The 48,225-nt window shown below is 44.9% G+C and carries 35 protein-coding genes and 3 pseudogenes; 30 read left to right on the top strand and 8 right to left on the bottom strand.

Annotated elements, in window-relative coordinates; genetic code table 11:
- Positions 1 to 319: 319 nt before the first annotated feature.
- From dmeF to K5Q99_RS10890, 5 genes are all read left to right on the top strand, one after another.
- The gene (gene dmeF / locus K5Q99_RS10910; RefSeq protein WP_220776881.1) at positions 320 to 1,540 is read left to right on the top strand and encodes a CDF family Co(II)/Ni(II) efflux transporter DmeF; all 1,221 of its coding nucleotides are present in this window, start codon (positions 320 to 322) and stop codon (positions 1,538 to 1,540) included.
- Positions 1,541 to 2,050, top strand: coding sequence for a MarR family winged helix-turn-helix transcriptional regulator (locus tag K5Q99_RS10905; RefSeq protein WP_220776880.1), 510 nt, complete (start codon positions 1,541 to 1,543; stop codon positions 2,048 to 2,050).
- Between the two features lie 211 nt (positions 2,051 to 2,261).
- Positions 2,262 to 4,355, top strand: coding sequence for a prolyl oligopeptidase family serine peptidase (locus K5Q99_RS10900; RefSeq protein ID WP_220776879.1), 2,094 nt, complete (start codon positions 2,262 to 2,264; stop codon positions 4,353 to 4,355).
- Between the two features lie 269 nt (positions 4,356 to 4,624).
- Positions 4,625 to 6,250, top strand: coding sequence for a phosphoethanolamine transferase (locus tag K5Q99_RS10895; RefSeq protein ID WP_220776878.1), 1,626 nt, complete (start codon positions 4,625 to 4,627; stop codon positions 6,248 to 6,250).
- Between the two features lie 325 nt (positions 6,251 to 6,575).
- On the top strand, positions 6,576 to 7,604 hold the full coding sequence (locus K5Q99_RS10890) for a GGDEF domain-containing protein (protein ID WP_063882908.1): 1,029 nt from the start codon (positions 6,576 to 6,578) through the stop codon (positions 7,602 to 7,604).
- 272 nt (positions 7,605 to 7,876) lie between these two features.
- Here the strand turns inward: K5Q99_RS10890 and K5Q99_RS10885 are convergent, their stop codons facing one another.
- Complete coding sequence (locus K5Q99_RS10885) at positions 7,877 to 10,582, bottom strand: acetate--CoA ligase family protein (RefSeq protein ID WP_220776877.1); 2,706 nt, start codon at positions 10,580 to 10,582, stop codon at positions 7,877 to 7,879.
- Between the two features lie 277 nt (positions 10,583 to 10,859).
- Here K5Q99_RS10885 and K5Q99_RS10880 point away from each other — a divergent pair.
- The 11 genes and pseudogenes from K5Q99_RS10880 (at position 10,860) to K5Q99_RS10835 (ending at position 21,588) form a co-directional block, all read left to right on the top strand.
- Positions 10,860 to 12,002: pseudogene (locus K5Q99_RS10880) on the top strand (methyl-accepting chemotaxis protein).
- A gap of 14 nt (positions 12,003 to 12,016) precedes the next feature.
- Positions 12,017 to 12,301 carry an STAS domain-containing protein gene (locus K5Q99_RS10875; RefSeq protein WP_028759900.1) on the top strand — a complete coding sequence of 95 codons (285 nt, stop codon included), beginning with the start codon at positions 12,017 to 12,019 and terminating at the stop codon, positions 12,299 to 12,301.
- An 8-nt stretch (positions 12,302 to 12,309) separates the two neighbouring features.
- Positions 12,310 to 14,000, top strand: a pseudogene (locus tag K5Q99_RS10870) (SpoIIE family protein phosphatase).
- 3 nt (positions 14,001 to 14,003) lie between these two features.
- Positions 14,004 to 14,369, top strand: a complete 366-nt coding sequence (locus tag K5Q99_RS10865; protein ID WP_028759902.1) for a response regulator — start codon at positions 14,004 to 14,006, stop codon at positions 14,367 to 14,369.
- Between the two features lie 17 nt (positions 14,370 to 14,386).
- Positions 14,387 to 16,330, top strand: a complete 1,944-nt coding sequence (locus tag K5Q99_RS10860) for a chemotaxis protein CheA (RefSeq protein ID WP_373317052.1) — start codon at positions 14,387 to 14,389, stop codon at positions 16,328 to 16,330.
- The gene (locus tag K5Q99_RS22880; RefSeq protein ID WP_373317051.1) at positions 16,320 to 16,559 is read left to right on the top strand and encodes a chemotaxis protein CheW; all 240 of its coding nucleotides are present in this window, start codon (positions 16,320 to 16,322) and stop codon (positions 16,557 to 16,559) included. The genes K5Q99_RS10860 and K5Q99_RS22880 overlap by 11 nt, the downstream gene beginning before the upstream one ends.
- A 10-nt stretch (positions 16,560 to 16,569) precedes the next feature.
- Positions 16,570 to 17,082, top strand: coding sequence for a chemotaxis protein CheW (locus tag K5Q99_RS10855; RefSeq protein WP_006081686.1), 513 nt, complete (start codon positions 16,570 to 16,572; stop codon positions 17,080 to 17,082).
- Between the two features lie 5 nt (positions 17,083 to 17,087).
- Positions 17,088 to 19,082, top strand: coding sequence for a methyl-accepting chemotaxis protein (locus K5Q99_RS10850; protein WP_220776876.1), 1,995 nt, complete (start codon positions 17,088 to 17,090; stop codon positions 19,080 to 19,082).
- Positions 19,083 to 19,928, top strand: a complete 846-nt coding sequence (locus tag K5Q99_RS10845; RefSeq protein WP_012089259.1) for a CheR family methyltransferase — start codon at positions 19,083 to 19,085, stop codon at positions 19,926 to 19,928. It abuts the gene before it with no gap.
- Positions 19,915 to 20,535 (top strand): chemoreceptor glutamine deamidase CheD, encoded by a 621-nt coding sequence (gene cheD, locus K5Q99_RS10840; RefSeq protein ID WP_012089258.1) that lies wholly within the window; start codon positions 19,915 to 19,917, stop codon positions 20,533 to 20,535. Before K5Q99_RS10845 ends, cheD begins: the two co-directional genes overlap by 14 nt.
- Positions 20,536 to 20,538: 3 nt before the next feature.
- A complete protein-coding gene (locus K5Q99_RS10835; protein ID WP_220776875.1) occupies positions 20,539 to 21,588 on the top strand; it encodes a protein-glutamate methylesterase/protein-glutamine glutaminase in 1,050 nt (349 codons plus the stop codon).
- Between the two features lie 106 nt (positions 21,589 to 21,694).
- On the opposite strand, the gene K5Q99_RS10830 is transcribed toward K5Q99_RS10835, so the two are convergent.
- Positions 21,695 to 23,329: a diguanylate cyclase gene (locus tag K5Q99_RS10830; protein ID WP_220776874.1), complete on the bottom strand. Its 1,635-nt coding sequence runs from the start codon at positions 23,327 to 23,329 to the stop codon at positions 21,695 to 21,697.
- Between the two features lie 391 nt (positions 23,330 to 23,720).
- Between K5Q99_RS10830 and K5Q99_RS10825 the strand changes: the two genes are divergently transcribed.
- From K5Q99_RS10825 to K5Q99_RS10800, 6 genes are all read left to right on the top strand, one after another.
- Complete coding sequence (locus K5Q99_RS10825; RefSeq protein ID WP_220776873.1) at positions 23,721 to 24,401, top strand: class I SAM-dependent methyltransferase; 681 nt, start codon at positions 23,721 to 23,723, stop codon at positions 24,399 to 24,401.
- A complete protein-coding gene (locus K5Q99_RS10820) occupies positions 24,391 to 25,452 on the top strand; it encodes an HNH endonuclease (protein ID WP_220776872.1) in 1,062 nt (353 codons plus the stop codon). Before K5Q99_RS10825 ends, K5Q99_RS10820 begins: the two co-directional genes overlap by 11 nt.
- A gap of 19 nt (positions 25,453 to 25,471) precedes the next feature.
- The gene (locus tag K5Q99_RS10815; RefSeq protein ID WP_220776871.1) at positions 25,472 to 26,629 is read left to right on the top strand and encodes a DUF1570 domain-containing protein; all 1,158 of its coding nucleotides are present in this window, start codon (positions 25,472 to 25,474) and stop codon (positions 26,627 to 26,629) included.
- 109 nt (positions 26,630 to 26,738) lie between these two features.
- The gene (locus tag K5Q99_RS10810; RefSeq protein WP_220590277.1) at positions 26,739 to 27,167 is read left to right on the top strand and encodes a hypothetical protein; all 429 of its coding nucleotides are present in this window, start codon (positions 26,739 to 26,741) and stop codon (positions 27,165 to 27,167) included.
- A 21-nt stretch (positions 27,168 to 27,188) separates the two neighbouring features.
- Positions 27,189 to 27,773 (top strand): hypothetical protein, encoded by a 585-nt coding sequence (locus K5Q99_RS10805; RefSeq protein ID WP_220776870.1) that lies wholly within the window; start codon positions 27,189 to 27,191, stop codon positions 27,771 to 27,773.
- A gap of 119 nt (positions 27,774 to 27,892) precedes the next feature.
- Positions 27,893 to 28,519, top strand: coding sequence for a Fic/DOC family protein (locus tag K5Q99_RS10800; protein WP_105252522.1), 627 nt, complete (start codon positions 27,893 to 27,895; stop codon positions 28,517 to 28,519).
- A gap of 3 nt (positions 28,520 to 28,522) precedes the next feature.
- On the opposite strand, the gene K5Q99_RS10795 is transcribed toward K5Q99_RS10800, so the two are convergent.
- Together K5Q99_RS10795 and K5Q99_RS10790 are read right to left on the bottom strand one after the other, a co-directional pair.
- Positions 28,523 to 28,678 (bottom strand): hypothetical protein, encoded by a 156-nt coding sequence (locus K5Q99_RS10795; protein ID WP_173913200.1) that lies wholly within the window; start codon positions 28,676 to 28,678, stop codon positions 28,523 to 28,525.
- A gap of 206 nt (positions 28,679 to 28,884) precedes the next feature.
- Positions 28,885 to 30,495 (bottom strand): ABC-F family ATPase, encoded by a 1,611-nt coding sequence (locus K5Q99_RS10790; RefSeq protein WP_106650538.1) that lies wholly within the window; start codon positions 30,493 to 30,495, stop codon positions 28,885 to 28,887.
- Positions 30,496 to 31,028: 533 nt separating this feature from the next.
- Between K5Q99_RS10790 and K5Q99_RS10785 the strand changes: the two genes are divergently transcribed.
- Positions 31,029 to 31,625 (top strand): VF530 family protein, encoded by a 597-nt coding sequence (locus tag K5Q99_RS10785; protein ID WP_220776869.1) that lies wholly within the window; start codon positions 31,029 to 31,031, stop codon positions 31,623 to 31,625.
- Between the two features lie 290 nt (positions 31,626 to 31,915).
- Here the strand turns inward: K5Q99_RS10785 and K5Q99_RS10780 are convergent, their stop codons facing one another.
- Together K5Q99_RS10780 and K5Q99_RS10775 are read right to left on the bottom strand one after the other, a co-directional pair.
- Complete coding sequence (locus tag K5Q99_RS10780) at positions 31,916 to 34,021, bottom strand: phytase (RefSeq protein ID WP_220776868.1); 2,106 nt, start codon at positions 34,019 to 34,021, stop codon at positions 31,916 to 31,918.
- Positions 34,022 to 34,171: 150 nt separating this feature from the next.
- A complete protein-coding gene (locus K5Q99_RS10775; protein WP_220776867.1) occupies positions 34,172 to 36,925 on the bottom strand; it encodes a TonB-dependent receptor in 2,754 nt (917 codons plus the stop codon).
- A gap of 577 nt (positions 36,926 to 37,502) precedes the next feature.
- Here K5Q99_RS10775 and K5Q99_RS10770 point away from each other — a divergent pair.
- The 4 genes from K5Q99_RS10770 (at position 37,503) to K5Q99_RS10755 (ending at position 41,751) form a co-directional block, all read left to right on the top strand.
- On the top strand, positions 37,503 to 38,465 hold the full coding sequence (locus tag K5Q99_RS10770) for a diguanylate cyclase domain-containing protein (protein WP_220776866.1): 963 nt from the start codon (positions 37,503 to 37,505) through the stop codon (positions 38,463 to 38,465).
- Entirely contained in the window at positions 38,466 to 39,533 is a 1,068-nt protein-coding gene (locus K5Q99_RS10765; RefSeq protein WP_220776865.1) for an AraC family transcriptional regulator, read from the top strand. It abuts the gene before it with no gap.
- A 345-nt stretch (positions 39,534 to 39,878) separates the two neighbouring features.
- Positions 39,879 to 40,919, top strand: a complete 1,041-nt coding sequence (locus tag K5Q99_RS10760; protein WP_220776864.1) for a sensor domain-containing diguanylate cyclase — start codon at positions 39,879 to 39,881, stop codon at positions 40,917 to 40,919.
- A 43-nt stretch (positions 40,920 to 40,962) separates the two neighbouring features.
- Positions 40,963 to 41,751 carry a CLCA_X family protein gene (locus K5Q99_RS10755; RefSeq protein WP_220776863.1) on the top strand — a complete coding sequence of 263 codons (789 nt, stop codon included), beginning with the start codon at positions 40,963 to 40,965 and terminating at the stop codon, positions 41,749 to 41,751.
- Positions 41,752 to 41,865: 114 nt separating this feature from the next.
- Here the strand turns inward: K5Q99_RS10755 and K5Q99_RS10750 are convergent, their stop codons facing one another.
- Complete coding sequence (locus K5Q99_RS10750) at positions 41,866 to 42,780, bottom strand: hypothetical protein (protein ID WP_220776862.1); 915 nt, start codon at positions 42,778 to 42,780, stop codon at positions 41,866 to 41,868.
- A 461-nt stretch (positions 42,781 to 43,241) separates the two neighbouring features.
- On the opposite strand from K5Q99_RS10750, the gene K5Q99_RS10745 reads away from it, so the two are divergent.
- From K5Q99_RS10745 to K5Q99_RS10735, 3 genes are all read left to right on the top strand, one after another.
- Positions 43,242 to 44,408 carry a PepSY-associated TM helix domain-containing protein gene (locus tag K5Q99_RS10745; protein ID WP_220776861.1) on the top strand — a complete coding sequence of 389 codons (1,167 nt, stop codon included), beginning with the start codon at positions 43,242 to 43,244 and terminating at the stop codon, positions 44,406 to 44,408.
- The gene (locus tag K5Q99_RS10740; protein WP_106650528.1) at positions 44,408 to 44,878 is read left to right on the top strand and encodes a PA2404 family protein; all 471 of its coding nucleotides are present in this window, start codon (positions 44,408 to 44,410) and stop codon (positions 44,876 to 44,878) included. Before K5Q99_RS10745 ends, K5Q99_RS10740 begins: the two co-directional genes overlap by 1 nt.
- Positions 44,879 to 45,193: 315 nt before the next feature.
- Positions 45,194 to 47,350, top strand: coding sequence for a TonB-dependent siderophore receptor (locus K5Q99_RS10735; protein ID WP_220776860.1), 2,157 nt, complete (start codon positions 45,194 to 45,196; stop codon positions 47,348 to 47,350).
- A 732-nt stretch (positions 47,351 to 48,082) separates the two neighbouring features.
- Here K5Q99_RS10735 and K5Q99_RS10730 read toward each other — a convergent pair.
- A pseudogene (locus tag K5Q99_RS10730) lies at positions 48,083 to 48,225 on the bottom strand (ISAs1 family transposase); the annotation flags it as partial.

The following is a 48,225-nucleotide window of genomic DNA, read 5'->3' as shown; positions in this document are numbered from 1 at the left end:
GTCCAAAGACTAATTTTATACGTTAACGGCGATTTCAATTCTTTGCTGAGTTATTTACAAGTAAATCAATTACTCATTAAACCTTGCCTGAACTATTTTGCCTAGTCTAGTTATCTTTCTTGCTTCACATACTGGCGTCTCGACTGATGGCAGGAGTACAGATGCATTATGGGGATCCACATGCACGTTTAAAAGTTTGAAAACGGTATATCTTGATTAATAGTTAATTTGATCTTCATATATTTTGATATTCAAACTATAATTCAGGCAACACGTTTTTTATCATTGATAGCGATGGACATGGAGTAGGAATAACACAATGAAATCAACTACAGCCGAGCAAGCGACAGAGCATCAAGCTACTGCCCACCGCCAAGGGCACTCACTCGCCCAGTGGCAACACTCCCATGAGTTTTCGAGCCAGAACCGCGATGGCGAAAAGAACACGCGTTATGTACTGTATTTAACTGTGATCACTATGGTGGCTGAAATTGCTGCCGGAACCATTTACGGTTCTATGGCACTGCTCGCCGACGGTTGGCATATGGGAACCCATGCCGCGGCCTTTATGATCACGTTATTCGCCTATTCCTATGCCCGTAAACACGCTAACGATCCTGCTTTTGCTTTCGGTACAGGCAAAGTGAGTGTGCTTGGCGGTTATACCAGCGCAATAGCGCTAGGACTTGTAGCACTGGTGATGTTGATTGAATCGGGAATGCGACTGATTAGTCCCGAGCAAATTCATTTCAACGAAGCTATTTTTGTGGCCGTTATTGGTTTAAGCGTCAATGTGCTGAGTGTATTTTTACTTAAAGATCATCATACCCACGACCATGGGCACGGTCACGGACACGGACATAGTCACGCTCATGACCATCAAGATGATCATAAAGACGAACATGCCCATACAGCGCATTCACATGATGCGGATCCGCACCATGACTCACATGCACACGATGAAAGTCATCATGATCACAGCCATTGCCAACATAAACAGGATCACCAACATGCTGCAGAGCATGAGCATGAGCATGAGCATGAGCATGAGCATGAGCATGAGCACAAGAGCCAGAAGGCCCACGGTGGCCATGATCACAACCTACGTGCGGCCTATTTTCACGTACTGGCTGATGCGTTAACGTCAGTGCTCGCCATCGCTGCTTTGTTGTTTGGTAAATACATGGGACTGACTTGGCTCGACCCGATTATGGGTATAGTGGGTGCTGTGATTATCAGCCGTTGGTCTTGGGGACTCATTCAGCAAACCAGCCCTATTTTGCTGGACGGCGGCGTTAAAGCATCATTACAGCGTAAAGTCACGCAAACCATTGAAGCTGTAACAGATCATCAAGTGGCCGATTTACATCTTTGGCGAGTGAGCGCCGATCACCATGCTATTATGGTATCCATCGTGTCCCATTCACCGAAAGATGTCAGTTATTTTAATCAGTTACTGTCACAATTTCCTGAATTGGCCCATATCACCATTGAACTCCATACTTGTCGTCAGCGCGAGTGTATGGCTAAGGAAGCCTAAATGACTGTTGAACATCATCCCTCATCAAACCTGCATGCAAGTGAGGCACATTTGCCTGCTGCACAATCAACAGCTGGACATTCAACGGCTGCGCATTCAACAGATCATGCATTAAATCATGTAATTATTGAATTTTATGAAAAGCTGTCGTCATGGGAACACGCCATTGTGCGCGACAAAGGGTTTAGTCTATCGCAGGTGCACACCATTGAGTTACTCGGCGTGCACGGCGCCATGCGGATGAAGGAATTGGCGGATAAAATTGGCGTCACAACCGGCACATTAACAGTTCAAATCGATAAAATGGTAGAGGCACAGTGGGTTGTGCGTCGTCCCCATGAAACCGATCGCCGGTCGATTCTGGTGGAGTTAACCGATAAGGGGCAAGCCTTGTTCCTCGAACATGATGCTTTGCATCTACAACTCACCACAGATCTCACCGCAAAAATGAGCAGTGAAGAGCGAATCGTACTGCTCAATTTGTTGTCTCGTATGAATAACGAGTTTTAATTTACCCTATTTCATCCACTAAAAAGCGTCCTTCTCGGACGCTTTTTTATAGCACGTCATTTTTAAAAACGCGATTCATTCTAGATTAATCATCTGCTATTACAGTACCTTACCTTTTGTTACATTCTTGTTGGATTAATAGTTGAACTGGATATTAATTAAGGTAATGTAAGGGCAGATCTCAAGATGGACTTTGTTTAAAAGGAATAGAATGAATAATAAATTACTGCCTTGGTGCATTGCAGGAGTGCTCGGTATGAGCGGTCAACTTCACGCAGAAGAAGATAAATACATTTGGTTAGAAGATGTTGAAGGCGCAAAGCCGATGGAATGGGTGAAAACCCAAAATGCTGCATCTGCCGCCGAAATTAAAGCGTTTAAAGGTTTTGATACCTTAGTGGCGAACAGTCTCGCCATCCTGAACGATAAAGAACGCATTCCCTACGCGACCCACATTGGCGACAAGTTATACAACTTTTGGAAGGATGATACCCATGTGCGCGGTATTTACCGCCGCACTACCATGGAAGAATATGCTAAACCCGATCCCAAATGGGAAACCGTGCTTGATATCGATGCCCTAGGTAAAGCTGAATCCGTCAATTGGGTATTTAAGGATATTAGCTGTCAGTATCCCGAAAATGAGCGCTGTTTTGTCTCATTGTCTCGCGGCGGTGCTGATGCGGTGGAAGTGCGTGAATTTAATCTCAACACTAAATCCTTTGTTGCTGCCAAAGATAAACCATTCTTTTTAAAAGAAGCCAAATCGAGTCTGAGCTGGATAGATAAAGATCACGCCTTTGTCGGTACAGATTTTGGTGATGGTCAAAGCATGACGGACTCTGGATATCCACGGGGCGTTAAACTGTGGCAACGCGGCACGCCACTCGAGCAAGCTAAGCCTGTTTTTACTGGCGATAAGGCTTCAGTTGCAGTTTCTGGCTGGGTGTTATTTGATGATAAAACGCCGCTGAGTTTAGTCACCGAAGCGCATACTTTTTATACCGCCAGCCAATATGTGTACCAAGACGGTAAACTTATTGGATTGCCTTTACCGCAAGATGCTGAGATTAAAGGTTATTTCAAAGGTAAGTTATTCATTGAGTTAAAGAGCGATTTAACCAATCAAGACGGTAACTTTAAGCAAGGCGCGGTCGTGTATGCCGATGTGGCGGATCTTATCGCTCAAAAAGCCAAGTTCAGTTTATTTGTAAGCCCGACTCAAACCGCATCGATAGCGCAGCTCAGTTTTAGTAAGAGTGCAATTTTCGTTAATTGGCTCGATAACGTTAAAAGCAAATTAGTGCGTTATGAGCAAGACGAAAAGGGCGCTTGGCAGAGCACCCAAGTCCCATTCGAAGCGAATGGCGCCTTGACTGTAATGGATGTTGAGCAAGACAGTGATGATTTCTTTGTGAATTACACCAGTTTTCTTGAACCTTCAACTCTCTACACTGTGAATGCTAAAACCCTAAATCCGCAGAAAATTAAAGGTATGCCGCAACAGTTTGCGGCGGACAAGTTTAAAACCGAGCAATACTTTGCGACGTCTAAAGATGGCACTAAAGTGCCGTACTTTGTGGTGATGGCTAAGGATCTTAAGTTAGATGGCACTAATCCCACGCTACTTTACGGTTACGGCGGGTTTGAAGTGTCGCTGCGTCCATCTTATTCGGCCACCATTGGTAAGAATTGGTTAGAGCAGGGCGGCGTCTATGTGTTATCCAACATTCGTGGCGGTGGCGAATACGGCCCAGCTTGGCATCAAGCGGCGTTAAAACAAAATCGTCATAAAGCCTATGAGGATTTTGAAGCCATTGCTGAAGATTTGATTGCCCGTAAAATCACTTCCAGCAAACATTTAGGTATCCAAGGTGGCAGCAATGGTGGCCTGTTAATGGGCGCGGCATTTACCCGCAGACCGGATCTTTATAATGCTGTCGTGTGCCAAGTACCTCTGCTTGATATGTTTAGATTCAATAAGTTATTAGCGGGTGCTAGCTGGATGGGCGAATACGGTAACCCTGATATTCCAGAGGAATGGGCGTACATTAAAACCTACTCGCCTTATCATAATCTGCATAAAGACGTGCATTATCCCAAGGTCTTTTTCACCACTTCTACCCGTGACGACAGGGTTCACCCAGGTCACGCCCGTAAGATGGTCGCTAAGATGAAAGACATGGGAATTGATGTCTTGTACTACGAAAATATCGAAGGTGGCCACGCCGGCGCTGCAGATAATAATCAAGCTGCGGAACTTAATTCAATGGCGTTTGCCTACTTACTACAGCAATTACGATAATCACCGCTGGGTTAACATAAGTTGTTAACAAGTTGGTGACAAAGCCGAGCAATGCCCTAATAGGTTGGGGAGCAAAAAACGGTCGAACTGATTGAGGTTCGGCCGTTTTTTTAACTTTGTTTTTTAATTGTTAACATTAACCACAGATAATTTGAGCCATTGCCGAGAGCTTGCTACTATGGCGAAAAAATTTGACTGTTACAGCCTAAGATTACCTTAAGAATTGTAAGTTAGTCTCGGCATACAACTAATTTGAGTGAGAGCTATCAGTGCTAGCAAGATTTAAGACTCTATCGGTGAATCGTTTCACTTTTATCACGGCGTTGTTTTACGTTTGTATTTTCAATATTCCACTATTCGATATCATTAAAAAAGGCATCGAAAAGCAACCTGATGTCGATCCAATCTTCATCGCCACTATGCCGTTGTTTTTAACTTTTGCCCTTAGTTTTGTGTTTTCCTTATTTACGGTGAAGTACCTCGTTAAGCCATTTTTTATCATACTGACCTTATTGTCATCGAGTGTGTTTTTCGCTGCTTATCAATACAATGTCGTCTTCGATTACGGCATGATAGAAAACACCTTTCAGACCAATCATGCTGAAGCGCTGATGTATGTGAATTTCGCATCAATAATCAATATGTTAATCACAGGGATTTTACCCGCGTACCTTATTTATAAGGCCGATATTCAATACCAGCCATTCTTCAAAGAGTTACTGCATAAAGTACTGTTTATGCTGACGATGTTGGCGGGACTGGCTATTATTGCTTTCTTCTATTTCCAAGATTACGCCGCTTTTGGCCGTAACAACGATGAACTAAAACGCTATATAGTGCCGACGTATTTTATTGGTGCGGCGTCTAAGTACATTAATGTGCATTACTTACAAACACCGATGGAATATCAGCAGCTTGGCCTCGATGCTAAGAATGTCAGTACTAACCCTAATGGTAAACCTAACTTGCTAGTGCTTGTGGTTGGTGAAACCGCGCGTTCGATGAATTATCAGTATTATGGCTATGACAAGCCGACCAACACTCATACCCAAGATCAAGGTTTGATTATCTTTAAAGATACCCATTCATGTGGCACGGCAACCGCAGTCTCCCTGCCTTGTATGTTTTCACGCATGGGACGTGAAGATTATGATTCTCGCCGCGCCTATGCCCAAGATACTGCGGTTGATGTGTTGAACCATGGCGGAATTAAAGTGCAGTGGTTTGACAATGACTCTGGTTGTAAAGGCGTGTGCGATCAAGTTGAAAACATTACGATTGATTTGAATAGCGATCCTGAGTTGTGTACTGGCCAATATTGTTTTGACCAAGTGTTACTCAACAAATTAGATGAAACCTTGGCCACTGCAGAACGTAAAGATACCGTGATTGTGTTGCATGTGATTGGTAGCCATGGACCAACGTATTTCTTACGTTATCCACCTGAGCACCGTAAGTTCACACCGGATTGTCAGCGTAGCGATATTCAAAACTGTAGCCAAGATGAACTGATTAACACCTACGACAACACCATTTTATATACTGACTACATCATCAGCGAAGTAGTGAAAAAGTTACAAAATCAGCAAGATAAATTTGATCCAGCCATGTTGTATTTGAGCGATCACGGCGAGTCGTTAGGTGAGAAGGGCATGTATTTACATGGCGCACCTTACAGCATTGCCCCAATCGAACAGACGAGTATTCCTATGCTTGCTTGGGTATCTGAAGATTTCAGTAAAGATAACCACTTAGACATGGCCTGTTTAGCTGAGCACGCGGCGAAGGGCGGTTTCTCCCACGACAATTTATTCGACAGTCTTTTAGGCCTAATGAATGTCAAGACCGAGGTATATCAGCCTAAGTTAGATATCTTTGCCAGTTGCCGAGGTTAATCAACCCATTAACTCATCAATATTGAGTCGTGAGCATTATCGTGCGACTCAATCTTATCGTGCGACTCAATCTTATCTGGTGACTCAATGCTATCTTGTGACTCAATGTTATCTTATGACTAAGTCTGATCTACTGACCGCAAGTTATTGAGTGATACCTCGTTAGTTTGGTGTCGTCAATTCAAGTTCTAACTTAAAAGAGGATGGTGGCATCCTCTTTTCTTTTGTCGCCTATCATAATAATTGATTTCCCCCATATCCAAATTGAAGCACTTGAGTTAACTTAATGCATACAAAAACATAACAAATCTATGGTTCGCGATTTATGCCTTCTACTGCAGAAAATAAAGAGCTTGATTCTGCCGCGCAAATTTTGCGTTTGGCCGTACCGCAAATGTCTGCCCTCGATATACCAGTCACACCTGAAAACTACACTGTTTGGTATGAATATTTTGCAGGGACAAATCTCGATTTAAACCGTGCGATTGATGGCTTTCTGGCAAATTCAGTTTCTTTTACTAAGGAGGTCAATACCAGTCTGTATAAGAACTTTATTCAAGAGCAGTCACCTGAAGTGATTGAAAATGTGCAGATTGAAACGCAAATCCTGATCAATAGTTTGTTAAGTAAAATTAGCCAGTTGAGTCAAGGCACCGCAGCGTTTTCAGGTTCATTAGCTGAGTTTGGTTTGCGCCTACAGACAAATCCCGACATTAATACTTTAAATGAGCTGGTTGATGGTGTGGTCGATGAAATGCAGATGCTGCTCATCAACAACCGTGAGATGGAGCAAAGCCTGTGCACCATGGGCCAAGAAGTGCAAAATCTTAAATCGGAAATGGAAAACCTGAGCCTGGCGGCGATGACGGACCAATTAACCTCGCTGCACAATCGTCGTGCCTATGAACTGAGTATTCAAGATCAAATCTACCTTTCCCAAGATCATCAAACCCGTTGCAGCCTTTTACTGATCGATATCGATAACTTTAAAGCCTTTAACGACACTTATGGCCATTTAACCGGCGATAAAGTGTTAGCCTATGTCGCATTAGCCTTAAAACAATGTGTGCGAGGGGATGACTTTGTGGCGCGCTATGGCGGCGAAGAATTTGTGGTGGTGTTGCCTAACACTCATTTTCACGATGCATTACAAGTGGCTGAAAATCTTCGGGAACGTATCTCTGAGCGCCGCTTAACTATAGGAAAAGACAAAAAACTTTCCCTTGGCGCCATTACTGTTTCGATTGGTCTGGCTTCATTGCAGCAAGGCGACGATGCCGAAACTCTATTTAGTCGCGCCGATAAGGCCCTGTATCAAGCCAAGTCCGAAGGCCGTAACTGCGTCAGGGGATAAAATAGATAGGGTATAAATAGAGAGGTGACTTTCGTCTGAGTTTTGCTGGTTCAGTTACCATAAACAGCTTTATTTTGCTGCGTTTATTCAGCCAACGGTGCACGGCCTTGGCTCATTACCAATACTCTTCTTAAGCATCTGACATTTTAAGTGATTAATCGATAAGAGTCAGTTGCATAAAAATTGAACTTTGAGGTTGTACTGTGGATTCCTGCAGCTGTGATAATAAAACGCCGCAAATCATTGCGGCGTTTTTGTTAGTCAGGATAAGGCTATTTATCAGTGGGCGGCTTTAAATCCATATGCATTTTGATCAAATGCTCCTCCATATCGAAGGTCACCTTAAAACCAAGACTCTTGGCAAGGCTAGCCATATTGCGATTCTCGAACATGGTAAAGCCGGTGAGCACGGGCGTATCATTGGCTTGATAATACTTAATCAGTTTTTCGAGCAACAATTTACCTAAACCTATACCTTGATGATCGCCGCGCACAGCCATGGCAAATTCGGCCTCAGTATTGTCGGGGTCGATGGACGCCCGTACTGCACCTAAGGTGATGTCATCGCCATCAGGACCTTTGGCGGTGGCGATAAAAGCCATCTCACGGGCGTAATCGATTTGGGTTAATACCGCCATTTCTTCATGGGTCATTTTAGAGCGCACCCCGAAATAGCGTTTGTATCTGTCTTCATCGGAGAGCGAATTATCAAAAGCCAAATGCTTGGGTTCATCTTCGGGCAGAATCGGCCTTAGCATTACCTTAAGGCCATTTTTAAGCTCGGCGAATTCTTCTAATTCCTTCGGATAGGGCATGATGGCCATCCGCGATGAACTGTCGGCATTGGCATCATGCAAACGGATATTCACATCGAGCAGAGTGATGTTTTCACCCGCGGCCAGTACTGGGTTTAAATCTAACGAGGCGATTTCAGGGCAATCGATAATAATATGGGATATTTGCGTTAACATCACGCACAGGGCATTCATGTCTAGACCCAGTGGTAAATGTCTGTCCTTTAACTTATGGGTCTTTAACGCTTGGATCACCATATAACGCGCCAGTGCCATATTCAGGGGAGGCAGGGCAACGGCAGCATCATTGGTGGGGTCCCATTCTGAGCCACCTTCACCCAAACAAATCGCTGGACCAAAGACGGGATCGCTTATCACGGCCACGCGGATTTCCTGAGCGCCAGCGGTCAATGCCATTTTTTGCACTATCATACCTTCGATAATGGCTTCAGGATTGGCCTGATGCACCCTTTGGGTAATGGCACTCGCGGCGTGGCGGATATCTTCGGCTGAAGTTAAATTGAGCATCACCCCATGCACATCGGACTTATGCAAGATGTTCGGGGATTGCACTTTTAGCGCTAAGGGATAGCCCGCTTCATTCGCAATGGCCACCGCTTCATCGGCATCTTTCACAAACCAAGTGTCTATAGTGTTCAGCCCATAGGCGCGCAAAATAGGGCTGGCCTCATGGGTTTCGAGTACTGATTTTCCTTTCGCTTGAGCCGCTTGCAATAATTTACGCGCCGTGTGGCTATCTGTCGGAATATTGTCGGGGATCGATTGCGGTACTTCTTGCAGCAGTTTTTGGTTACGGCGGTATTCAACCATATGCATAAAGGCACCCACGGCGCCTTCGGGCGTACGATAGGTGGATATGCCGCCCTTAGTGAAGCGTTTTCGTGCCTGATAGGCAGAGTCTTCGCCGCTCCAGTTGGTCAAAATATTAAGGCGATTCTTTTTCGGATGCGCATGGATCACGCTAATCAAGGCATCGGCGATTTCAACGCTTTCACCGAGCGCCGAAGGGGAGTGCAATACCAAAATGGCATCCAGCTCATTGGAATCCATCAAGATAGTCAAGGCTTTAGCATATCGCGACGCGTTTGCATCACCAATGATATCGATAGGGTTTTGCCTTGACCAAGTATTAGGTAACACGGCTTCTAATTTGGCTATGGTGTCATCTGATAACTCAGCCAATTTACCGCCGCGCATAATGAGTTCATCTACCGCTAACACTGCGGGGCCGCCACCATTACTAATTATGCCTAAGCGTTCACCTTGCAGGGGATTGGAATGCGCAAGGCTTTCAACCGCGGCAAACAGTTCAATTAAGTCGTTAACCCGCAGCATACCGGCGCGGCGAAACGCCGCTTCATACACTGCATCGTTACCGCCAACACCGCCCGTATGCAATTTTGCGGCGCGGGCACCTTCGGCGCTACGGCCCGATTTAATCACTAGAATTGGTTTATTGCGTGAAGCGGCTCGAGCGGCCGAGAGGAAATGGCGCTTCTCATTCACCGAGTCGATATAAAGCATGATGGCGCTGGTACGGCTATCGCGGCCAAGGTAATCGAGCAGTTCGTCAAAGTTAATGTCGGTGGCATCACCGAGGGAGATAAAGGAGGAAAAGCCAATACCTTTGTTATTGGCCCAATCGAGTACCGTTGTACAAATGGCGGCCGATTGAGACACAAAGGCTATTTTGCCCGGTAGGGCGCTGGCGTGGGCTAAGCTGGCGTTTAATCCCAATGGGGGTAATAGCATTCCTAAGCTATTTGGCCCCAGAATGCGCATCCCGTAACGCTTAGCATTTTGCATGGCAAGGTCGAGCAGGCTCACGCCATCTTCGTTAAATTCCTGCGCCATTCCCGCTGCCATAATAATGGCCACCTTACAGCCAAATTGCGCCAGAGTTTCAACAATCGCGGGTACACGGCAAGCGCGGGTACAAATAACCGCTAAATCGGGTTTGATGGGAAGAGCTTCAATATTGGGATAGGCGAGCACGCCCATTACAGCCCGATATTTTGGGGTGACGGGCATGATAGGACCCGAAAAACCACTGGAGAGCAGGTTTTTCATCAGCACATTACCCGCACGCTTTTCGGTATTCGAAGCGCCGATAATGGCTACGGAAGTCGGTTTAAATAAGGAGTGTAATGTACGTTGACTCATAAGCGATTCCATCCCAATCAATGACGCTTCCAGTGTAACCTAGGGTATGAGTACTGCCCAGTTTAAGTTTCGGGTTCGATTAAGGTAAGTTTATTAGCAAATCATGAATTTACAGTCATTTACTGAGAATCTGAGCCCAATTCTGTGGACTTATCCTGTGATAACTGCATTTTCCGCATTGCGACACGTAACAATGTGAAAAATTTCACTTTCATGTTTGAAAATTGCTCAGTACCAAACTACTTTTTAATCACTGTACAATTATTGTGAAATCCATATGACATACAAGGATGGGGTCGTTGCGTTACTTGCGGCAGGCGTTGGATATTTACTGGGTTTAATCACTTTATTGGCTATCGGGCCGATTATATCCGTGTTGATTATGTTGCTTTGGCAATTTTATCAGCACCAGCAAAAGCTATCAGTTCAACAGCACGATGATAAGTCCTCAAACACCCAACTTGCCGCCGACTGGCAAGCCCACATCAGTCTGTATCAAGAAACGATCACCACACTCAACAGTTGTGAATCTAACATTGACAGCGTACTTGCGGTGCAGGGCGATGCAGTCAATTTACTGGGCGAGTCGTTCGATGGTTTAGGGCGATTAATGACGGAGCAAACAGGCTTCATTTCAGCGCTTGTCCAAAGCACTGATGATGCAGAGCTATTCCATTCAGACCAAATGAAACAATTCGCCAATAATACCTCTCTGACCTTAGAGCGCTTTATCCAATCCACCATTGAAATGTCGGCATCTACTATGGAGTTGTTGGAAAAAGTCAATCTCATCTATGAGTCTATGCCCCAAGCAATGAAAGCCTTACAGGATATAGACCAGATTTCTTCCCAGACCAATTTACTCGCCTTAAATGCGGCCATTGAAGCGGCGCGGGCGGGTGATGCAGGCAGGGGATTTGCGGTGGTGGCCGATGAGGTGCGGGCTTTATCTACCCGCAGTGCTGGTTTTAGTGAAGGTATTCAAAAGCAGCTTAAATCGATTCAAGTTCAGATAGAGCAATTAACCGTACACGTGAGTAAAGTTGCCGCACAAGATATGACCTATATTATTGATGCAAAAAAGGATATTGATACTGCACTAAGGCAGATTATCGTCAAAGCAGAGAAGGATTCTCAAGTGATTGCACGCATAGATTAATCGGCACATGAACTCGAACAAGCTATCTCAGATACGATCCGTGGCTTGCAGTTCAGTGATATCACCTCCCAAAGCCTGATTTACACCAATCAATCCCTACATCACTTAAAAGAATCGCTCAATCACATCACCAACATGTCGCAACAGGAATTTGGCATACAAGGTGATGGCATCACGACACAAATGAGTCGTCGGCGTCAGGAGACGCACAATCCGGTATCGAGGGACCAAATTACCTGTGGTGAAATTGAACTCTTTTAATTAGGGATAACACAATGTCAAATATTAAAGTGATTTCATTGCCAGAGCGCTTTGACTTTTATTACCACAAGAAATTCACCAGTGATTATCAAGATATTTTAACGCTTCCAGAGGTTAACCATATTATTTTAGATTTTAGTCGAGTGCTTTATTTGGATAGTTCCGCTTTAGGCATGATGGTACTGCTGCATCGTAAGGCGCAGGAGTTACATATTTCTACGTCTGTTAAAGGTGCACATGGTCAGGCGAATGAAATCCTTAGTATTGCCAATATGCAGAAAATCTACATCATAGAGTAACACTCATTATGGTATCGCTTACTCAGCCGGAACATTTTATTTTAGTTATCGATGATGACGCTATTGCGAGTCAAAGGATCAGTGACTTTATTCATAGCAAAGGTTACAACGTTATTGTTTGTAGTGATCTAGAAGAAGGTTTATTTGAAATAACGCAAAATACGGTTGATTTAATTCTGATTAACTATTGGTTAAAGGATGGTACCGCACTGGCGTTACTGGATAAGTTGAATAAGGATAAAAAAGAAACACCTGTTATCGTCATGAGCGAGACAAAAGAAAATCAATCCGTGTTAGCCTGTTTTAGAATGGGGTTTTGGATTTTGTTGTTAAACCGATAAATGTTGAAATATTTTGGTACAAGGTTGAATGTTTACTTACCCGAGTGCAACTTCAGCATAAAGTAGAGCATCAAAGAATTGAACTTGAAAAAATGCTTTATGAAAAGACCAGAGAAGAACACATGGCCCGGCATTTGTTTGAGCACTTAGTCAATATTGATAACACGGACTTTGATTTTGTGAAGACCTACTGTCAAGCAAGTGCCAATTTTAGTGGTGATATTATCCTTAATGGTATGGCCCCCAATGGCAATTTCTTCCTAATTCTAGCCGACTCTACAGGTCATGGCCTGAGTGCGGCCATGCCCATTATGCGTGTCGCGAGCACATTTAGGGCTATGGTTTCAAAGGGTTTTTCTTTAATTACACTGATCTACGAGTTGAATACCAAGGTTCACCGTGAAAATCCAGAAGACAGATTTGTTGCCTGTATTATTTTGGAAGCCGATTTTAATCGTAATAAATTACACATTTGGAATGGTGGTATGCCTCCTCTGTATATTCAGTCCAATGAGTGCGACAACTTATCCCATAACGCGATTGAACAATTTAAATCAACCAATATGGCGCTGGGCATATTGCCGCCACACACTTTTATTGCTGATGTTTTCACCGTTGATTTACCGCTTAATGGCCATGCCTGTCTTTTTAGTGACGGTTTAATTGAGCAATATACCCATGAAGAACGCCCATTTGGTATCGATAAATTAAAAGCGTTGTTTATTAATTTGTCCGGTGGGCTTACCCATTATTTGAATGAAAATATGCATGAGTACTGCTCTGCTGAAAATATTGCAGATGATATTACGATTTGCACTTTAGATTTCGAGAAACTAAGCCGTTGGCATCAAAGCAGAGACGTCAGCCGAGTGCAATCTATTATGGATGGTGAGTTCTGCTGGGATGTCAGTATTGCAGGGCCTATGTTACTCAGCGCTGATTATTTAAGTTCATTGAATCAGTTTCTCAGCATATTGGGATTTGCGACTAATTTCTGTCAACGGGTTTTTACTGTTGTCGCAGAGTTATTTAGCAACGCTATTGATCATGGTGTACTAAAATTAGATTCTCGGCTAAAAAACGATCCAGAAGGCTTTGAATTGTACCATAGTATTAGGGACAGTTTTGCTGACAGACTTACATTAAATGATTGGGTGAAAGTGAGTATTATCTGGTGCTCATCGCAAAATGAGTTACATATAAGTGTGAGTGACAGTGGGAAGGGTTTTGCGGGTGATGAAAACATCATTGCAGACATTCCTCAATTGTCTGGTCGTGGTTTATCACTGGTGAAAACATTATCTAAGACCTACGAATTAGTACCGCCAGGGAATATAACTAAAGTCATAATGGAATAGCGCATGAGTAAAAGAATATTAATTGTTGATGATTCCGCAGCAATTCGACAAATGGTCGAAGCGACCCTTAAATCGGCTAATTATCAAGTGGTACTGGCCAAAGATGGTCGAGAAGCCCTCGATATCTGTAATGGGCAGAGATTTGACTTCATTCTGACAGACCAAAACATGCCTCGAATGGATGGGCTGACCTTAATTAAATCCTTACGTGCTATGTCGGCATTTATGCGTACGCCGATCATTATGCTCACCACGGAAGCGGGCGATGACATGAAAGCCCAAGGGAAAGCCGCGGGTGCGACGGGATGGATGGTAAAACCCTTTGATCCTCAAAAGTTGTTGGCTATTACGGCTAAAGTGCTGGGTTAACTGCAACGGGGTGCGCTATGTCCATCAATATGGCCGAGTTCCATCAGGTCTTTTTTGAAGAAAGTCATGAACATCTTGAAAATATGGAACAATTGCTATTGGCATTGGACCTTGCTTCTCCCGATCCTGAAGAACTGAACACTATTTTCCGTGCTGCACATTCTATAAAAGGCGGCAGTGGTATTTTTGGTTTTACCGCATTAACCAGTGTCACCCATGTGATGGAAAACCTGCTGGATAAAACGCGCAAGGGTAACTTCCAATTAACGTCATCTATTATCGATTTACTGCTGAGTACTGTGGACACGTTATCCCATATCTTGAGCTTGTACCGCGAAGAAGAGCAGATTGATTGGCAGGAGGTCGAATACAGTAAAAGCCAGTTGGTTGCAGCGTTAAATGGTGAGCCTTTTAGTTCATCAGTTGCGATACGTAATGGTACAGACGCCGCTAGCACTCCCATCATAAATGCAACACTGACCGCACCAGTGGAGGCAGAAGATCTGGGTTTTGGATTTTTTGAAGATGAAATGGCACGTGATATTGCCATCGAAGGTGAAGACTTTGGATTTTTTGATGAGGCTTATCAAGCGGAAGACATCAGCGCTGACAGTGTGGCAAATAATAAAGAGTGTAATGCTGAGCTGTGTGATGTGACAATTGACGATGATGAGTTAGGTTTTGGTTTTTTTGAAGCATTAACGCCAGAATCCTTCGCCAATGAAATCGAGTTATTAAGTTCGAAATCGCTAGTGCAGAAGGTTTATAAGCCAGCGACCACTCGAGCACATCAAGCCAAGGAAACTGGAAGTAGCCAATCCAAAAACACCCTATTTAAAGCCAAAGCGACTGAGCCCACCGTACTCGTTTCAACCGTGCCCACGAGTCCTTCTGTGAAAGTAAGCTCGCCTGCAATACTGAGTTCAAACGCAACATCAAACTCATCCGTTGCCCCAAAGCCCAATACCACAGAGGTAAAAACAGCAACAAAAAAACCAGCCGCGTCGGCTCAGGATGCCACCTTAAGGGTCGAAACCTCCAAAATAGATACTTTGGTCAATCTCGCGGGCGAGCTGGTGATCACTCAGTCCATGTTGACTCTCATTGGTAACGAGATGACGGGCGATTTAGGTGAGCGACTCAAGACCGCACTCAATGAATTGGAACGTAATACCCGTGAGATGCAAGAAGCTGTGATGTCGGTGCGTATGCTGCCGGTATCTTTTGTGTTTAACCGTTTCAACCGTTTAGTGAGGGACCTTTCTGAGCAACTGGGTAAAAATGTCAATCTCGTGATTGAAGGTGGCAACACAGAAATTGACAAGGGCATGATTGAAAAGCTCGTCGATCCACTGACCCACTTAGTGCGCAATAGTTTAGATCACGGTATCGAAAAACCTGAAAAACGGCTCGCAGCGGGTAAATCCGAAGTGGGTGTGTTATCCCTTAAAGCCAGTCAAAGGGGCGGTAATATCGTTATCGCTGTGCACGATAACGGCGCAGGCTTAAATCGTGAACGCATTATTCAAAAGGCGCGGGAAAATGGTTTGCAAGTGGCTGATAACAGTAGCGACAAGCAAGTCTGGCAATTGATTTTTGCCGCAGGATTTTCAACTGCGGAGGAAGTCACGGATGTGTCTGGCCGTGGTGTCGGTATGGATGTGGTGCGCCGTAATATTGAAGCCTTAGGTGGACGCATTGATATTGAGTCGGTTGAGGGCCAAGGCTCAACCTTTGAAATCCAGTTGCCACTCACGCTCGCCATTGTCGATGGTATGACGGTTTCTGTGGGAAATCAGATTTACATTCTGCCCTTAGTGCACATCATAGAATCTATTCAGCCGCAAACGGAACAACTTAAATTTCTCGCCAAAGAAAGACTCTTAAAAGTACGTGAAGAGTACTTACCTCTGCTCAATCTTTATCAGCTGATGGAAATTTTATCAGCTGATGGAAATTGAGCCCAATGCCCGCTGCCCAGAAGAGGGCATAGTCGTATTGCTCGAAAGCAACCACAAGCGCTTTGGCCTGTGCGTTGATGCCTTAGTTGGCCAGCAGCAAGTGGTGATTAAAAGTCTTGAAAAACATTATCGCAGGATCCCCGGTGTTTCCGGCGCCACCATCATGGGCGATGGCAGCGTCGCGTTGATCCTCGATGTCGAATCGCTCGCATTGCACATTAAAAATTAAGGAAATAGCCATGGAGAGTCGATCAACTATGACCGCCAAAGTGGAATACAACGCCCATGATGAGGTGGAGTTTTTGAGTTTTATGCTCGGTGAAGAGCACTATGCCCTCGACATTATGTCTGTGAAAGAAATCCGCGGCTATGAGTCAGTCACTAAAATCGCCAACGCCCCTAACTTTATAAAAGGCGTGATTAATCTACGCGGTGACATAGTGCCTATAGTGGATTTACGGATGAAATTTGCCGTTGGAGCAGTCACATATAACGAATTCACTATCGTCATTATGCTCAACGTATTCGAGCGTATAGTCGGCATAGTGGTCGATGCCGTCTCCGATGTGATTAAGCTGTCGGCGGAGGAAATCTTACCTGCCCCAGAATTTGGAGTGGCGTTCGATAGCCGCTACCTCAAAGGCTTAGCCACGGTCGAGGATAAGATGATCATTTTAGTAAATATTCAGGCTCTGATCAGCAGTGATGAGCTGGGTCTAATTGATGCAAATAGTCTGACTGATCAGGAGTAACAATAATGAGTATCTTCAAATTTTTTGGCAATGATGAGGCGCGTGAGCAAAGGGATGAAGAGCGTCAGCGCTATTTTCAGCTACTTGATAACAGTGGCAACAGCTTTATGATCGCTGACAGTCAGCGCAATATTATTTATGCGAATAAAGCCGTTGTCCGTTTGCTGCAAGAGGCCGAGGACGATATTCGTAAAGAGTTACCCCAATTTTCGGTCGCTAAACTGCTCGGCAGTAATATTGATATTTTCCACAAAAATCCAGCGCATCAACGCAATCTATTAGAGCGCTTAACTCAGTCCCATACTGCACAAATCACCATTGGCAAGCGTACCTTTAGGTTGATTCTGACGCCAATTATCACGGCTGAAAATAAACACTTAGGCACAGGTGTTGAGTGGATAGATCGCACCGAAAGTATCGAAGCCGAGCGCGCAACTCAACGCATTCTTGAAGCGCTCAATAATACCAGTACCAACGTTATGATAGCCGATGCTAACCGTACGATCATTTATATGAATCGCTCGGTCGAAACTATGCTACGCCATTCTGAAAGTGAGATCCGTCAAGCCTTACCGCACTTTTCCGTGGATAAAATCATCGGTAGTTCGATGGATATCTTCCACCGCAATCCTGCCCACCAAGCAAGTTTACTCGATAAATTAGACCGCAAATATGAATCGCTGATTAAGGTCGCTAGCTGCCATTTCCGTTTAACCGCTAGCCCCATAGTGTCTAAAGAAGGCGAGCGTTTAGGGACTGTGGTTGAATGGCTCGACCGCACTATTGAAGTGCAAACTGAGCAAGAAATTTCCCGCATTGTGACCGCAGCAGCAGCGGGAGATTTCTCCCAAAGGGCGGACACAGACGGCAAACAGGGCTTCTTCCTGATGCTGGCGAACAACTTAAATTCGCTAATTGAAACCTCGGACCGTGGGCTACAAGATGTGGCGCGCGTGCTAATGGCGCTCGCGGATGGCGATCTCACCACCCGCATTTATAACGACTATGAAGGCACCTTTAATGATTTGAAAAATTATTCAAATCAAACGGCTGAAAAGCTATCCTTCATGATCCAAGATATCCAGCAAGCGGCAGATACTATCAATACCGCCTCGGCAGAAATAGCCCAAGGCAACGCCGATTTATCCAGCCGCACCGAAGAGCAAGCTTCGAGCCTAGAGCAAACCTCGGCCAGCATGGAGGAGCTCACAGGTACAGTGAAACTCAATGCAGATAACGCCAGTCAAGCCAATGCCTTAGCCTCCAAAGCTTCGGAAGTCGCGGTGGACGGTGGTGAGCTTATCCAGCAAGTGGTGCAGACCATGGCATCGATTAATGAATCGGCGCGTAAGATTGCCGACATCATTGGTGTTATCGATGGTATTGCATTCCAAACCAATATCTTAGCGCTTAATGCCGCGGTAGAAGCCGCGCGGGCAGGAGAACAAGGGCGCGGCTTTGCTGTGGTCGCATCAGAAGTGCGCAGCTTAGCCCAACGTTCGGCCAATGCCGCTAAAGATATCAAGGCATTGATTTCAGATTCTGTGTCTAAAATCGAGAGTGGCAACAGCCTTGTCGGTAAGTCCGGCGATACCATGAAGGAAATCGTCATCGCCATTAAACGGGTGAACGACATCATGGCGGAGATAGCTTCAGCCTCTAATGAGCAGGCCATAGGTATCGATGAGATCAGTAAAGCCGTAGTGCAAATGGATGAAATGACGCAGCAAAACGCCGCCTTGGTTGAAGAAGCGGCCGCTGCAGCCGAAAGTATGCAATCCCAAGCACAACAACTGTCGGACAGTGTTGCCAGCTTTCGCGTAGACGATGAGGATGAAGCCCCAAGGCACAGTAACGCGCGATTAGCAGCGCCTAAAGCGAAAGCGGTGAAACCCCTTAAGCAGCTACAACCTGTAGCAAGAGCAAGGGCTACAGATAAACCTAAAACTAATGCGATGAAGCCCATAAAGCAAGATCAAGATGAATGGGAAGAATTTTAATTGAGCGAAAATAAACCATTGGATCGAGAGTTTGCCTATACATCGGTGCATTTTAATACCGCAAGGACGACGCTATATCGCTTAGCGGGGATCAAGCTCGCCGATAGCAAGGATGCTATGGTGTATAGCCGTTTAGTGCGGCGGATCAGGACATTGAAATTAGCCGGATTTTCGGCTTATTTTGAGCACCTGTTAAGTCATGAAAACGAGCATCAAGAATTTATTAATGCGTTAACCACTAATCAAACGGCTTTTTTCAGGGAACCGCATCACTTTGAGGTGTTAAAACAGTATTTAATCGATAACCCTGATACGCGCAGGATCTGGTGTGCTGCCAGTAGCACAGGGGAAGAACCTTACTCAATAGCCATTGTCGTCGCTGAACATTTCAACAGTTTTAAAACGCCTATCGAGATCATTGCCTCCGATATCGACAGCGGGGTGCTTAAAAAGGCTGAAATGGGCATTTATCCCTTAGACAGGATCGATACTGTCAGCGATATCCGTAAGAAACGGTTTTTTCACCGCGGACGCGGAGCACAGTTGGGGAATGTGCGCGTGGTGCCTGAATTAAAACAAATGATCAAATTTATTCGCATCAATTTACTCGATTCATTTTGGTCGTTAAAAACGCCAATCGATGTGATTTTTTGCCGAAATGTAATGATTTATTTCGATAAAGAAACCCAGGAAGTCATTTTAAAACACATGATGAACTCCCTCAGCGAGGATGGGCTTTATATTGCGGGGCATTCTGAAAATTTCAACATGTTCCCGCAAATTATCACTGCCGTAGGCCAAACAACCTATCGGCCAGTGAAGGGGCTCATGAGTGCTAAAACCTAATATCGAATATGCCATTTCAGAGCCTAATCGCTATCATGACCACCATTTTGGTTGCGATGCAGTGAAGATCTTGCCAGGCGAGTATTTTGCCACCCGTGAAGATACCATGATAGTGACAGTGTTAGGCTCCTGTGTGTCCGTGTGTTTGTATGATCCTAAGCTCAAAATCGGCGGAATGAATCATTTCTTATTGCCAAGCGATAACAGCAATTGCACAGGGGTGCTTGCCGACTCAGCCCGTTACGGTGTGTATGCGATGGAGTTATTAATCAACGACTTGCTCAAGCTTGGCGCGCAGCGTAATTCACTCGAAGCTAAGGTGTTTGGGGGCGGCAACATGTTGCGTAGTTTTACTGTACACAATATTGGTGAGCGTAATGCGGAGTTTGTGATTGAATACCTCAATCTTGAAAATATCCCTATCATTGCGGCCGATTTACTCGATGTGTATCCACGTAAGGTGTATTTCTTTCCCCATACGGGCAAAGTGAAAGTGCGCAAAATTAAGACCATGCACAACAGCACCATTCTTGACCGGGAAAGTGAATACCGCTTACGGGTTCGTAATCTCCCCACGGGCGGCGACGTTGAACTATTTGGTGATTAAGTTATGACGATCAAAGTACTCGTTGTTGATGATTCAGCGCTGATGCGCAGCCTACTGGGTAAAATGATTGAGGCTGACCCTGAGTTGTCTCTGGTTGGGCTTGCTGCCGATGCCTATGAGGCCAAGGATCTGGTGAATCAATTTCGCCCCGATGTGATTACCTTAGACATTGAAATGCCCAAAGTAGACGGTTTAACATTTTTGGACCGCTTGATGAAAGCCAGACCTACAGCTGTAGTGATGATTTCATCGTTAACCGAGCAGGGCGCGGATGCGACCTTTAATGCCTTGGCCTTAGGCGCGGTGGATTTTATCCCTAAACCGAAATTAGACTCGCCCCAAGGTATCCATGATTATCAGGATTTGATTTTAGATAAGATCAAATCCGCCGCGAAAGCCAAACTCATCAAGCCGCAGAAATTTGTTGAGCCAGTACGGCCAGTGTCGAGTAAGCGGCCGGTATTAGCCAATACAACCCTGACTCAGCATTTAGTCGCGATAGGCGCATCTACTGGCGGCACCGAAGCCATTTTGTATGTATTACAGCACTTACCTGCGGCTATGCCACCGATAGTGATCACCCAACATATGCCAGCGGGTTTTACCCGCACTTTTGCCGAACGCTTAAATCGATTGTCGCGGATCACAGTCAAAGAAGCCGAGCACGGTGAGCGACTTTTGCCCAGTTATGCCTATGTTGCCCCTGGCGATCATCATCTTGAGATCATCAAAGTGGGTGGCAGTTATAAAGTCAAATTAACCCAAGATGAAAAGGTCAGTGGCCACAGACCTTCGGTCGATGTGATGTTTACGGCCTTGGCCCAATGCGCCGCGCCTAATATCAGCGCGATGATTTTAACCGGTATGGGCAAAGATGGCGCAGAAGGCATGGTGGCACTGCATCAAAAAGGTGTCACCACTTTTGCCCAAGATGAACAAAGTTGTGTGGTATTTGGTATGCCACGAGAAGCGATAAAATGCCGTGCGGTAGATTATGTGGTGGAGTTATCGCAGATGCCGAACAAACTTATCAACCACTTAAACTCACTGTGATGGCGACATTGAATGGTCTTCAACATTAACCATCAATCTGGCGGTGAGCCAGATAATAAGACATGACGGCTTGACTGATACCGTGGCTGGGTTAATTGAGTCAATCCTACTCACTTGGTGAAACCACTAATTGATTTCGGCCTAATCGTTTCGCTTCGTACAAGTGTTTATCCGCCAGTAATAAGCAATCTTGAAACTCTTCACATTCGTCCGAGAACACTAAGCCGCCGCTGAGCGTCACTTTAAACTCGACGCCACCTTCGACAAATACAATATGGCTAAAGCTCTCGCGGATCGCATTTAACTTAGCAATGGCTAGTGGCTTTTGCATATCTGGCAGCACTAGCATAAATTCCTCGCCACCGTAGCGACCGGTAAAGTCCGTTTGCCGTAAGGATTGTTGTAACAGATGGGCAAAGGCCAGCAACACCTTGTCACCACCAGCATGGCCATAGGTGTCGTTAACCTTCTTAAAGTGATCTAAATCGAACATAGCAATACACACTTGAGAGTTAATTCGTTTAGCCACGTTATAGCAACGTCTCGCGGCAACCAGAATTTGGGTATGGTTTAACAGCCCTGTTAGGCTGTCGCGGCTTGCCGAACTGCGAATATCATGGCCACGCTGGGCGCGAGAAATCACCTGGGCGACAAATAAGCTCGGCGCAGTTTGCTTCGAAATCAAGTCATCTGATCCCGCTTGTATGATGCTGACTTTATTCTGCATAGTATCGTCAGAACTCAACACTAGGATGGGGCTAGAGGTGTATTTATCCAGTTGGCGGATCATCTTTGCCAGCTCAAGCCCGTTGACCTCAGGCATGTATAAATCGAAGATGAACAGATCGGGTTCAAACTGTTCAAGGGCGGGTAACACTTGCTCGGCACTCGACAAGCCTTTCACCATTAAACCGTGACTGCGTAATAGGCTTGAAAAATAATCCACCATAGATTGTTGGTCATCCACCAGTAATACCTTCAAAGGCTGTTTCTCTGACATCTTGAGAGATTGATGAATTTTGCGCACCAATAAGGTGGTTTCAGCGGGTTTGACAAAATATTCGCTGACATTGGCGCGAATGGCCAATAGCCGCATGTCAAAATCCCCCCGCGACGATAAAACAAACACTCGAGTATTGTTTTTCTCAAACTCAGTAGCAGCTTCGAACAAGGCTTCTTCAGTCCAATCGGGTAGAATTAAATCTAATAAAATTAGATCGAAGGGCGATTCATTTTGCACTACCAGAAAACTCGTGAAATCCAAAAAGTGCTGCACACTAAAACCGAATTCCCGCAGCTGTTTAGTGATCATAACTCCCACGTTATTATCGTCTTCTATGATGGCAATATGGTGTTCATGGCGCGCCTTTGATGGTTTATAAGGGCTTTGCTGCATTTGCGCCTCCACTACTGGAGCCGACGGTTGACCGCGCCTATTGTTTTGTAACAATTGATGGAAGAGGGTATCTAAGCTTTTAATGGTAGGCAGTTCGGGGGCGGGGGCATTGAGCAAGCCCTTAAGCTGCAACTCGAGTTTATCGACTATGTGTTTGGTATCCGACAACCCAAAGGTTTCGCTCGATCCTTTTAAGTTATGCACCTCGCGATAAACGGCGGACAACATGTGTGCGTCCCAATTTTTCCGCAATGAAATCCACAAGGTAATGATTTGCTTCTTTTTATCCGGAAGCGCATGTAAAAACTGTCGTCTAAGCTGCTCTAACGAATCTTCAAAACTCATAGGCGATAGATATCCTAAATGATTGAGCCATAGGCTTTCATCCCGATGTCGTCACAGCCCGAGACGATGAAACCCTTTTACACTGATACTAAAATTGACTCTGTTCTCCACAGAAGGATGCAACAGATTCAATCAATTGCGCGTATTTTCTCTCTGACTAATAGAGTGTAAACCACTGCAAAAAAAACGACGGAGAAATGTAGAGATGTCGCTTCCCTAAATAGACTTCCTTTTTAAATCGCCAATATTCGCGTTGTGACATAAAACGGCAAAACGTAAAATATTTTATGTAAAACAGCAGGATAATGATGACGTGTATTTTGTATCAAAAGCGATTGTGATAAGTTAGCCTCATTAAAAACAATCACTTGTTGCAAAAGGATCGTTGTCAGTGAGCATAGCATTTTATAATGACCACGCCGAAATACTCGCGGCACAGTATTTGTCTAAAACCTTTGAAGAAGTGCATTCAAGTTGGTTACATCATCTTTTACCTCTACTCGCCAAAAATACACTGTCGATATTGGATGTTGGAGCCGGTTCTGGGCGGGATGTGCATTACTTAGCCCAAAGGGCACAGGGCAGAGAAACGCAAATTATAGCAATCGAACCTGCTATTACTTTAGCGAAAATGGGGCAGGTGTTAACCCGAGATTTGCCCGTGAGCTGGATTGAGGATAGTTTACCTCAGTTGCAAAAAGTGGTTGGCCTAGCGCAACAGTTTGATCTGATTTTACTCAGCGCTGTGTGGATGCATTTATCACCCTCTGAGCGCCCACTTGCACTGGCAACACTCTCACGTTTACTCAATTTGACGGGACTTTTAGTCATCAGTTTGCGCCATGGTCCAAGCCCCGATGCGCGCGTTATGCACCCCGTTAGTGCTGATGAACTGCTCACATTGGCTGCAGATTGTCAGCTACAACTTTTAGATTCGAGCCAAGATGAGACTGACAAACTCGGTCGCACACAAGTGCATTGGCAGACGCTAGTTTTTATATCCAAACTGATGCCAAGCGTAAATGCACCTGAAGCAAGCGTTATTATTCAGGAGCGACTGAATGCCGATTGATGCGAGAAAACAAGTTGAATTTATTAGCTATTTACAACGTCTGTTAGTGGAAGGTGATTTCGTTGCAACATACAAATTTGCCTTACTGCATGCGATCGCAGATGTCTGCATCGAACGGCCATTAATACTTAATGCCGATCCTGAACAGAGAACCGCCATCAGTATTGATGAGCTGGTAGAAAAGTTTATTGAACTCTATTGGCAACACTCTTTACCTTTTGGTGCCGTTAATGCGCATTTTGTTCTACTTCAAAATAATGGAAAGCAATCAGCCTTAATCAACAGTTTGATTGAGCTACGTAATCAAGGCGTTAACAGTTTATCCCAGTTAAAAGCGCATCTTAGTTATCCAGCTTTATTGCGTAAAACACGCGCTACCTTTAAAGAGGGTCCGTTATGGCGCTTACAAATTTTGTCCCGAAGCGCAGATTGTTTTCTTTATCCCCATGATAAAACGAAAAATTACATTGAGTTAAATCCGGGCATAGCATTTTGCTTCAGGCGATTTCACGATTTAGTGGTGTCATTGGCTCGTACTCAATGGGTGCAGAAAGTCGCCGAGTTTCCCGCAAATCAGGTCGTTATTGGCAATAAAGGCAATTTAAGCGAGTTTCTATTTGGCAGTGACCGACAAACGATCACTCACGCCAGACCTTTACTACTTGATATCCAAAAAGGCCAATGCTTCTATTGCCATAAGTCATTAAAAGAAACTGGTGAAGTGGATCACTTTATTCCTTGGACACGATATCCTAATGATTTAGGCCATAATTTTGTCCTCGCTCATAGCAGTTGCAATAACAATAAACGCGATCATCTTGCCGCTCAGCACCATAAAGATAACTGGTATGAGCAAAATATTATCCAGCACGGCCAAGCGTTGCACTCTGAACTCAGCCGATATTTCGTCTGTGAGAGTGATCGCTCCGAAGCCATCACCACTTGGGCCTATCAGCTTGCAGGACAAAATCGCTCGCCTCTATGGCTCGATAAAAAGACCTTTGTGCCTTTTAACGCGACAGATAATGACTTATCGAGCACAGCAATTTAGATATTGAGGAAAACGGGCGATGGATAGCCGATTTAAGCGTAGTTTTTTGATGTTGTTCATCATGGCGATTTTAGCGCTACTGATTGATCATTATCATGGTCGTTGGTTTCGTGTTGAGTTTTCCCAAGTATTTGCAGAGCTAGCTCAGCCGTTACAGCAAGTTTGTATAAAACAGAATTGGCAATGGTGTTCAGCGAGCTCTATGCCATTAATGACTCGTGTTAATGATCTGCCAAATACTAATCAGCAAGTAGATGAATATCATGGTGAAGATCAGTACCTAGGTTGTGATTTGTTGACTGTGCAAGAAGGACGCATTGCACAACAAAAAGTGGGGGGTGTTTATACTTGGGTTGATGAGAATGGCATAACTCATTTTTCTGATATAAATCATGCATCAGCTGAGAGTAAGTTAACTCAATATACTGAACCTAAATACAATTTCGAATTGAACATTGATTCCTTAGTCAGTACTCCACCGCCATTTTTTAGGGACCGACTGACCAGCACTATCAATCAAATCGATCAAATTTATCGTCAATATCTACCCAAGCGCACCCTACAGCCCATTAAGGTTAACTTGATGCTTGCAGGCAATTTAACTGCCTATAATAAACTTAAAAGACAGTACGCATCCACGGTAGGTGCAAGCCAAGGATTCTATTCAAGTCAGCATAATTTGGCCGCAGTTTGGCACAGAGAAGATGCTCAAGCGTTTCGTACTGCAATTCACGAAAGCGTTCATGTCATTAATGCGGGTCAATTTGGTCATACTCCGCGCTGGTTTAATGAAGGCATGGCGGAATATTTTGAATCGCCCGCTTTTCTAGCAACGATTGATACAAATAATCGTTATGATGCCATCATTCAAAACAATACCAGCCGAAGTCACGCATATCGTGTCGTCGACGAATCTATTCCTTTATCAATGGGATTGAGTGAACTATTAACGGCTTCAGACCATGATTGGCAGGGGCAAAAACAAGCTGCGTTATACCAGCATGCTCACAGTTTTATGGCTTTCCTCTTTAGCACTCGCCAAGGTCGAGTGACCTTAAAGCAGCTTTTGCTGCAATTGAGTGAGCAACGCTGCCAAGCTAAAGTAATCGATGAACTATTTACACGTTATCCTGGTGGCATCAAACAACTGGATCATGATTGGAAAACGTGGCGTTAATTCAGTTTAAAAATCTTAATTATCTATTTTTAAAGGAAAGGTATGACAGAGTTACTAAAAAGGATTATTTCACTTTTATTGATAATACATGTCTAGTTTTGGAGGTTCGATGATGAAATCGATTTTCTTACTGCCCATATCTGTGCTTGTGCTGATAGGTTGTACAACGCCTAAATCGCCGAGTGAAGTGTATGACGAGTACAATGCTAAAGTACAGCAGGGGATAAGTTATCAAGAGGACAAGGCTTACTATACCCAACGTAAGCAAGCGAATGTTGAGTCTAAGTTCCCGCAGTATATGCAGCAGATGAAGCTATCCCGCGATGAAGTGATCGCATCTTATCTTTCATTTTCAAAAGCCGCTGCCAAGTGCAAAGCACTCACCTTAGTGTCGCAGGTGATAGAAGGGGATACGGCCGTCCTTGAATATGCACAAAAAGATCTCTGTGGTAATGCATCGGAGGCGAATGAAAAACAAAGAATTAGCATGATAAATGAAGGTGGTTGGAAAATTGATGAGCTCCAAATTAGTCTCTAAATCATTTGGAATGTCATATCAATGACAGGATTTTATGAGTTTTTTAGCCTACCAAACGGAGTTGAGGTTACTTGCCCCCATTGTACTGGCTGCGCCACTTTTACCTTTGCCCATGTTTTTCGTTTAGAGAAAAAAGATGTGCATTTATTTGAGGGTCGGCAGTTTGAGATCAAGCAGTTTAATCAAAGATTTGCCCATAAATGGCCTGGTGTGCTGTTTTTCCCTCCGCTATTGGATGCTTCTTGGCGGGAAAAATTGCCAGAAAAATACCAAGGTACTTCGACTTGGGAACATAGGGCGAACAGTGCTTTTACAGATGGTACAGATCTTGGTCTTATTTGTTGTTATCAGTGTATGGCAAAACAGAAACATCGACTTGAATGGCCCAATGATTCATTTTATTCCCTTGAGTTTAAAGGTCATTCACTTTGGGCATTTAATAAACAGATGATGCTTCAGATCCGTGATTATATTCAAGCCAAAGATCGCGATGCGGTATTCGAGTCAGAGCCGATAGTCATTCGACATTTGCCGACAATTTTTAAACTGGCTAAAAATCGTGAGACATTGGTTAAAAAAATTAATAAGCTAATTTATAGCCCATAGTTTCTACATACCTATTTCAAAGACTTGTGTGGTCAATCTCATCGAGTAGTTGTGTTAAGTTGTCTGTGACTCGGATATTTGCTTTTCTATTAGTTATTACAGTTAGCGGGTCTATTATCATGTCGAAATATCATATTGGCACTACCGAAGATGAATTCGAACCCGGTTCTGGCGGCCATATACTTCGTAACAAACTCGCGATAACCGATGAAGAGGATATGGCAGAGGTAGAGACACAGTTGTTACTAAAGCTTTATGAGTACGTGTTTCAATCTGGTGTTATTGAAAGCGAGCATCTATCGGTTGGTATGCTCTTTGAGTGGCATCGAAAATGGCTCGGTAATGTTTATTACTGGGCTGGTGAGCGGCGTACAGTCAATATGGGAAAAGGTGGTTTCGAATTTACGGCAGCGGCTCAAATACTTAAGTGTCTCACTCAGTTTGAAAAGGAATATTTAAGCAAGTTCAATGGTTTAAATTCATTTTCTAGAGATGAAGTTGTGAGTTACTTGGCTGAAAGTCATGTGGAATTTATCCTAATTCACCCATTTAGAGAGGGAAATGGACGTTTGTCACGTTTGATACTCGATGTTATGGCAGTAAAGGCGGGTTATCTCCCACTTGATTATGGGATTTGGGAACAAAATAGAGATTTTTATTTTAAGTCAATTCAAGCAGGGTTGGGTGGGGATTATCAACATATGGCTCGTTTGGTAAACGATGTGCTCAGCGCTAAAAACGAATGAAGTTTAGGCTAAGGTCAAATGACTGAAACGGCTTTTTTTGGCCTTCAATTTTGCTTCAACTTCAGCCGTAGTTTTACCCGTCTCAATAGCGGTTGAACTGGCCACAGCGCGATAGAGTCGATTTTGAGTCACTTGTGTGTTTTTTGATTTAGTTTTCATCGGATCAACCTCAATTAAGTGCATGAATTATAGCACTCTAGATAACGAATAGACAGCTGTGTATCCAAGGCCCAAAGCAGCAATACTTCATGTTTTACCAATCATATCGCTCTTTAGATATCGATAAAAAGTCGTCAGTAGGTTCTCCAATGACGACTCTTTTAATCAAGCTGACATAGCCGATTAAGGTTTATCAAAGCACAACATTACGCGCTTTTTCTCGCTTCCATTTCAGCTTGGCTTGAAAGATACTCATCGAAGGTACCTTGGAAGTTAATCACTTTTTTATCTTTAATATCAATGATACGTGTAGCGAGCGACGATACAAACTCACGGTCATGGCTGACGAATATCAAAGTGCCTTCAAAGTCTTTCAATGCATTATTGAGTGCTTCGATGGCTTCCATGTCCATGTGGTTTGTCGGTTCGTCCATGATCAGCACGTTGATGTCTTGCATCATTAACTTACCGAATAACAAGCGGTTTTTCTCTCCGCCTGAACAGTTACGGGCTTTCTTGTTCGCATCATCTTCGGTGAACAGCAGACGGCCTAACATGGCGCGTACCATAAGATCGTTATGCTTAGGTTGGCGCCATTGTGACATCCAATCCATTAGCGTGTAGTCGTTATCAAATTCGTCACTGCTGTCTTGCGGGCAGTAGCCGATTGATGCGTTTTCTGACCACTTGATCACGCCTTTATTGTGTTCTAGATCATTAACTAAGCAGCGTAGGAAAGTGGTTTTACCCACGCCGTTTTCGCCGATAATCGCTAATTTTGCACCGGCTTCGAGGATTAAGTCGCCGCCTTCGAATAGCAGTTCACCATCAAACCCGTGGGCCAAATCTTCAAGGATCAGTGCTTGGCGATGCATTTTCTTGCCAGCATCGAAACGAATAGAAGGGTGGATACGGCTTGATGATTTGACTTCATCAAGCTTGATTTTGTCCATTTTCTTCGCGCGCGAGCTGGCTTGTTTTGCCTTAGATGCGTTGGCACCGAAGCGGTTAACGAAGTCTTGCAGCTCTTCGATTTCAGCACTTTTCTTGGCGTTACCCGACAATAATTGTTCGCGCAGCAATGCCGATTGTGCGAGGAAGTATTCGTAGTTACCTGGGTAAATGCGCAATTCGCCATAATCGATATCCGCCATGTGGGTACAGACGGCATTTAAGAAGTGCCTATCATGGGAAATAATGATCATGGTGCATTTACGTTTGTTCAACTCGGTTTCTAACCAGCTAATGGTATGGATATCCAAGTTGTTGGTTGGTTCGTCGAGCAGCAGAATATCTGGGTTGGCAAATAGCGCTTGGGCTAACAAGACCCGCAATTTCCAGCCCGGTGCCACTTGTTGCATTAGACCGTAATGGAAAGATTCTTCAATACCCGCTTCGAGCAGAATTTCACCGGCGCGACTTTCAGCGCTGTAACCATCCATTTCGGCAAATTCACTTTCAAGATCGCCAACGCGCATGCCATCTTCTTCAGTCATATTCGGATTGGCGTAAATGGCATCGCGTTCCTGCTTGACTTTCCACAGGGCAACATCCCCCATGATCACCGCATCGATCACACTGTATTGTTCAAAGGCGAACTGATCTTGGCTCAGAGTACCGACTTTTAAGCCGGGCGTGATAGACACATTACCAGAGGTTGGCGCTAACGCGCCGCTTAAGATCTTCATAAAGGTCGATTTGCCACAGCCATTCGCGCCGATCAAACCATAGCGGTGACCATTGCCAAATTTCGCTGAAATGTTTTCAAACAATGGCTCTGGGCCAAACTGCATCGTGATGTTCGCGGTAGAGATCAAAGGAGCTTTCCTAGGTATTTGCTAACGGGGATTGTGATAAACAAGCCTCAAAATGAAACATGCGCTTCACCCACTCTAAGCCAAAATAGTAAAGTGGGGATAATAAGGTCGCGGAGTATACAGACTAAGGGCTAAATATGCGAGCTAGTATGTGATGCGCAGCGATAAATCGAGCCGTTTCAGTTGCGTTTATTTGCGGATAGGTGAAGGCGTGAGTTTATAGCGTTTGCATGATATCGCAGATATGCCGATCTAAACTGCCAGCTTGCGGTATTATTTCTTTGTACTAAAGCCGACGCCAAACCTTGCTAGCGCAAATAAAAGAAGGCGTTTAGCGTATTTACCGTTATTATTCCCGCAGTTTTGTCGAGCAGCAGATTTTACGGCTAAAATTTAATGGCTCAGTTGAAGGCTTTAGGACTGTAAGATCTAAGTGTCGCGAGTTTTGTAGCGAATTAAGTCACTCGTTTAACCACTCAATACCGTAAACTAATACCTTAAAATCAGCCAATTGGGCTGGATTTGGAATTCCCATGATAGAAGAGCAACAGAACAACCCATTACACGGCCTTAAACTCGAGACAATGATCACTGAGTTAGTCGATTTTTATGGTTGGAAAATTTTATACGCGGCATTAAAGCTAGGCTGCTTTAACACTAACCCGACCATTGAGGCTTGTATCATTTTCCTCAAAAAGACCGAATGGGCGCGGGAGAAAGTGGAAAACTTCTACTTATACCGATTCAAGCGTATGCCTAAAGCCGTCGGTGAGCAGTTTGATCTTAAGCCACGTGAACGTGGTTTTGCCTCAGGTATCGTCCCGCGTAAACCGATGGAGCTAACATTAGCATCTATCGCTGAAATGCAAGCCAAAGCCAGCGCCGAGTACGAAGCGGGTAACCGCCGTCCAAATTCTGGCAAGCGCTTTGGTAATGACGTGGGTAAAAGCGCTGGCAAAAAAACTGCGGGTGGACGGGGAACGGGTTCTGGCTATGGTTCGTCCAATAGCAGCTCACAGCGTCGCAGCGAACCCAGATATGATTCAAGAAATGATTCCAGAATGACTGAGCGTTCAGGACCAAGCCCATCGACGGATGATAACGATCCTTGGGGTACTAAGCGCAGTTAATTCGATGTTAGTCGCCCTGAATGAAGTTATTGTTTTAACTGTGTGATAGACGATTTAGGCGGGTGTAAACGAAAGAGGGTAGCCGTAGTTCTTGGCTAACCTCTTTTTTTTGATTAATAATTCAATTTATTGAATGCTGGTTAGCAAATTATCGGGGGTTATTATTTTGAATTTGCATATTACCTGCATAAATAGTTAACCCCTTCAATTTTCGTTCGCGTTGCGCTAAGTGCAAATCGTTACCTGCATAACGCATTATCCGCAGTGGCATTTCAAGCAATAAATTGGCCCTATTGCATGTCGAGTTGTTTGACTATGCTGCTCCAAGGTAACCATTTAAACGCTTGGTTGGCATCGGGTAAGTGGTTGTGACCATCCTGTACCACCAGCATTCCCTGTTGCCAAACACCATGGCCGACGGGCAAATGCGTGACGGCCAGCCCATCGGTTTCTGAAGCGCCGTCTATGCTGGTTTCGCGGCCGTTTTCCATGCCGTTCAAGTTCACCCCAATGCGGAAACGTCCCACCTGTGCGTAAGGTGCCTTAGTTTGATAAAGCAGATAACTGTTATTGCCTTGACTGGATACCACCAGCAAATCTTGTTTTTTGCCGTGAATGCTCGCACCTTGATACAGAGCAATCCCTTCAACATCGGCGACTAAATCGCCTTCGGCCTTAATGATCAATTTGCCCTCTGTACTGGCATCTGCTTTGGCATTAAAGCGCCAAATGCCTTTGTCTTCTTCACCGATAAACAGCGCATGTTGCGCTTCATCGACCACACAACCTTCAACTTGGCTTGGGGTGTGAATATCCCGCACTAGTGTGATGCTTGGCCCATTTTGTTTCCAATCAACACGATATTGGGCGATGCGGCCAGATTTCTCGTTAGCGAACACGTATAAGGTTTGCTCATCTTGATACAGACACATGCCGTAAATATCCGTCATGTTAGTTGCTTGATTTGGGTATTCAGTAATCTTGCCTGCGGCGTCGATTTCATAAAAGGCGAGGCTGTCGTGTTCGCGCTGGGTTGCGACTGCGATATCGCGTGACTTTCCACCAAGTTTGACCCGTTGGCGTAAATCGACATTGTTGATCCGGCCCGATGGCAGCGCTTGAACTTGCTCGCCGCGCATATTAAAACTCAATAATCCCCAACGTTTGTTGGTGCCAAGCACCAGGCTTTTTTCGGGGTCAGTAGGATGCACCCAAATGGCGGGATCATCCATAGTATCGCCCGGTCTATCAGATGGCGCGCTCTCAACCCAAGCGGGGATTTCTACAATATTTTCCGCAACTGTTGTTGGCCTCGCTTGTGCATCGGCGGCTGTGTTAGTACTCGGCAAGGATGTGGCGAGTAACTTTTGGGGTGACACTTGTGTCAAGGCTTGTGGCAAAGCTGGTGACAAGGTTTGCTCAGTAAAAAGATAGCGGTCGTTTTTATCATCATAGAGAGCAAACGTCGCAGTTTTTGCTTGGGCTGATGTGTTCGCGTTTATAACAAGGCTTAAGCGCTGCGCCTTGGTTATCGCTTTTACCTCGGTTTTATCGTTGGTTTTTGTCGATGGCGCGCTAAAATTCAGTATTTGAGCGCCTTTGTCGTCCATCACTTTGCCGTTTTTATCACTGAGTAGCAATTGACCGTTCAGCTGGTTTAAGCCGGTGATGTGATTATCGAGCGCGGGGAAGATGAGCTTAGCGCGAGTATCGGCAAACGAGCTGGCATCAAACTGCCATACACCCGCTTCGGGCTCACTGACATACAGCGTATCGCCATCGATAGCGCAGTCCGTGCTGTTAACCGGAATCGATTGGCTGCGCATTAGCTTAGGTGAGAAATGCGCGGCATTACCCAATAACCACTGCTCGCTCTTACCACTTTCACCGCCAAACCACGCGTAGACATTGCCATCCTGAGTGCGGGGCTGAATACAGATCCAGTTAATCTCGAAATGACCCATGGGCAGCAAGGGCAAGATATTGGTCGTCGGTTTGCCATTGATTTCTTTGAGCATAATAGGACGCACGCGGTCGGCTTTGCGATCGAGCGTTAAGGCATAGGGATCGCTAAAGGCGAGTAATTCAAAGTCACCTTGCACCAGTAAACTCGCAGTAGGCAAGGGCGCTTGTGGGGTCGTTTGCCTGCCTTGTTGCGTTTGTGCCATCAAAACGGTTTGTAACATCAGTCCTTGCTGTTCGCTGGCAAAGAGCCAGTGAGACAGAGTGATATCGCTCTGTTTGTCCTGATTAAAGATGAGTGGCTGTGCTTGGCTGCCCTTATGGCCCGCTATGGTTTGAACATCGACGCTGATGGTATTTGCCATGGCAGTCAAGGGCGTATGACTGGCGATAAGGCCGAGCAATACGGCGGATGATAGTAAAGTTTTTTTCATAATGTTATTCGCTAGTATTCTGTTTTATCAGATTTTTATTAAATTTATCATCGACACTTGTCAGCAAACTTCGCAGCACACTGTCAGCCCATTTTTAGCCCAAAAAGTCTACTCTCAAGCTTGTTAATAACCTAAGTGCCGATGAGCGCGTTAATAGTTAGTGTATTGCAGGCCTAATTGGAAAGTGCGGCCATAGGCTTCGTACTGGGCGTTATAGGCACTGTTACCGGCGTAGCTGTAATAGGGTTCATCGGTGAGATTCACGCCTTTGAAATACAAGGTCAGGTTGGTGGTGATATGCGCCTTTGCGACAAAATCCCATTGCAAGTGGCTGTCTTCATAGAGATCGAGACGCGAGTCATCGATTTCAGACACTTCTTGCAAGTATTCCGATTTATAGGCAGCCGATAACCACACGCTGGCGTAAGTGTTCTCATAACCTAAGGACAGGTTCGCGGTGATATCCGACTGACTTGGCATCGGAATATCACGGCTGTGCTCTGCGCCGTCATCTAACCAGCTGATGCTGGCGGCGGAATCTGTGTAGGTTAGGTTAGAATTGAGCACGAGTCCGTTAAAGGGCTCAGGCAGAAAGTAGAATTCCTGCACATAACTGAGCTCAATCCCAGAAATGTGGGCACTGTCGCCGTTAATGTAAGTCACTGCGCTATGGGCATCGACATAATCGCCCCGTCCGGCTAAGTCTGCTTTGTAGATAAAATTATCAATGTCCTTGTAGAACAATCCCGCCGACACGAGCCCAATATTGCCAAAGTAGTGCTCTAGGCTCAGATCGAAGTTCATGGATTCGAGCGACTTAAGATGGGGATTACCGAAAGTTAAATCGATATCGCCGTCATCTTCTTCGCGCAAATAACCTGGCGCGAGTTGACCAAAGGTCGGGCGCACTAAGGTGTTGGTCCACGCGCCGCGCAGCACAGTATTGTCAGAATAACGGTAGGTGAGATGCAAAGCGGGCAACCAATGATCTTCATCGCTGGTGTTGTTGATATCGATAAACTCGCCGCTAACACCATCGAAACCATGGCCTTTAGAATCCCATTGGTTTTGCTCGAACCTTAGCCCTGTGAGTATCCGCAGTTTACCGGTATCTAAGTGACCCATAAGATAGGCGGCGTTAACATCTTCAGTGATATCAAAGTCATTGATGGTCGATTCGATATCATCGCGATTGGCATCCGCGTCTAAGCTGTCCACCAGATCCCACACGGGTGAAGCGTTAATGCCCGCGCCAAAGCGGCCGAGACTGTAATCGACTTCATCACCTGAGTATTGGCTCAGTAACAGGGCATCATCGCTCACGCCTTGGTCGGCAAAGTCACTGTAAATCCACACTTCTTCACGATTGGTTTTATCGCGGCGGCTGAGTTTTAGCCCCGTTTTCACTTCGGCAGGATAGCCACCTAGGCTCAGTTGGCGGCTGAGGTCGAATTGGGCGCTGTTAATGGTGTCTTTGGCTTTCGACTCGGCTAACTCGATTTCGTCCAGCTCAAAATTATCGGTTTGATAATAGCTTTCGGGCGCTATGATCTGCGGCTGCTGACTGTCGCTAAAACCTGTGTCATCGATTTTGGCGACAAAGTCCGCGCCGGCAATATCCCGTGGCTTGTCGGCACTTGCCGTACTGTGGCTTGCTTGATAATCGAGGGTCCAGCGCTCAAAACGGGTTTCTCCGCCAAGGACATAGGAAGTGATGTTTTGGTTTTCGCTACGGGATTTAAGTGAGCGCGTGGTTTTGCCTTGGCTGAGTTCGCCTGCTTGTAGCGGCGATTTCCACTTCGTCTTGGCGCTGTTGCGGGTTTCGGTGTCGTCAAACTCACTGTAAAGCGTGCGCAGGTATAAATCTGTGTCATCGCTTGGGCGATAATCAAAGTTCACCCCTATGCCTAAACGCTCACGATTGATTTCATAGTCACGATGATCGACTGACTCGAGCGCCGCATTGCCGTAACCTGTGCCATCGGTGAAATCCCAGTTGCCACCCGTTTCGACGTTATCCGAGCCAAAGTCGCGGTTGTACCAGCTAGCGCCGATGGCGATACCTAACTTTTCGCCAATGACATCGCTGTAACTGGCGGCCAATTTGGGATTGGTGTTGTCAGTGAGAGAATCTTGGCTGGCTTCTGCGCTTAAGTTAACGTAGGTATCGTCTCGATCGAACGCTGACAGGCTTTTGACTTCAATCGCGCCGCCCAGTGCGTCGGCATCCATATCTGGGGTTAAGGTTTTACTGACTTCAACCGATTGCAATAAATCCGATGGCACTACGTCGAGCGCCACGGCGCGGCGATCGCTCTCGGGCGATGGCAGACGCGTGCCGTTCATCGACACTGAGTTATAGTCCGGCGCCATGCCGCGTACTCGCACAAAACGACCTTCGCCTTGGTCACGTTCAATAGAAAGCCCCGGCACGCGTTGCAGTGATTCGCTGATGTTGCTGTCGGGGAAATTGCCCAGCACGTCTGCGCTGACCACATTGAGCACGTTATCCGCACCACGTTGACGGTTCATCGACTTACTCAAGGCGCCTTGCTGGCCGACCACCATAATGTGTTCAACATCTTTGCTGCTGAGGCTGACATCCTGCTGGCTGGTTTGCTTATCGGCAATCTGGACCTTGTGCTCCATAGGTGTAGCGCCGAGGTAGTTGACCACCAGAGTGTAATCGCCGTCATTAATGCCGACAAAGAAGTAGCGACCATCACGGCCAGCCTGTTGGCTCAGATTAAGCTCTTTGATAGTGACACTCGCGCCAGCTAAGGGCTGCTGGCTATTTTTGTCACGAACCTGACCTTCGAGTTTACCCACGGCAAAGGCATTGGCGCTGGAGCCAGCGGCCACAATGGCAAGGGCGATGGCCGATAGCGGCGTGCGAAATGACATATTAACTTCCTATTATTTTGTTGGTACGCGAGTGTTATCCGTGACGGCCAGTTACCCTCGGTCGCTGCATCGCGACATGAGTTGCAACATGAGTTGCGACATGGCATCACGGATTTGAATCTGTGTTTTTAGTCACGAGAAACATTCAATAGCGGCAACGTTAGGGTAGGTTAATGTCAGATTTGTGACGGGATTTTGTAAACGGGGCAAACTTGCCCTCAAACGCCGCTTAATAGCGATTTTTTGCGAGAGCGTGAGCTAAAAAGACGCTTATCACAGTGGGCTTAGCAGCAAGAAAATAGAAGAATGGCTTGTGTATTATATGAGGCTTATAGATTTTAAAGCATTTAAAAACAATTACTTGCTGGTGCCCATGGAGAGGGACTAGGCAAAGATGAGCAAGCGTTGCCAGCATAATATCCGACAAATAGCCGTAAAATCCCAAAGTGGTTGAGCTAATTTGCCGCAATCACGCTAAACCGTACGTCACCTTTTTGTCATAAAACTGGGTTAGCTTGCGGTGCCAATAGGGTGAATTCCCACTCCATTCTGCACAACAAAATCAATAGGTGAGCCCTTGCATTATCCCGTGAAATCGCTGCGACTGGCCTGTGTGTATGGCTTAAGTCTGTTGATCATCTTTATCGTGCCGCTACTGCTGTGGCAGAACACGCCTGCGAAAGCCATTCCTCAAGTTGATTGGCTCGATATCGCCGCAGAAGGAGCCTTGTTTGTGCTGGGCATGTGTTGGTTGATGGTGATTGTTTCGGCTCGTCCATTGGGGCGCGTAACCAACTTACTGGTGGTAGGTCTGGCAAGTTATTGTTTAGGTTGTTATTTAGATTTACTCGATGAAATTTTTATCGTTAAAACGCTGCCCGTGTATAACTGGTTTGAAAAGATGCCAACGCCGATTGGTCTACTCATTCTAACTTGCGGGCTTTGGCTGTGGCGCGACGAGCAAGCCGTCGTCAACCGTCAATTACAAACCCGCGAGCAATTTTATCGCCAACACCATCTGACCGATGGCCTAACCTTATTGAACGATGCGAAAGCCTTCGAGCACCACTTGCTAAAGCAACTGGCGCAGCAGCAACCCTTTGGGCTGATCATGCTTGATATCGATTATTTTCATCAATATAACCAACTTCAAGGTGCAAAAGAGGGCGATAAACTGTTATCCGATGTCGCCCAGTGGTTAAGTACCCAGCTAAGAAGTCAAGATTTGGTCTGCCGTTATGCTGGCGATCGTTTTATCATTTTGCTCAATGGTGCAATCGCACCTTGGGTCAGTACCATGGCGGAGCAGCTAAAGTACGGCATTACAGCACTGGGCTGCGAGGTTTCAGTGGTGTGGGCTTTGCCATCTCCCAAGATGGTTGTGGATAAACTGAGCAGTGAACCAACAAAACGACCGCTTAAGGATGAAGCGCAGGCATTACTCAAATTACTCAATGAAAAAATGTCACAGCAAAAGTTAAACCGTCAGCCATTAAACCCACAGACCACGACAGTCAGCGCGTTTCATGAGCCGCGATAAATGAGAGCCCTAGCCACTTGGCAAGATAAGTGTATCGATAGCCAACTGCTGGTGGCGAGCCTTGTCGGCTTATTTAAGCAAAGGGGACTGGATTGCGACAAATTACTACGTGGTACGGGGATTTTCAGTGCTGATATCCGCAAACCTGGCCATAGCATTAGCCCGAAACAATTACTCAGACTGGTGGATAATGGTTTATCACTGTGGCCAAGTGGTGACTTAAGCTTTTTACTTGGTCAATTATGGCTGCCATCCCAAAGTGGCGCGCTAACTGCGGGGATGTTATGCGCACGGGATCTCAATGAACTTGGGTTATTTTGGTATCAATTTCATTGGCTCACTCAGCCTTGGTTACAGTGCTGGCGTTGGCAGGGTGACAAAGAATGGCATTTTTTACTGAGTCTCGATTTAGGCACTCAGCGGCATACAGAGTTCTTTATTGAGTTAAGCCTGTCGTCATTGGTCGCCAGTTGTAAACAATTGATGGGGCAGGGTTGGCGTGGCAGCATGAGCTTTCCCTACGAGACGCCACAGAATATCGCCCAATATTATAAGTACTTCGGCACAGACATTAGTTTCGATGCGCCGCTGTGTCGAGTCTCGATGGCAAAAGCCTTTATGCAGCAACCGCTGTTATATGCGCAGCAGATCGCCAGCAGCGTTGAATCACAAGCTACACGCCATGCTGTGACTCATGCTGTCATTTCGCGCCAAAGTCACTTTCAATCGCCGCGCTACACACTGTTTGCCAGTGAATATAGACTCGGACTGGCGGCGGGCATTCGTTTGTCGCTGATGCGGGATAACTTAAGTTTGCCAGAAATGGCAGAAAAATTAATGATGAGCCCAGCGACCTTAAAGCGTCGCTTGGCCGAGATGGATTTAAGCTTTGGCCAACTCGCCGATGAAACCCGTTTAATCAAAGCGCTTTATTATTTAGCCACACCTTCGCAAGACGCCCACACGATTGCAAACTCACTGTCATTCAGTGATGCCAGTAATTTCAGGCGTTCTTTTAAACGCTGGACAGGCCAATTGCCCACCTATTTTCGCAGCTGGCTGGCTTAAGCCACTACAAGAAATATCACTTCTCATTGTCTCTTCATTTTGACCACTAACTTAATACAGGTCCTTTGTTGTTAGTTAATATAAAAGTGAACTTCTATTCAAAAAAATGCATGACAGTTAGGAGAAAACCCGAGACTACATCGCTTATTTTGCATATTTAAAACATAGATATTCATGTAAGCACGGAACAAGGATGCATATGCTATGTTGCTATTTTCCAAGAATTTAACTTTAGGGGTAAAATAAGGCTGAAGCGGAATACTTAAAGACATAAACTCGCGAGTTTTAGAGTGATCCCTGCTAATCTGTGATTGAGCCTATTTAATGTTATCGCTAGGAATGCCGATGGATAAGAAACCCCTTGAATTGGTTTACCCATTTTTAACGGAAGCTTTGCGGCTGAGCGAGAATGGTCTAGCAGTGTTAGACAAACATAATCATTTTATCTTTTATAATAATACCTTTGCCAAAATGTTTGGTTTTGTTGAGCAAGACATGGTCGGCAAGCATTTTGATGACATGATGCGCTTTGCCTTTACCCATAAACAGGGACCGAACATTGAACATGAAACCATAGAGGAATGGCTCGAACTGATTCATACCAATCAACGTAAATCGACTTTTCGACGTTTTGAAGTGGATCTGGTGGATGGCTGCTGGTTACAACTCTCGGAACAGGTTTATCACAATGGCGATATGGTGATTGTTTGCACGGATATCACCCAGTTAAAACAGGTCGAATTTGCCCTTAGGAATGCGCAGACTGAATTAAATCGCCTCGCGCTCACCGATGAGTTAACGGGGATTGCCAATCGGCGTCATTTTTTTCAGCAGTTAGAGCACGAAATCAAACGCTTGAGTCGCTTACAGTTGCCATTATGCCTAGTGATGATGGATATCGATAATTTTAAACTGGTTAATGATCGCTACGGCCATCAAGTCGGTGACAAGATATTGCAACATTTTACCCAATTCATCAGCACTCGAACGCGTCCCTACGATATTTTTGGCCGCCTCGGCGGTGAAGAGTTTGCACTACTACTGCCAGAAACCACGGTTGATACCGCTCAAAAAATCGTAATGCGTATGATGTCATCCCTTGCCAATGAGGACATTTCTGCAATCGTGGCTGATTTTCAATATCAATTTTCAGCAGGGGTCAGCGCCTTAACCCCTGTGATTATTCGCCATAGTATTGATAACAGTACTGATATTGCAGATGTGGAGCAGGTTGCATTGCCCATTGGAACCGGAAGTCAGTGCCGCTCGGATGCTGAAAAGCTGGTGGCCGAGGCCGATAAAGCACTCTATCATGCTAAAACCCTCGGACGAAATCGTGCGGTAATATGGGACGAGGTGATGTTACCTCGCCACAAGCCCAGCTAAACAAAGCATTCGACATTCAGTGCATTAGTACTCAAGGGAAACTGTGTTAATCAATCAGCAATATACCCGCCATGGACCCGATTACCGATTTGGTGAGCAGGTGACATTTCTTGATGTTAAACAAACCTTTGGTTTTAGTCATGTACGTGTTGGCCGCTGGGTTACGCGGGATGAATCGCGCCTTGCTGCGGATCTGGTGTTTGATTCGCTCGCCGATCTGGCCTTTATCTTAAAGTTGCCACCTTTGACGTTAGGGCTGCGCGAAACCGTGAGTCTGGCTTTTGGTCATGGCGGTCAAAAAGGCGTTCAGGCCCATTATGCGCCCGCGACTCGGGAATTGGCCTTGGCAAAAAATGCCGGTGCTGGCGCTTTAGCCCATGAGTTTTGGCATGCGTTTGACCACTATATTGCCGCCAAGTCCTTCAAATCTTCGTCTAAGCGGTTTCAATGCGCGAGCGATCTTTGGTTGTCGGATCTGCCCATCATAGAACATCCACTGAATGCACGCTTATCAGAGATCTTCAAGGTAACGTTTTTAAGTGGTGATGGCGATGAGCCCCATGATTATGTGCGCCGAGCGATTGCCTTAGACAAAAAACATGGCATGCAGTACTTCGCACGGCCAACTGAAATGATGGCGCGGGCATTTGAAGCCTGTATTGAATCCTATGATGCGATTTCGAATCCGTATTTAGTGTCTGGGACACGCTTTTCAGCAATGGCAAAGGAGGGGGCTTATCCCGATGAAGCCCACAGAAAAGTGATTTTTAACGCTTTGCTCAATTATTTCGAGCCGCTAGGAATGGCATTGAGTAAACATCCGCTTGGCTGATTATAAACTTTTGAAAGTACGTCAAAATACGGTAAATGGCAGTGTGATGCGAGTACAAGCTTAGTTGGCAAGTCTAACTGTTAATGATTAGAGGAGGTGTGAGTCAGTCCTTGTTTAAGCCGAATGTGTTTGACAGCAATAGGCCAAACTGTGGCGGATAGCATCGAGATATTGGGACGCCTTAGTATCCATTAAATACCAATAGCTGGGTTTTGATTCTGGCATGTGATTAAAAAATAATGCTTCGGCATTGATAACTTGTTTTAAATCCGCATATTTTAGCCAAACGTCGATAGGCGTATGAGCCAGCGTAATCAACCAATCGAGTTGTATGTGTTTTGCGGAATGTGGCATATCTGCCGATGGGGTTGATTCTTGTAAACGCGCAAGTAAATCAAAAGGATTGCCCGTTTTCATCATCATTGAAGTTTGGGAACCACGCGCTTTATTGACTGCCGCTAAGTTTGCTAAACAAACTGCTGGCAAGGTGAACTCCGGCCAGTCAAGTGTGGGCGCGAGCGTCTGCGCAATCCGCCGTTCGCCTAACCAGTTATGCACCATACAAGGTAAGTGGTCTTCAGGCGGTAAATCATTGGGCCTTGCTAAACTCGGAAACAGCGACATCCGCTGCACTTGCACATGCTGAGATAACTGCTGCATCAGCATTATTGTGGTTAGGCCAGATGAAGGCCAACAGCCAAGTTTGGGCGTTAATTCAATCGCAACCTGTGTCAACGCTTGGGTAAGCAAACCACTTTGCGGGTGACCTTGTACCACAAAGGCATATTTTGACTCAGCAAAACCGCCGTTAGCGATATTCACTATCAGATTATTTTGAGTACTTTTCTCATGCCATTGCGTGCCGTTAAAGATAAATGTCGTACCTGCAGTCGCTGGCTGCCAATTGCCAGAAGCATTCCCAATAATGGTCACTTGCTTGAGGGCAAGTTGATGCGCCAACGTGTGAAGATCGACCCGCGAATATGGCATCTGTAAATGCTGGTGCATATGGGTATGAGACTTAGGCATAGGCTGAACATCTGTTTCACGGGTTTTAAATGGACTTCATTGTAATAGATATCTCCCTGAGCCCAAAGGCTTAATCCGCTATCGTTTACCGGATGATGTTTTAACACATGATAATGCTGACTTAGGGATACCGCACATAAAAGCGATGCGCGGTATCCCTAATGAATAAAATGATCAGAAATTGTAGCTCAGACTAAGTTCGACATTTCTCGGTTCGCCGAAGAAGCCTTGATCGTAGAAATCGATATTTGTAGGGGATTAAGCCTAATGAGCGTACAAACTCGGGGCTAACAACAGGCTCGAAATGAGCGTAGCTAATAACGTTTTATGCATCATGATTCCCCATCAAAGTATTTTGTGACCGGCATTCTAATTGAAAACAATTACCGGCACATCGTATTGATAACAATTTGCATTACCTTTACACTCTCGAAATTCGATAAGTGTTAGGAAAGTCACAAATGGCGAAGATCAGTAACCGATTCTGGTTTATGTTGCACGGTTGGGTGTCGCTCCCAATATGGTTGTTATTTTGTTTTATCTGTTTGACGGGCACGATTGCGGTATTGAGTCATGAGATCACTTGGCTCACTAATCCTGCATCCAGAGCATTGAATCCTAATGATTTGCCGGAAAAACCAGTCAGCGAGCTAATGACGATTGTTGAGAAAGCCTACCCAAGTGCGGCAGTTACTGGCGCTATGACTTTAGAGCCATATTTGGTGAATGTGGTGATGTTCAGTGACGTGGATAAACCCTATGCCATGGCCTATGTGAATCAATACACAGGTGAAATCCAACAGATCAATGAAGGCATGACATTTGTCGGTTTCATCAGATCGTTACATGCGTGGTTATTATTTCCTTGGCAAAGTAGTTACAGCTTGGGCTATTACCTCGTTTGTTCGATGGCGCTGTTCATGCTCGCATCTTTGATTACTGGCCTGATTGTTTACAAACGTTTTTGGCGAAGTTTTTTTGCTCCTAAGTTACGTCTCAATCAAGGAAAAAAGACGTTATTAGCAGATTTACATAAATTGTCTGGCGTCTGGTCTATTTGGTTTATCGCCATCATGGCCGTGACGGGGTTATGGTATTTAACCCAAGCCATTTTTTGGCATGCGGATATTGATATAGAACCCCATGCGCCATTGGTCGGCGTAGAACAATTGCCCTACGTCCATGAAAATGAAGGGAAGCTGGCTCCGAGCGTGTCATTTGCACAAGCCTTAACGCTAGCGCAAACACGTTTTCCAGATTTTCAGCCAAGTTATGTGATGCAACCAGAACACAATCGAGACATGTATCACCTGAGCGGTAGCGGCGATCATATTTTCTACGACCAGTATTCATACAACCTCAGTATTAACCCTTGGACAGGGGAGGTTGCACGTGCCACCTCACCCGAGACGATGACGGGCATGCAAACCCTAATGCATATTGCCGATCCTCTACATTACGGCACCTTAGGCGGTATTTGGACAAAAATCATTTGGTTTATTTTTGGATTAATTCTATCGGGTATGTCGATTACAGGATTTATGATGTGGGGATTGCGCAATCTGCGAGCATTTAAAAATACAAGCGCTCAAAACACAGCAACTGAAGTCCTAGAGGAGGGATGTTAATGGCTGTTACTAACTCAAGCTTCTGGCTAAGAAATAAGTATAAACTCAGTGGGTTAATTCTACTCCTACCGATATTATTTCTATATCAGTCGTTAACACCCACATTTCCTCCTGCATGGAAGGCTCAGCAGTTGGGCGAGTTTACCATTGCGCCTTTACCCTTAGACCTTAACGCGCCTTACGTGCATCATGATGATTACGTAAAAGATTTTATGTTGGTTTTTGAAAAAGGAGATATAGCCAATATACGCCAAGGCTACGCCAATATTGGAACTCAAGCTTTGCCTATCGCAGACTTACAGCGCAGTGAAAATGGCATTATACACGGTAATAAGCATGGCCAGCATGTGCACGCGATTTCGTCAAAAACCTTAACGTCGAACGAAAGTCTGTGGATTTCGATTGAGAATTGGCAAGGTGAGTGGCAAGTCGGCAAATGGCCGCTGCCCGCCGATATACTGGGTCAATAACAAAAATCCCCTCAAAACAGGTTTGAAAGCTAAAGCCCAAATAGCAAAGACGACCTCTTAGACTAACAAGCTAAGGGGGCGTTTTTTAAAGGTTAAGTATCTAAGGTTAAGTATCTAAGCTTAAAGGCTAAATAATCATTCTGCTTGCTGTGCGCTTTCAGTTTAAATGTCAGGTTTCAAGTGCATTAAACACCAAATTATATTGTCCTTCGTGAGTCAATCACGAAAATGTTATCCTAATCACTAAAATACAAATGAAAGTGATTCGCAATAGTGTTACCGTATTGCTACTCTAAATAAACTATCCAACTAACTATGCAATTTAATTTACTTCCTCTTACGGCGGCAGTTGCTTTGGCCTTAAATCCTTTACTGGTTTTAGCCGAGGAGCAGTCAACTCCTGATTTACAAGACCAAAATATTGAAAAAATCACAGTGATGGGTAAATACACTGTTAGCAAAACAATCGATACCGCCACAGGGCTTGGATTGTCGCTAATGGAAACACCGCAGTCAGTGTCGATTTTAACCGCTGAGCGAATTCAAGATCAGGCGCTTAATACCGTCGTTGATGTCGTTAATAATGCGGTAGGTTTATCGTCATCTAAAACTGACAATGTGCGTAATGGTTTCAATGCTCGCGGATTTTCAGTGCAAAATTACCAAATTGACGGTGTACCTTTATCTTGGAGTTTAGGTGGTGATGCTGGTGAAACCGTTTCTGATGTATCCATTTACGAGCGAGTTGAAGTGGTGCGGGGGGCAACTGGCTTACTCACAGGTGCCGGAGATCCCTCTGCTTCGATTAATTTAGTTCGTAAACATGCCGATAGCAGTGACCTGAAAGGTTATGTCGATGTAGCAACGGGCAGTTGGGATAAAAAACAGATCACCGCCGATGTCTCCAATGGCCTCAATGAAAGTGGTAGTGTGCGCGGTCGTATGGTTGCTAAATACGTCAATAGCGATTCATATCAAGAACTTTATCAAGACCGCAAAACCATTCTTTACGGTGTTATCGATACTGATATCACAGATAACACTATGTTGCGCGTGGGGGGCAGTTACAACAACAATAATCCTAAAGGCGCCATGTGGGGAGCATTACCAGCCGTATTCAGCGATGGCACACCTACCGATTGGGATGTTTCTGCTACAACGGCAGCAGATTGGAGTCGCTGGGAAACCACCAACGTAAACTACTTTGCCAACCTCAATCATTATTTCAACAATGGCTGGCAACTGGTGGCGAACTACAACCGTATGGAGTATGAAACTACGACTAAAATGATCTACATGTCTGGTTTGCTTGATAAAGAAACGGGGGCAGGATTAAGTGGTCAGCGTTATCACAGCCACGGTGAGAGCAACTCTGATAATTTCGATTTACAGTTAAAAGGGGATTATCAACTGTTTAATCGTGAACATGAGTTTGTCGTCGGTGCTTTATACAGTAAACAAAAGTCCTATGCCGATACCTTTGAACCCATTCGGGATAATATGAGCGGTTACGACAACAAGCCCGTAGATAACTTTTACGAATGGCAAAGCAATGCATTTGCTGAGCCTGAATGGTCAACGGACGCCAATCGTCAGCTGCAGATGGACACTGAGCAAAAAGGTTTTTACGCTGCAACCCGTTTCACCATTACCGAAGCCTTAAAAATCATTGCTGGCGGACGGATTTCGAGCTGGAATCGTGAAGGAGTGAGCTACGGCACTGATACCAACTTTGGCGATGATGGGGTGTTTGTACCTTATGTCGGTGTCTTATATGACATTAGTGAGCAACATCGTGCCTACGCGAGTTATACCGAAATATTTAATCCGCAAAATGTGACTAATGCTTATGGGGTGTATCTAGACCCATTAAAAGGTAAAGCTTATGAAATCGGTCTGAAGAGTGCTTATCTTGACGATCGTCTGCACACAACTGTCGCGCTATTTAAAATTGATCAAGACAACCTAGCAACACCAAATGGAACTGTCATGATTGATGGGAAACCTGTTACTAATTACAAAGCTGCTCAGGGTACTGAAAGTACAGGTTTCGAGTTAGAGGCTGTAGGCGAGTTTATTGATGGTTGGAACATCACAGCGGGCTATTCTCAGTTTACAGCTGAAGATGTGGAAGGAAACAGGATGGCAACCACAAGTCCACGCAAACAGTTTAAGCTATTTACCACGTATCAGTTTGTCGATTATCTGCCTGAATTAACTGTGGGTGGGGGTGTTAATTGGCAGAGTGACAGCTACTCAGAAAATACAGTGTTAATAGAACAGGACGCTTACACTTTAGTGAACCTGATGGCTCGCTATAACTTGGCCGACAATATGGATCTGCAAATTAACATAGAAAATCTTCTAGATGAAAAATACTATGCTTATATGTCTGCATCATCTGCAGCCTATAGCGTATATCACTATGGTACGCCGCGTAATGCCACGGTGAGTTTTAGTTATCGTTTCTAAACTTCTAGCGTTTCTAAATTTCTAGCCTAATCGTTAAAGGAATAGCCGTAATATCGGCTATCCCTTTTTTATTGGGCCAATTCAAATATTAAACACACCTAATGTTGCAGTTACTAATTAAATTGGTACAGGTACGTGTTTCATTCTCGACATGGATTATATCTGTAAATTATTAACACTGTTTATTACGCCTATTTAATTCACATGGTTCAACTATGTCGCTCACTTTAGCGTCAGTGATACTCCCTTAACAATCATTAGCAATGTTAAATAAGTAACAATAATTATTCAGCTAAATAACTTATTTGATTTTTTAGATAATTGCGATTTTCATACCAACTTTTATTCAGATGACTTTTATATTTAGTCGTTCTTAATTTAATGAACAGTAAATCACAAAATCGATATTCACACACCAGGATCTAGACATTATGACCACAATAGGTGGACATAATGTCCACGTAGTGCATTTCAGTTTAAATAACTTAAATTTGATTATAAAAACACACATTACAGATTATAACTTCAAAAAAATCGCTAAATTTGAAATTAATTATCATATGAAGTTGTTGTGCGATGAGTGTCTCGAGTCATTATTTGTCATTATAAATAATATTAATATCTTAAGTATGGTCTTTCATGCTTAAGAGATAGCAGTTACTCATTGCTATCCCATCAAATAATCACTCGAATGTGAGGACGCTATGAATAGCAGGGCAACCGCATGAGTGTTTAAAATTCGTCCAGCTGCAACCCTGCTAATAGAACCGATTCTAAATATTCAGGTTTCATCCAAGCTCTTTTCTGTTTCGCTGGAATGCTTCCTTTAGAAGGTTCAGCCCTAAGCATATTCAGTGATATTTGCCTAAGCATGG

Origin of the sequence: Shewanella hafniensis, from assembly GCF_019655335.1 — a bacterium.
Taxonomy (GTDB): domain Bacteria; phylum Pseudomonadota; class Gammaproteobacteria; order Enterobacterales; family Shewanellaceae; genus Shewanella; species Shewanella hafniensis.
The sequence above is the reverse complement of the archived record's forward strand: the minus strand, read 5'-3'. Positions and strand labels throughout refer to the sequence as shown.

Coding starts and splice junctions, on each gene's coding strand:
- dmeF (WP_220776881.1), top strand. CDS start 320: ATGAAATCAACTACAGCCGAGCAAGCGACAGAGCATCAAGCTACTGCC.
- K5Q99_RS10905 (WP_220776880.1), top strand. CDS start 1,541: ATGACTGTTGAACATCATCCCTCATCAAACCTGCATGCAAGTGAGGCA.
- K5Q99_RS10900 (WP_220776879.1), top strand. CDS start 2,262: ATGAATAATAAATTACTGCCTTGGTGCATTGCAGGAGTGCTCGGTATG.
- K5Q99_RS10890 (WP_063882908.1), top strand. CDS start 6,576: ATGCCTTCTACTGCAGAAAATAAAGAGCTTGATTCTGCCGCGCAAATT.
- K5Q99_RS10885 (WP_220776877.1), bottom strand. CDS start 10,582: ATGAGTCAACGTACATTACACTCCTTATTTAAACCGACTTCCGTAGCC.
- K5Q99_RS10875 (WP_028759900.1), top strand. CDS start 12,017: ATGTCAAATATTAAAGTGATTTCATTGCCAGAGCGCTTTGACTTTTAT.
- K5Q99_RS10865 (WP_028759902.1), top strand. CDS start 14,004: ATGAGTAAAAGAATATTAATTGTTGATGATTCCGCAGCAATTCGACAA.
- K5Q99_RS10860 (WP_373317052.1), top strand. CDS start 14,387: ATGTCCATCAATATGGCCGAGTTCCATCAGGTCTTTTTTGAAGAAAGT.
- K5Q99_RS22880 (WP_373317051.1), top strand. CDS start 16,320: ATGGAAATTGAGCCCAATGCCCGCTGCCCAGAAGAGGGCATAGTCGTA.
- K5Q99_RS10855 (WP_006081686.1), top strand. CDS start 16,570: ATGGAGAGTCGATCAACTATGACCGCCAAAGTGGAATACAACGCCCAT.
- K5Q99_RS10850 (WP_220776876.1), top strand. CDS start 17,088: ATGAGTATCTTCAAATTTTTTGGCAATGATGAGGCGCGTGAGCAAAGG.
- K5Q99_RS10835 (WP_220776875.1), top strand. CDS start 20,539: ATGACGATCAAAGTACTCGTTGTTGATGATTCAGCGCTGATGCGCAGC.
- K5Q99_RS10830 (WP_220776874.1), bottom strand. CDS start 23,329: ATGAGTTTTGAAGATTCGTTAGAGCAGCTTAGACGACAGTTTTTACAT.
- K5Q99_RS10820 (WP_220776872.1), top strand. CDS start 24,391: ATGCCGATTGATGCGAGAAAACAAGTTGAATTTATTAGCTATTTACAA.
- K5Q99_RS10815 (WP_220776871.1), top strand. CDS start 25,472: ATGGATAGCCGATTTAAGCGTAGTTTTTTGATGTTGTTCATCATGGCG.
- K5Q99_RS10810 (WP_220590277.1), top strand. CDS start 26,739: ATGATGAAATCGATTTTCTTACTGCCCATATCTGTGCTTGTGCTGATA.
- K5Q99_RS10805 (WP_220776870.1), top strand. CDS start 27,189: ATGACAGGATTTTATGAGTTTTTTAGCCTACCAAACGGAGTTGAGGTT.
- K5Q99_RS10800 (WP_105252522.1), top strand. CDS start 27,893: ATGTCGAAATATCATATTGGCACTACCGAAGATGAATTCGAACCCGGT.
- K5Q99_RS10795 (WP_173913200.1), bottom strand. CDS start 28,678: ATGAAAACTAAATCAAAAAACACACAAGTGACTCAAAATCGACTCTAT.
- K5Q99_RS10785 (WP_220776869.1), top strand. CDS start 31,029: ATGATAGAAGAGCAACAGAACAACCCATTACACGGCCTTAAACTCGAG.
- K5Q99_RS10780 (WP_220776868.1), bottom strand. CDS start 34,021: ATGAAAAAAACTTTACTATCATCCGCCGTATTGCTCGGCCTTATCGCC.
- K5Q99_RS10775 (WP_220776867.1), bottom strand. CDS start 36,925: ATGTCATTTCGCACGCCGCTATCGGCCATCGCCCTTGCCATTGTGGCC.
- K5Q99_RS10765 (WP_220776865.1), top strand. CDS start 38,466: ATGAGAGCCCTAGCCACTTGGCAAGATAAGTGTATCGATAGCCAACTG.
- K5Q99_RS10760 (WP_220776864.1), top strand. CDS start 39,879: ATGGATAAGAAACCCCTTGAATTGGTTTACCCATTTTTAACGGAAGCT.
- K5Q99_RS10750 (WP_220776862.1), bottom strand. CDS start 42,780: ATGCCTAAGTCTCATACCCATATGCACCAGCATTTACAGATGCCATAT.
- K5Q99_RS10745 (WP_220776861.1), top strand. CDS start 43,242: ATGGCGAAGATCAGTAACCGATTCTGGTTTATGTTGCACGGTTGGGTG.
- K5Q99_RS10740 (WP_106650528.1), top strand. CDS start 44,408: ATGGCTGTTACTAACTCAAGCTTCTGGCTAAGAAATAAGTATAAACTC.
- K5Q99_RS10735 (WP_220776860.1), top strand. CDS start 45,194: ATGCAATTTAATTTACTTCCTCTTACGGCGGCAGTTGCTTTGGCCTTA.